We start from the raw sequence: 57,671 nt of genomic DNA, 5'->3' as shown, positions 1-57,671 counted from the left end.
GAGCTTTCGAAAAGCATACTTAGTTGAGCCGGCAATCGCACTTGCAATACTTGTTTTACCGATTCCAGGCGGACCATATAAAATCATTGATGATAGGAGTCTTGATTCCACCATACGACGAATAATTTTGCCAGGACCAATTAAATGCTGCTGGCCAACGACTTCGTCCAGAGTTTGAGGACGCATCCTATAAGCTAAAGGCTTCATTATTTATCTCCGTGAAAAAGCCGCTGCCAAAATCCAGGCTTTTTGGTTTTGTTAGTTTGTGCTAGTTCCTGTTTTGGCATTTCAGGTGCATAGACTTGATCTACCTCAATTCGCATCTTATTAATGGCGTTTTGAGAAATAACCAAAATTGCTGTGTCGTTAGGGCCTGTCTTTGCAGTTTCATTGTTGACGATTGTAAAAGAAATATTAAACTTACCGCAGTTAGTTTCAACTTGATTTAAAAACTGGTCATTTATCTTTCCGTTTATTAGAAGAGTGTAGTCTATATAGTCTTTAAAATGTAAAATAAAAAGATTAGTTAGTTTAGGGTTTTCTATGTCTGCATTAGTCATTCTAATTAGTACTCGTTCACGTAGAGATCCTAAGTACTTTCTTCGTTCATCAGGCTTTGTCTGTGGCGTAATTCCTTGAGCCGCATTAGAAACTCTGGTATTTAAATCATCAGGCATTTTCACAATTTCCTTTCAAGTAACAAAAAACCCTTTCCAAGAAGGAAAGGGTTTTGCGAACAGAAACTATTAAAGTAACTTGTTGTAGTATTCAACAACAAGAGCTTCGTTAATTTCTGGTTCTAGTTCATCACGTTCAGGAAGACGCACCAGCGAACCTTCAACTTTATTTTCATCAAATGAAATAAATGATGGACGCGAAACAACAGCTTCAAGTGCATCTTTAACTTGTTGTAAGTTCTTTGACTTTTCCTTGAGACCAATAACTTGGCCAACCTTAACATCGTAAGAAGGAATATCAACACGTTTGCCATCAACAGTAATGTGCCCATGGTTAACTAACTGTCTAGCTTGTTCTCTAGTAGTAGCTAGTCCTAGTCGATAAACAAGACTGTCTAAACGGCATTCAAGCAGAACCATGAAGTTGGTACCGTGCTCACCTTGACGAATCTTACCGGCGCGTTTGAACAAAGTTCTAAATTGACGTTCGTTTAAGCCATACATCCAGCGTAACTTTTGCTTTTCATGCAATTGCTCACCGTATTCTGACAAACGGCCACGTGAATTAGGACCGTGTTGACCAGGAGCATAGTTACGACGACTAAGTTCCTTGCCAGTACCTGAAAGTGAGATACCTAATCTTCTTGAACGTTTCCAACTTGGACCTGTATATCTTGACATAAAATCCTCCAATAAAATCTGATAACAGTTCTTGGAGTAAAATAATCACGTATAAGTTCAACATTCGTGCATCTTAATTTTCATTTTCGCCTGTTGCAGCATCGGCTACTCGTTCACTAAAACGTATTAAGATGTTGACGTTCTTGTCACTTATAGCTGCAAATATTTTACACGTCATATATTATAGCGGTCTAGTAAAGGTAAATCAAGAAAAACATCAGGCGGCTGCAAATAAATGGATAAAAAAGTGCTTAATAATACATATTCATGCATATTAAAAGCATATTTTATAGCTAAAATGACCCCAAATTAACTCAAAGTGTTAACAATTACACAAATTCAACTAATTATTGAAATCCAATTCCCACACTATCACATAAGTTTGGTATAATTGAAGGTAGTTTTTGGAGGAAGAAAATGTCATCAACTCAGTCCATTATTGTAATAATTGCAATTGTAATCATTATCCTTATTGTAGCATTTATGCTCATTATTAATCGAAGGCAACTTCGTGAAATTATTGAACTTGACGAGCTGATTTCTAAAATCGAAGAAATGCATCTTGAAGCTGATATTGTCAAACTAGATAAGATGGATCTTGCTGGTGAGAGTCTAACTTCTTTGACAACATGGCGCAAGAATTATGAACAAGCAACCACCAAAAAGATTCCTGAAGTGAATAATCTGCTTGAACATGCCGCTGATGAAAATGCACATTACCAACTATTTCGAGCGCGAAAGAACATTAAACAGGCGCAAGAAATTATGCAGCCGACTTATGATGATGCTAAAAATACTAAAGAGGTCTTTACTGCGCTTCTTGAGTCAAACCGTGAAAACCAAATGCAGTACGATAATTTAAACAATGACTATCAAAATATGCGTAAAATGGTCTTAGCAGATTCATTTGACTATGGAGCTGCACTTGATCAGATAGAAAGTGAATTAACGGAGATTGAAAGTGGTTTTACTGAAGCAAAAGGTCTGACTGCTCAAGGTGATCAGGTAGAAGCCAAACGAGTATTATCAAAAATTAAAGTCGAAATTTCTTCAATTAGTGAAAAATTACCGAAAATCAAAGAAGCACATCATCAACTAGATTCAGTTTTCCAAGATCAACTTAGTGAAATTTCTGATTCGTACAAAAAGATGATGTCTTCTAAGTACTATATTACTGAAGTTGATGTATTAGAAGAAATTAAAAAAATTCGAGGCGAAGTTGAAGAAGCAAACAAATTCTTAGCTGATCTAAAAATTGAAGAATTAGCTCAAAAAATTTATCAGATTAAAGCTGAAATTTCTAACTTATATGATGTTCTGACTAAGGAATTCAAGTCACGACCATTTATTGAGGAAAATCAAGATAAAATTCAACGTTTGCTTGCGCATGAACAAGTTGAATCCAAAGACTTAGTGGAGAAGTTACGCCATATTGATGAAAGTTATGAGCTCACCCATGGTGAATTAGCTACAAGCAGGCAACTTGAACAAGAAGTTAATGACATGAATCGCCAATATACTGTTGATACGCAAAAGATAGCTGATGGCAAGGGTGTTTATTCGGAAATAAAATCATCTTGGCTAAGCATGCTAGAACGTCTGCGAGAGATTAGTGATGAGCAAAGCAGAATGTCCCAAGACGTGGATGGTTTATACGATTCCGAAAATGTTGCTAATGATTCAATTAATCGTTTTAAACAAGAAGTTTCGTTGGTATATCGGCGTTTAGAACGAAAAAACTTACCGGGTAATCCCGAGTCTTTTGTTCAGATGTATACGTTGGTTGTAAATGAAATTGGTCAAGTTGCAAAAGAACTGAGTCAGGTCAGAATTAACATGGAAAAGATTTCTAATGATTTAATTCAAATTTCGGATGATGTTGAGCGTTTAAAACGAGAAGCAGACGATATTATCAATTCAGCTGATTTAGTTGAGCTAACTATGCAGTATTCCAACAAGTACTCCAACAATGACTCAGTTAAAAAAGCTCAGAAAAAGGCAATGGAGCTATATAGTCACGAGTTTAATTATAAAGACGCCTTAGATACGATAGCAACAGCGATTGAAAAGGTGGAGCCAGGCTCTTATCAGAGACTTGAGAATTTGTATTATTCAGATAAAAAGTAATTAAGTAAAAAGAGCAGTATGTTTATGGATAAACATACTGTTTTTACATTAATAAGAGAACTTTATCGAATTATAAATTACAAAGCTAACATATTAGTTAAACTGACAAATAAACTAAGTTCTATTAGAATTATCAATTGAAGGAAAAAGTTATTTAAGTTACAATTTGTTAGTTATTAAGCAAGTGCCGATTATGGCTTTATCAAGTGAGGAGGATTTTCGTGATTTATTTTGATAATAGTGCCACAACGAAAATAGATCCGACAGTATTAGCTACATATGATAAGGTAGCCCAAACTATTTGGGGCAATCCGTCAAGCTTGCATGGTTTAGGAGACCGGGCTTTTCAGCTTCTGGAAAGTTCTCGAAAACAAATTGCTGATCTGTTAGGTACTAATTCAGATGAGATCTTTTTTACCTCTGGAGGAACTGAATCCAATAACTTAGCAATTAAAGGAACGGCCTTTCAAAAGCGTAAGTTTGGTAAACATTTAATTACTTCAAGTGTTGAACACGCTTCGGTTGCTAATGCTTTCAATACACTAGAGTATTTAGGCTTTCGTGTAACTCATTTGCCAGTTGATAAGGAAGGACGTGTTAACGTTAATGACTTACGTAATGCACTTGACTCCGATACAACGCTGGTTTCAATTATGGGTGTTAATAATGAGATTGGTACAATTCAACCAATTGAAGAAGTCAGTGACCTTTTGTCTAATTACCCAGCAATTAACTTTCATGTCGATAATGTGCAAGCTTTAGGCAAGAATATTTGGCCCCGTGTCTTTACACCCCGTGTTGATTTTTCAAGTTTGTCTGCTCACAAGTTTCATGGACCTCGCGGCGTTGGTGTTTTCTATAAAAAAGAAGGGAAAATGTTAGCGGCGTTGCATGATGGTGGTGGTCAAGAAAAAAGCTTGCGTTCAGGCACTGAAAACTTGCCAGCAATTGCGGCAATGGCAAAGGCAATGCGTCTTGTTTTAGACGATGAAGCTAAAAAGGCCAATCGAGAAGCTGCAATAAAGGCTAAAATCGTTGACTACTTGCAAGATAAACCGGGGATTAAAATTTTTTCGCCAGTAAATGCTGGTTTTTCATCACACATTTTGTGTTTTTCCCTTGAAGGGATTCGTGGCGAGACTTTAGTTCATACTCTAGAAGACTATGATATTTATACTTCGACAACATCTGCTTGTGCTTCGACTAAGGTTGATGAAGCCAGTACACTAATCGCGATGCACATTGACGACAAAATTGCGACAAGTGCAATTCGATTAAGTTTTGACGAAACAAATACAATAGAAGAAGCAGATGAGTTTATTAGAGCTTTTGATAAGATTTATCGCCATTTTGCGCAAATTAACCACTTAGGAGAATAGTACTTAATGAAATATACTGAAATTATGGTTCGCTATGGTGAACTTTCAACCAAAGGAAAAAATAGAAAGGATTTCATTGGCCGCTTAGCCGGCAATGTGACCAAAGTTTTGCGCGATTATCCTCAAGTTGAAATTCATCCCAAGCATGATCGAATGCACATTGTTTTAAATGATGCGCCATTTGAAGAAGTCGATAAGCACTTAAAAAAAGTGTTTGGTATTCAAACTTATTCTCCAACGATTAAAGTTGAAAAGACTCTTAAGGCCATTGAAGAAACGTCATTAGCATTGATGAAAGAAACATATCTTCCAGGGATGACCTTTAAGGTTAATACAAGACGCAGTGACCACCATTTTACTTATGATACAAATGAATTAAACCTAATGATAGGTGATTATTTATTTGACCATATGACAGATTTAAAAGTAGAAATGAAGCATCCTGATATTGTTTTGAGAATTGAAGTTCGCCAAGATGCAGTTTATATTTCTAACCAGTTGCTTCATGGAGTTGGTGGAATGCCGGTTGGCACTGGAGGCCGTGCAGTTATGATGCTGTCGGGTGGAATTGATTCACCTGTTGCTTCATATCTTGCTCTTAAGCGAGGTGTCGATATTGACATGGTTCACTTCTATAGTCCGCCATATACAACTGAAAAAGCACTGAATAAAGCTAAAGAACTAACCGGAATATTAGCGAATTATGCTGGTCGGATTAACTTTATTGCAGTTCCTTTTGCTGAAATTCAAGAAACGATTAAAGAGAAAATCCCTGAAGGATACCTGATGACCATTCAGCGTCGTTTTATGTTGCGGTTAGCTGATCAAATCAGAGCCCAAAGGAAAGATTTAGCCATTTTTAATGGTGAGTCAGTTGGGCAAGTCGCTTCGCAAACGCTTGAATCGATGGCTGCAATCAATGATGTAACAACTACTCCTGTTTTACGTCCAGTAGCTACAATGGATAAAACAGAAATTATCCGTTTGGCAGAACAAATTGGTACTTTTGATTTATCTATTCAACCATTTGAAGATTGCTGTACCATTTTTGCTCCACCTCGTCCGAAGACTAAACCAAGAATTGATAAAGCGCGTGAGTATGAAGCTCGCCTTGACATTGAAGGCTTAATGCAGCGTGCTCTTGAAAGTATTGAAGTCACTCCGATATATCCGGGGGATAAATTCTTAGCTAATAAAGTGCAAGAAGATACTGCATTACTTTAAAAATCGTGTTATAATGCTAACAAAGCAATAATCAAGAGGTATTAACCTTATAGATAGAGAAAGGTCCCAGTTGGTGAAAGGCCGAATGAAGGTTAATTAGTAGCTTGATTGGACTGGTTAGCTGAACTAAAAGTAAGTTAACCCGGCAAATTCGCCGTTATCACGTTTTTAAGAGAAGTGGGCGTTTTACCCCACTTAACTTAGGTGGTACCGCGGTTAATTACATCGTCCTAGACAGTTTTGTCTAGGACTTTTTTATTGGAAGGAAAATTTATGAAAGATCTAGCTCCTAAATATGATCCTCATGAGGTTGAAGAAGGTCGATACCAAGAATGGCTCGACCAAGATTTATTTAAGCCTTCGGGCGATCAAAAGGCTCATCCATATTCTATTGTTATTCCACCGCCCAATGTTACCGGTAAGTTGCATTTAGGCCATGCATGGGATACTGCAATTCAAGATGCTTTAATTCGTTTTAAACGGATGCAAGGATACGACACCTTGTATTTACCGGGAATGGATCATGCAGGAATTGCAACTCAAGCTAAGGTGGAAGCAAAATTGCGCAAGCAAGGCAAAAACCGTCACCAAATGGGGCGAGAAGCGTTTGTTCAGCAAGTTTGGGATTGGAAGGATGAGTATGCCAGCATTATCAAGAGTCAATGGGCCAAATTAGGGCTTTCTTTAGACTATTCGCGTGAGCGCTTTACGCTTGACGAAGGCTTGTCTAAAGCGGTTCGGCGGGTTTTTGTACAATTATATAATGAAGGCTTAATATACCGCGGCGAATATATCATCAACTGGGATCCAGAATTGCAAACGGCACTTAGTGACATTGAGGTTATTCACCAAGATGATCAGGGTGCTTTTTACCATATCAAGTATCCATTCGCAGATGGTTCTGGCTATGTCGAAATTGCTACTACTCGTCCTGAAACAATGTTTGGTGATACGGCAGTTGCAGTTGCGCCTGGAGATGAGCGTTACAAGGACATTGTTGGCAAGGAGCTAATTTTGCCACTAGTTGGACGTCATATTCCGATTATCGAAGATCAGCATGTTGATCCGGAATTTGGTACTGGCTTAGTTAAAATCACACCTGCTCACGATCCAAATGACTTTGCCGTAGGTAACCGTCATAACTTAGAGCGTGTTAACGTAATGAATGATGACGGTACGATGAATGAAAATGCTGGTAAGTATAATGGCATGGATCGTTTTGAGTGTCGTGAAGCAGTTATTAAGGACTTAAAAGAGCAGGGCTATCTGATTAAGATTGATCCGATTGTTCACTCTGTTGGTCACTCCGAGCGTTCAGGCGTTCAAGTCGAGCCCCGTTTATCGACTCAGTGGTTTGTGAAGATGAAGCCACTTGCTGAAAAGGTTTTAGAAAATCAAAAAACTGAAGACCGTGTTAACTTTGTTCCTGATAGGTTTGAACAAACGCTTAATCACTGGATGGAAGATGTCCACGATTGGGTAATTTCGCGGCAGCTTTGGTGGGGTCATCGTATTCCGGCTTGGTATAACAAGCAAACAGGCGAGATGTATGTTGGTGAAGAGGCGCCTAAGGACATTGAAAACTGGAATCAAGACCCAGATGTATTGGATACCTGGTTTTCAAGTGCTTTATGGCCGTTTTCAACTATGGGCTGGCCGGATGAAAATTCAGCTGACTTTAAGCGTTACTTCCCAACCAATGCTTTAGTTACTGGCTATGACATCATCTTTTTCTGGGTTTCCCGAATGATTTTCCAAAGTCTTCACTTTACTCATAGGCGTCCATTTAATGATGTTGTTCTTCACGGCTTGATTCGTGATGAACAAGGAAGAAAAATGAGTAAGTCACTTGGTAACGGTGTTGATCCGATGGACGTAGTTGATGAGTATGGAGCCGATGCTTTACGCTGGTTCCTGCTTAACGGTACTGCTCCGGGTCAGGATACTCGTTACAATCCAAAGAAGTTGGCTTCGGCTTGGAACTTCATTAACAAAATTTGGAATGCAGCAAGATTTGTAATCATGAACTTACCGGAAGACGCTCAGCCTGCTCATATGCCAGATAATGCAAGCTTTGACTTGTCAGATAGTTGGATTTTCGATCGTTTGAATCACACTGTTGGCGAAGTTATTCGTTTATTTGATGAATATAAGTTTGGTGAAGCCGGACGAGAAATGTACAATTTCATTTGGAATGATTTTTGTGACTGGTATATTGAAATATCAAAGGTAGCATTAAATGGAAACGACAAAGAGCTGAAGGCAAGAAAACAAAACAACTTAATCTGGATTCTTGACCAAGTTTTACGTTTACTTCATCCAATCATGCCATTTGTTACTGAAAAATTATGGCTGTCAATGCCGCATGTTGGTAATTCAATTATGGTTGCCGAATATCCAGAAGTTCATGCTGAATTTGTTAACGACAAAGCTAATCATGATATGGCATTTTTGATTGATATTATCAAGGCTGTTCGTAATATTCGCATGGAGGTAAATGCTCCACTTTCAGCACCAATTGATTTGATGATTCAACTTGAAAATCCTGAAAATGAGCAAATTTTAACGGCGAATGAAGAATACGTTAAGAACTTCCTGCATCCAAAGAAATTGACAATCTCAACTGAGATTGAGGCGCCAAAATTGGCTAAAACTGCAGTGATTTCCGGAGCGCAAATTTTTGTTCCATTAGTTGATTTAGTTAATGTTGATGAAGAAATCAAACGGATGGAAAAAGAAGAAAAGGACCTTAAAGCTGAAGTTGAACGTTCTGCTAAGAAATTAGATAATCAAGGTTTTGTGGCTCATGCTCCTAGCGCAGTTATTGATAAGGAGAAGGCAAAAAAAGCTGACTATGAAAGTCAACTTGAGAGTGTTCGCCAGAGAATTCAAGAATTGAAAAAGAGTGAATAAAAGTGATTTTTACCAATGCTCAAGACGTGATTAATAGCTTATATACTCTTCCCAAGCTTCATGAGAAAGCCGATTTATCTTATATTAAGAAGATTTTATCGGTTCTTGATAATCCGCAAAATAATGTAAAGACGATTCACGTTACGGGCACGAATGGTAAAGGCTCGACTTCTTATTATTTAAGTAGCCTACTACAAAAGGCCGGTCAAAAGACTGGTCTTTTTGTTTCTCCGTATGTGTTTGAATTTAATGAGCGAATTCAGCTTAATGGTCAAAACATTAGCAATCAGGATTTGGTTGATTGCGCTAATCAGGTCGAAAAAGCCTTGCAAGTGATCAGGCAGGCAGATTCAACTTTTTCTTTGGTTACATTTGAATATGAAGTTGCGCTAGCTTTCGTTTTTTTTGCTCAAATGAAATGCGATTACGCGATTATTGAAGTAGGAATAGGCGGAGAGCATGACAAAACTAATGTCATTATGCCAGAAGTTAGCGTGATTACTACTGTTGGGCTCGATCATGAGCAAATAATTGGACCGTCTATTCAGGATATTGCGCGTGAAAAAAGTGGAGTAATTAAGTGGCAGCGACCAGTTGTTTTGGGCAATGTACCAGAAAAAGTACTGTCGATTTTGATGGCAAAAGCTCAATCTGAAGATGCTGTAGTTAAACTATTGGGTCGTGATTTTAAGGTTGATTTTGCTGAAAAAATGACTTTTTCAAATTCAAAAAGAACATTAAAATTTGCTATTTGTCCTCAAGTTGAGAGCTATGATATTGCAGTTTCTATTCAGACATTTGACTTACTTGGTATTGCTTTAAGTGATGTCGAAATCCAGGAGGCAATTAATAATGTGGTTATTCCAGGACGTTATCAAATTTTACAGGACAAACCACTTATAGTTTTAGATGGTGCTCACAATATTCAAGCAATGAAGAGCTTACTCGATTATATTCATAACCAACAGCTGTTGCGACAAGGGAAAGTTCGCATTTTAATTATGATGATGCGCGACAAGGATATTAATCCAATCTTTTCCTTATTTAAGCCAAGTGATCAAGTTGAATTAACCACAATTGATTATCCCCGGGCGGCTAAAAAGGCTGATTTTCCTTCTTGGATAAAGAAAAAATATCACTATAATGAAAACTGGCGCGAGGCATTTATCCGTTTGCAGCAAGTTAGTGAGTCAAATGATATACTGCTAGTGACGGGTTCGTTTTATTTAATTGGTGAAATACTTCAGATGGAGGAAAAAAATGAAAATCGCGGGAATCAATGATGAAATTAATGGCATTCTTTTTGATATGGACGGATTGCTTGTTAACTCAGAAAACCTGTATTGGAAGGCTAACATTCAGGCTTCAAAAGAAGCAGGTTTAAATACACCAGATGATATGTATTTAAAACTTGTTGGTTCAACTATTAATGATATGGCTGACTTTTATCACCATTATTTTCAGACCGATACTGATCGCACCCGCTTTATAAAACGAACCGATGAATTGGTATGGAATTGGACTGACGAGGGCAAGCTCAAGTTACGTCCGGGAGTTCAAAAAGCTCTTGATACGTTCCAAAGCCTGGGGTTACCTATGGCAATAGTAACCAGTAACACCGAAGCGGTTGTTGAACACAATTTATGGGCAACTGGAGTAAGAAATTATTTTCAGTTTCATTTAAATTTAGATGACGTCAAAAACAACAACGTTAAACCCAAGCCAGCGCCGGACATTTACTTATTAGCCGCAAAAAAACTCGGCGTTTCTAGAAAAAACATTTTGGCATTTGAAGATTCTTCGGCTGGACTCCAAGCAGCAGTTAACGCCAAGCTAAAATGCGTTATGGTACCTGACTTAATTCCAGCAAGTAAAAAAGATGAAGCAATTGCTTCCTTTGTTTGCACTGATTTTTTTGAATTTCTAAAAAAAATATAACATTTTAAGTGTACTTAATAGTGAAAGGAATGATCTAATGAAATATATCAAATCCAACCACTATTTAGTTAATACTGATGTAGAGTTATTAAATGCCCTATTCAACCAATTAAAAGAAAAAGGTATAACAGAGTTTGACGACTTAACTGAAAGACTGAATCAACTAAAAATAAACAGTTTTAATGACTTACTAAAATATTTTTCTGGCTACCAATGTGAGGACAGTCTTGCCTTAGTTAGTGAAAACATTATGGAACGTTTGCGTTTGGCAGTATATGACCGAGAAGCAGTTTTGACTTCTAGTAACGAAGTTGGTATGTATTTAACTGACAAGCTGGCTGGTCGCAAGCACGAAGAATTGTGGGCAATTTACATCGATAATAGCAATCATATTATTGCCGAAAAGTGTTTATTTCAAGGAACCCTTGATAAATCTATTGCTCATCCACGGGAGATTTTTCATTGGGCAGTATTATACTCTTGTGCTGGTTTTTTTGTAGTTCACAACCATCCAAGTGGTAATTTACTTCCTTCTAAAAGTGATGTTGAATTGACTAAAGTGCTATATTCATCAGCAAATATCATGCGGATTGACTTTTTAGACCATTTCATTGTCGGTAAGGGGCGCTATTTAAGTATGCGAGAGCATCAATTGTTTTAAGTTCGTCTTAAAGTTATTCTGCATCTCTTTTTTAAATTGCACTTTATGCTATAATTATTCAAGATTTAGAGACTGCAGTAATAAGGAGAGATTTTCGTGTTTGGATTAGGAGCAAAAAACATTGGTATCGATTTGGGTACAGCCAATACGCTTGTTTATATGGAAGGAAAAGGAATTGTCTTAAGAGAGCCTTCTGTTGTGGCTAAGAACACCAGTACCAATAAAGTAATCGCAGTTGGCTCAGAAGCCAGAGAAATGATTGGTCGAACACCTGCAAGTATCGTTGCAATTCGTCCAATGAAAGATGGTGTGATTGCGGATTACGATACAACGGCTGCAATGCTTAAGTACTTTATTCAAAAAACAGTTAGTGATTCAAAACCATCAGTAATGATTTGTGTACCATCGGGTGTTACTGAAGTTGAAAAGCGAGCAGTAATTGATGCTGCTCGCGTTGCAGGTGCTCGAGAAGCATATGTAATTGAAGAACCATTTGCAGCCGCAATTGGGGCTGGTCTTCCGGTAATGGATCCAACTGGTTCAATGGTAGTTGATATTGGTGGGGGTACTACTGATGTTGCAACAATTTCATTAGGTGGTATTGTGTCTTCAACCTCAATTCGTCAAGCTGGAGATAAATTCAATGCCGCAATTGTTAACTATGTCCATTCCAACTTTAATTTACTAATTGGTGAGCGAACTGCAGAAGATATTAAAATTCAAATCGGTTCGGCTTCAATAGAAAAGGCAAAGGACATTGAGTCTGTTAACATTCGTGGGCGTGACTTAGTAACTGGCTTACCAAAATCCATTGATATAAAAGCAGTTGATGTTTCCAAAGCGATTCAAGATGTTGTTCAGGACATTATTGTTGCTATTAAAGAAACGCTTGAACAAACTTCTCCTGAAATTGCTGCAGACGTTATCGACCACGGAATTGTTTTAACAGGTGGTGGAGCACTACTTAAGAACTTACCGGATGTAATCTCAGATGCGACTAAAGTTCCAGTGTTTATTGCTCAGGATCCGCTTGATTGTGTTGCAATCGGTACGGGCGAATCTCTTAAAAATATTGAAGTAATGCGTAGAAGTCGCAGATAACAATAAAAGTCGGCTATTTGCCGGCTTTTCTTTAGGAATCGATTCCATATGAAAAACTTTCTACAAAATAAAAGAATATTATCAATTTGTGTTGCAGTTATTCTCGTTTTTTCGATAATGGGCGCTAGTATAGGCTTGCGAAATAAAAGAAGTACACCACTAATTATCCAGAGTTTTGGAAATGATATTGTAGCTGTGGGTACTAGAATCGTTGACTTTCCAATTGGTGTGGTCACTGGTAGTTTAAATACTGTTCACGACCTTCTGAATACTCAAAATGAAAACAACTATTTAAAAAGCCGAGTTACCGATTTGGAACAGACAAAGGCTCGTAACTCCAGCCTCGAAGACGAAAATAAACAACTTAAAGCTGCTTTAAAATTAAAAAAGACTTTAACTGATTTTGAGTTAGTAGATGCGTCAGTTATTTCACGTTCTCCTGATAGTTGGACTGACATACTTGTTATTAATAAAGGTTCTACTTCGGGTCTCAGGAAAAATATGGCGGTTATGTCAGGAGGCGGTGTCATTGGCCGAATAGTTGAAGTTAATGCTGCTTCTGCAAAAGTTGAACTAATTACTACTACTGATAAAACTGCTAATCGATTTGCTGTTGAAGCAGAAGCTATAAACGGAAAAAAAGTACACGGAATTATTACGGTAATTGGTGAAAAAACGCTGGCCTTTACTCAAGCAATTGATAGCAAGAAGTTAAAAAAAGGAACTAAAGTATATACTAGTGGTATGGGTGGCAATTCACCCCGGGGCCTATTAATTGGTACTATTGCCACAACAACTCATGATTCATTCGGTTTATCCGATTTAATAAAAATTAATCCTGCTGGTGAACTAAATGATCCTACTGTTGTCTCGGTAGTTAAAAGGGTGGTGGATTAACAATGCGATCAATGCAAAAATTCACGTTAGCCTTTGCACTATTTATCGCTTTGGTTTTAAATGCTAGTTTATCATTTTACATGCATCAGTTTTTAACTGCAGCTAACGGAGTTAATCTGCTAATGCCGGTTGGAATGATGTTAATTGCTCTTTTTGACGACACAAATAAAAATGAAATTTGGCTTGCAATTGGTGCGGGAATTATTAGTGATATTTACTTTTTTGGTTTTATTGGAATTTACGCGCTTGTTTTGCCACTAGTATGTTGGCTGCTTCAGAGAGCGGCTCGCTTTTTACCTGAAGTTTTTTGGTCCAGAATGTTAGCTATCGTAATTGGGGCAGTTTTAATTGATATGTATAGTTGGCTGATACTGAATCTGCTAGGGATATCACGTATCTCAGTTGTAAAACTAGTTATTAGCTTATTTCCAACAATAGGTTGGTCATTTATTTTTGCCCTATTTACATATCGAATATGGGAAAGTCTTGCTGTTAAGCATCCGTTCATGGTTAAATTAGATAATTATCGTCACTAAAATGGGAGAACTCCCCACTTATACTTTTTGTTAGTTAGAGAATTGGGAAATAAAAAAGACGTGAGAATTATTCTCACGTCTTTTTTATTCAATAAATCCCATTGCACTCACGGCTTGCATCACTACAGCTGCTAAGGTAATGATTGCCATTAGACAAGCCATAAAGATGGTTAATTTTTCAAATTTAGATTTTTTCTTTTTTCTTCGTGCCATTAATGAACCTCCCTGTTTGAACAATATTTTATTCTACTTAATAGTTTTTTTCAAACAGCTAGTAGGATAAAATAGATATAATTAAGTAGGAGAGAAAAAAGCATGTTTTTAATTTTTTTATTACCACTGGTAGGATTACTAATAGCTGTACTTTTAAATCGGTTTTTTCCTAAGGCAAGATTTCGTGGGTATGATGTTTTGCCACTGTTTTTTATTATTGCTTGTCACATGATTGCAGTTCAAGAAAAAAGACCTGACTTTTTACCATATGGTTTCCTTGTTTTTTTTATTTTAGTAATAATTATATCTGTTTATGAAGCTGTGAAAAATAAAAATATCTCATTAGAAAAGGTAATTCGCGAAATTTGGGACTTTCTAACAATGAATACGATATTTTGGTATATTGGTTTGTTATTTATGATGATTTAGAGAATTAATTTACCAATTAATAAGTACGCATAAAAGATCGGAATTTTTAAAAAAATTCCGATCTTTTTTTTTTTAGGAACATAAATAAATAAAAATTGGTTTTTTTTTACAAAAAAGTGGTAGAAAGTGGGGAAATGTGGTAAATTATTAATTGGAAGGGGGCTAGAACCATGTTCATGGGTGAATATCATCACAATCTCGATAGCAAAGGGCGTTTAATTATTCCCGCTCGTTTGCGTTCGCAGATTGGTGATAAGATGATTTTCACTCGTGGGATGGAAGGCTGCATTTTTGGCTATACTACTGAAGCATGGCAAAAAATTGAAGCTAAGCTAGCTCAGCTTCCGTTGACTAAGAGAAACGCACGTAGTTTTACGCGTCTGTTTTACTCTGGTGCAATGGAATGCGAATTCGATAAACAAGGACGTGTTAATCTGACCACAACATTGAAGGAACACGCCTCCCTGAATAAAGAATGTGTCATTGTCGGTGTTTCAGACCGAATTGAAATTTGGTCAAAGGAACGCTGGGAGAACTTTAGTGATGATGCTAATGAAAACTATGATGACATCGCAGAAAATTTGGACGATATTGAATTATAAATATGACTATGGAATTCAAACACACCAGCGTACTCTTACATGAAACAATTGAAAATATAAAACCTGAAGACGGAGGTCTTTATGTAGACGCAACTTTTGGCGGTGGCGGTCACGCAAAATATCTACTAAGTATGCTAAAGTCTGGGACACTTGTTGGTTTTGACCAAGATGAATATGCAATAAATTCAGCAAAGTTGAACTTTGCCGACTTATTAAATTATGATAGTGAACCAAAATTACAATTAGTACACGATAATTTTAGTCATTTGAAGAAGAACTTGGTAGAGCTGGGTTATCAAAATGGCATTGACGGTATATACTATGATTTGGGTGTTTCATCACCACAATTCGATCAGGCAGGACGCGGTTTTTCATATCGTTTCAATGCCAAACTAGATATGAGAATGGATCAAAGCCAAGAGCTTGATGCATATCAACTAGTAAACAGTTCGAGTCAGAAAGAATTAGCAGATATTTTGTATAAATTTGGTGATGAAAAATATTCACGACAAATTTCACGTAACATCGTTAAAAGAAGACAAGCTAAGCCAATCGAAACAACTTTTGAATTGGTGGAAGTTATTAAGGAAGCGATTCCTGCGTTTGCAAGAAGATCAGGAGGTCATCCAGCTAAGAAAACATTTCAAGCGTTACGAGTGGCTGTTAACCACGAGCTTGATGTTTTAAGAGAATCGCTTGAAGAGGCTATTGAACTTTTAAAGCCTAATGGTCGAATCGCTGTCATTACTTTCCAGTCTGATGAGGATAAGATTGTAAAAAATATTTTTAAAAAATACTCTGAAGTTGAAGTACCAAGAGGAATGCCAATGATTCCAGAGAGTATGAAGCCAACACTTCGCTTGGTCAATCGCAAACCGATTGTTGCTTCCGAAAGAGAACTAAAAGATAATAATCGCTCACACAGTGCGAAGTTACGAGTTGCGGAAAAATTGTGAAGAGGAAATAGCAATGGCTGATAGTTTAGCAAGACAAGTAGAATTTAATCCTAATAAACAACAAGAATCTAAAAGTAGACAACGACAGGTCCTAGACCATCGTCGTGTTGCTTGGAATGGTTTAGAAAAAACCTTACTTGTAATAGGGACAGTGATTACAATTGGCCTAATGACCTTATTGGTTTCTTCAAGTATTTCCGCCACTTCAGCTCAACATGAACTGACTAGCGTTCAACGCTCTGTTGCTAAAGGGCAAAGTCAGCTTAGTGATCTCCATCAAGAATTAGGTGAGTTAACTTCAAGTGCAAGAATGAATGAAATTGCCAAAAGTAAAGGGTTAACTTTGATTGAAAACAATATTAGGACTATTCGCTAATGAAAAATCACATTAGTAACTTAAATTCACAAAAATCCAAAGCTCACAGATATCGCTTTACAGTAGGAAGATTCCTGCAGGTAACTGTAGCTTTGGTTTTTCTTATATTTATGGGCAGATTTTTGTATATTGGTATTTCAAAAACTGTAAGTGGAGAGAATCTGACAAAAAGAACTGAGCAGCTTTATATGCGTAATCAAGTGTTAAAAGCAACTCGCGGAACTATTTATGATCGTAATGGTTTGGCTGTTGCGCAAGATTCACATTTGTACACTATTTATGCAATTTTGGACAAGTCCTCAATCAATTATAAAAATAAGCCTGAATATGTTGTGAATAAAGAACAGACAGCTGAAAAACTGGCTACAGTGTTGCCTTTATCTGCTGATCAGATTCTGCACTACTTAAATCCAGAACATTCTGCTTTTCAAGTTCAATTTGGTACTGCCGGAACCGGTTTGACTAAAAAGCAAAAAGATAAAATTGAGAAAATGAAGCTTCCGGGAATCAAATTTTTTGAAACTCAATCTCGACTTTACCCTAATGGTAATTTTGCTTCACATATCATTGGGTTAGCTAGTCCGGAATATGATCAGAAAACTAGAACACAGAATTTAGTCGGAACAATGGGGCTAGAAGCTTGGTATAACAACGTTTTATCTGGCAAAGATGGCTATCAAGTATCGTCAGTAGATGCTTCAAATTATCAGACTCCCAATAGTGTTCAAAATTATAAAGCTCCAAAAAACGGAAACAATGTTCATTTGACAATTGACTCTCAACTTCAAGAGTATCTTGAAGATCGTCTTTCCTATGTTCAGAATAACTTTAATCCCGTTTCAATTACTGCAGTTGTTGAGGATATGAAGACTGGTAAAATCATGGCAGCTTCACAAAGACCAACATTTAATCCTCAAACTAAAAAGGGAATGCAGAACTCATATCGAAACATCTTGATTCAAGATACTTATGAACCCGGATCTGTTTTTAAAATTTTGACCTTAGCTGCTGCTGTAGATAGCGGAAATTATCATCCTAACCAATACTATAATTCTGGTTCGGTAACTGTTAGTGGTTCGGTAATTCATGACTGGCAGCCTCATGGATGGGGAAGTATTCCCTTCTCTCAGGCTTTTCCAAGATCTAGTAATACAGGGTTTGTCCACATCGAACAGCAGATGGGAGCAAAGACTTGGCGTAGTTACCTTAAGAAGTTTAAAATTGGAGAGAAAACGGGAGTAACTCTTCCTGGGGAGCAACCAGGACTAATTGCTTTCAAGTCACCAATTGACCAAGCTGTTACCAGTTTTGGTCAAGGTATTAATGTTAATGTTATGCAGATGATGCAGGCATTTAGTAGTCTGGCAAATGACGGGCAAATGGTAAAACCACAGTTTGTGGAGAAAATAACGGATTCTGAAGGTAAGACAATTTCTGGTTATCAAGTTAAGAATGTTGGTCAACCGGTTTATTCAAAAGAGGTCGCTAAAGTTGTTCTTGAAAATATGCAGGGAGTTTTAAATAAGCGCATCGGTACCGGTTCTGCTTATCAAATCAAAGGTCAAAGCATAGCAGTTAAAACTGGTACTGCTCAAATTGCTAACCTAAAAAGTGGTGGTTATTTAAAGGGTGACAATAATTACACATTTTCAGTTGTTGGCGTTACACCTGCTAAAAAACCACGTTACTGTATTTACATTACCGTAAAGCAACCTCGCCGAATGAGTAAACCTGCAGAAGTAATTCTTTCATCAATCTTTAAGCCAATGATGAAACGGGTCATTTTAATGTCTAAAAACGAAGTTGACAACTCGGCAGTTGTGAAAATTCCTGACTTAAAAGGGCTGACTTATCCTGATTCAAAGAAGAAAGCTAAACGCATCGGCTTAAGACTTGTTAAATTAGGCAACGGTGATAAAATAGTTGCGCAGTCATATTCGAAAGGACAAAAAGTGCAATCCGGCAAGCGTATGTTTGTTTTAGCTTCTGGAAAAGTAAAATGTCCTAATATGAATGGGTGGACCATTGACGATTTACACCAATTTTCTGAATTAACCGGAGCAAAAATAAAGATTGAGGGATCTGGAGTTGTCAAAAAACAGAGTAAGCAAATCAACTCAACTATTAAATCTGGAATAAAGATCAAAGTTAAATTAAAGGAGTAATACTTTTTATGCTTATTATTAGCATTATTGCATTAGTTAGTTCATTAGCATTAACAGGAATCTTTTTGCCTTGGATGATTATCTTTATGAGAAGTCATCATGAGGGGCAGGAAATTCGACCAGAAGGTCCTAAATGGCACCAAAAAAAATCCGGAACACCAACCATGGGTGGTGTCGTTTTTGTTCTTGCATCAGCTATTTCAGCTATCTGGGTTGCGACTTGGCAAGGTACAATGAGTCATTTAGTGTTAATTTTGTTAATATGCCTATTGGGATATGGTATTGTTGGTTTTTTAGATGATGGCATTAAGCTATTTTATAAGCGTAATCTGGGTTTAAAGGCTTGGCAGAAATTTGCGCTTCAGATTTTAATTGCAATCGTGATAGTTTGGATTGCAGTTACTGATAGTTTTAGGTTTTTTCTTTTTATTCCGTTTTTTGGGTTTGTTAGTAGTGTAGTTGTATTTGCAATATTTGTTGTCTTTTGGCTGGTTGGATTTTCTAATGCTGTCAACTTGTCTGATGGCTTAGATGGTCTTGCTACTGGCTTATCAATTATTGCATATGGAACATATGCTTACTTGGCTTTTAAACAACAAAACTCTGCGATTTTGATTTTTTGTATGAGTGTGATTGGCGGATTAATTTCATTTTTCATTTTTAATCATAAACCTGCTAAAATTTTTATGGGAGATGCTGGCTCGCTTGCCCTTGGTGGTGGGTTAGCTGCTGTCAGTGTGTTTTTAAATCGGCCGTGGTCATTGCTTTTAGTAGGAATTGTTTTTGTTTGTGAAACTGCTAGTGTTATTTTGCAGGTTATCTCTTTCCGGACAACTGGTAAAAGAATTTTTAAAATGACACCAATTCATCATCATTTTGAGATGCTTGGACTTTCAGAATGGAAAGTTGACATTTTGTTTTGGGTGGTTGGTCTAATTGGTAGTATTCTATATCTTGTAATTTGGGGTTAAAAGTAGAAAATGAGGCAGATTGACACTTATCAAAACAAAAATATTTTAGTTTTAGGTCTTGGCAAGAGCGGTTTTGCAGTAAGTATGTTGTTACTTAAACTTGGTGCAAAGCTGACCTTGAATGATAAGGCTGAACTAGATCAAGATGAGCATGCGCTAGATTTAAAGAAAATGGGAGTCCGTGTAATTGGAGGTAAGCATCCAGTCAATTTACTTTCAAAAGAGCATTTTGACTTTTTGGTTAAAAACCCTGGAATTCCATATGATAATCCAATGGTGCAAAAGGCACTGAGCCTCAAAATTCCAATCATTACTGAACCTGAAGTTGCTTTAAGTGTAAGTGAAGCCCCTTACGTATGCGTAACTGGTTCTAATGGTAAAACTACTACAGTTATGCTTACTCAACAGATTTTGGAGCATCATTTAGTAAAATCTGGACACCATGCTTATGCGGTAGGAAATATTGGTTTGCCTATTTCTGAAGCTGTTACTAAAGTAAGTGAAGGCGATATTTTAGTTGTGGAAATTTCTAGTTTTCAATTAATGGGTGTAACGGACATTAATCCTAAAGTTGCCGCAATTATTGATATTTATAACAATGTTCATCTTGATTACCATAAAACTTTTGCTAACTATACTGAGGCAAAGCTAAATGTCACGCGCACGCAATCAGCAGATAATTATTTTTTAGCTAATTATGATCAAAAAGAAATTTTTAAAAAAGAAAAAGAAGTAACAAAGGCGAAAATCCGGACTTTTTCAGAAAACGATCGACAAGCTGATTACTTCATTGCTGAAGGATATTTACAAAATAAAAATGAAAAAATAATAAAAGCAAGTGAAATGAAAATGCCCGGAATTCACAATCAGCAAAATGCTCTTGTAGCTTGTGCAATCGCTCAAATTATGGGTGCTGATAAAGATGATATTCGCTCTACATTGACCACTTTTACTGGAGCAGAACACCGACTGCAATATGTTATGACATTAGAAGGGCGGAAAATATATAATGATTCGAAGTCTACTAATATTGAAGCAGCATCGGTTGCAATTCCTTCCTTTAGTGAACCAGAGGTATTAATAGCAGGTGGCTTAGATCGTGGTTTTAAATTTGATTCTTTGGTTCCAGTTCTAAAAAAGCATGTAAAGGCAGTTGTTTTATACGGCGAAACGCGGTATTTACTTGCCGACGCTGCCCGTAAAGCTGGCATTAGCAATATTGTAATTGAAAACAAATTGCAAGAAGCGGTCCCTAGAGCATATGAGCTTACCGAACCTGGTGATGTATTGTTATTTTCCCCCGCTTGTGCATCTTGGGATCAGTTCAGATCATTTGAAGAACGTGGCGATTATTTTGTTAAATTTGTGAAGGAACTAAAGACGAAATAAAATGAGAATTATTTTTACTGGTGGCGGAACTGGTGGCCACATTTATCCAATTTTGGCATTAATTGAGCGCTTAAAAGAAAAAAACCTTACTACTGATGACGAAATTCTCTTTGTCGGTACTCAAAAAGGATTGGAAGCTAAAATCGTTCCAGCAGCAGGTGTAAACTTTGCTACGCTCGAGATTCAGGGTTTTTCTCGTAAACATTTATTGAACAATTTTACAACTATTAATTTATTTGTTAAAGCGACAAAAAAAGCCAAGAAGATTGTTACAGATTTCAAACCAGATGTTGTAGTGGGTACTGGCGGCTATGTGAGTGGAGCAATTGTTTTTGCTGCGGCGAAAATGAATATTCCTACCATGATTCATGAATCAAATTCGATAGTTGGTGTTGCTAACAAGTTTTTAGGGCACTATGTTGACAGAATTTGTTACACTTTTGATGATGCCGCTAGACAATTTTCTGAAAAGAAAAAGTTGGTTAAAACAGGTAATCCGCGCTCTCAACAAGTTCTAGGTTTAGCTGCTTCAAAAGTCGATTTGCAAACTGAATGGGGATTAAATCCTCAAACCCCAACTGTTTTAATCTTTGGTGGATCGCGCGGTTCTTTAGCGATTAATCGGGTGGTGCTTAAATCACTTACCAAACTGGAGCATAAACCGTATCAGGTCATTTGGGTCACGGGTACTTATTATTACGAAGAGATTCAAAAAAAGCTCGCTGGAGTTGATTATGGTAATAGCATTAAGATCTTACCTTACGTTAAAGACATGCCAGCTCTTCTTCCTAAAATGACCTGCGTAGTTTCACGCTCTGGAGCAACCAGTATTGCTGAATTCACAGCACTTGGTGTACCGGCAATTTTGATTCCTAGTCCAAATGTTACTCATAATCACCAAATGAAAAACGCCCTTGATCTTGAAAAAGCGGGTGCAGCAACAGTTATTGCTGAAGAAGATTTAAATCCCAACAATTTTATTTCTTCAATTGATCATATTTTACTTGATAGTAAATATGCAGATGAAATGAGTGTAGCATCCAAAAAATTAGGAGTGCCTGATGCTTCGGATCAGGTTATTAAAGTAATGGAAGAAATTTCAAAATAAAAGGAGGTGAGGCAGTTGGCAAAGAAGCGTGTAACCAAAATTGATCCTAATGAGAAACTGTCACCATATTTGGAGCATCAATCTAACCAAGGAAAAAGAAAATACCAAACTAAAGTTTCTGCCTCACTTTCAAGGCTTCAAAGTGAACGAAAAACCGCTTTAGTTAAGCGTCTGGGCTTAATTGTGACTATTTCATTAATTTGTATTATTGCTTTAGGCTATTATATTTCACCATTGGCCAATGTCGGTAGCGTAAAAATTGAAGGTGCAGATGATTTACCAGTTAAAGAAGTTGTTCAAAATTCAGGTATTACTGCCAGCGACAAGACAATTGACTACTTACTCCATTTGAATGATGTTAGTGGTAAGTTGACAAATAAATATACTGAAGTCAAAAATGTTGATGTTCGAGTAAATCATTTTAATCAACTTGTTTTAAAAGTAAATGAATATAGTACAATAGGCTATATTAAGAAAGAAAAAGGCTATTGTAAAATTCTAACAAATGGTAAACTAGGTACACAGTTATTATCTTGGAATAAAATAAGCCAAGATAAGCCTGTATTTATTGGTTATAATCACGAAGTTTCATTAAAAAATAATCTTAAATTATTTAACAGCTTGCCTAGTGACTTTCGTAGTCAAATCAAGCTTTTAAGTGGGAATACTCGACGCAAATCGCAAGTCATTTTTGTTATGAAAGATGGCAATGTAGTTATCGGCAGTGCTTCTACCCTCAAAAGTAAACTAAAGTATTATAATGAAATAAAAACTAAAGTTGGAAAAAATAGCTTGATTGATTTGGAAGTGGGCGCTTATAGTCGACCACTCACTCCAAGTGAGAAGCGTGCGTATGGCTTAACATAAGCTGAATTTATCATTTTTTTATGTTAAAATTTTAAGAGAACATCGAGGGGGGCTAATTTTTGGACAATACGAATCTTTTGGTGGGACTAGATATAGGTACCACTAGTGTTAAAGCGGTTGTAGCTGACTCTGGCAAAGTAATTGGTGCCGTTGTGATTCCCAATAAAGGAATGCGGCATGGCAATATCGTAGACATCGATGAAACTGCTAATGCGATTAGTCGTGCATTAAAAGAAATTGCCAAAAAAACTAATGCAAATATTTATCGTGTAGTGACGGGAATTCCAGTTGGAATGTTGCAACTGGAAACAGCTAGTGACATGATTAGTGTTAGCGATAATGGTCAAGAAGTTGGCAACAATGATGTTAGGCGTGTAGTACAGGCGGCTATTAAGTCGGCGGTCAAGAGCGAGCGCGAGCCAATTGCTTTTTTACCAAGTCGGTTTCTAATTGATGGCAAAACTGAAGTTGATGACCCACGCAAGATGATTGCTCATTCGTTAGCAGTTCATGGAATTATGCTAACTGCACCTGCTAGTCCACTTCACAACATTAAAAAAGCAATTGAACGGGCTGGGTATCAAAATAACTTCTTTATTCCAACGCCACTCGCAATTGCTAGCGTTGCTCTAGATGAGAGTGAACGTACTTTTGGGTCAGTTATTCTTGATTTAGGTGGTGGAATAACTACTGCTACCGTAATTCATAACGGTCAAATCAAGTACGCCAATATTGATTTTGAAGGCGGCAGTGACATAACAAATGATATTTCTGCAGTTCTCAGTGTGTCGAAAAAAGATGCTGAACAGATTAAACTTGACTACGGTTATGCGGATCCAAATTTAGCTTCTGAGAAAAACAAGTTTGCAGTGAACAGTGTCGGCTCTAATGGTCAACAGATGGTTGATGAAGTATATCTTAGTCGGATTATCAATGCTCGTGTTTTACAAACGGTTAAACGCATTGAAAAAGGCTTAGTAAAGCATGACGCTTTAAAATTACCGGGTGGTATCGTCATTACGGGTGGTAGCAGCTTGCTTCAAGGCTGCGATGATATAGTAGCTTCTGAATTTAATGTTAAGACCAGAGTATATCAACCTGACCAAATTGGGATGCGTAATCCAGTATATTCTGCAGCGTATGGTATAGTTAACTATGCATATAAAATGTCTGATATTGATTTCCTGGTTATTAGTGCAATTTATGGAAAGAACGCCTTAGGTGAAACTGAAGAAACAACTGAAAAAATTACTAAAAATTCAAAAAGACCGGTAACTAGTAATGAAAACCAAGGAAAAGAAGAATATAATAGACATGAGTTGCTAAAGCGTGAACGAAGAGCGCAAAGCAAATCGAAAAAAGATACGCAAAATAAAGATAGAGGCATTGGGAATTTCTTTAAGAAATTCTTTGATTAAAGGTGGTTAATATAGATGGATTTCACATTCGATTCAGATGACAATAAAAATGCAGTCATCAAAGTGATTGGTGTCGGTGGCGCTGGTGGTAATGCTGTCAATCGAATGATCGATGATGGCGTACAAGGAGTTTCCTTTGTTGCGGCTAACACGGATGTTCAGGCATTAAACAGTAATAAAGCAGAAACTAAAATACAGCTTGGACCTAAACTAACAAGAGGACTTGGTGCTGGCTCACACCCTGATGTTGGTCAAAAAGCTGCTGAAGAAAGCGAGCAAACAATTGAAGATGCCCTAAAGGGTGCTGACATGATTTTTATCACTGCTGGAATGGGTGGTGGTACTGGTACTGGTGCTGCTCCGGTTGTGGCCAAAATTGCTCGTGAAACAGGTGCATTAACAGTTGGGGTTGTTACTCGTCCGTTCACATTTGAGGGTCCCAAGCGTTCTAAAAATGCCACTGAGGGTATTTCTGAATTAAAGCAATATGTTGACACTTTAGTAATTATTGCTAACAATCGTCTACTTGAAATGGTTGATAAGAAGACACCGATGATGGATGCTTTTAAAGAAGCCGACAACGTGTTAAAACAGGGTGTTCAAGGAATTTCTGACTTAATTACTTCAACTGATTATGTTAACTTGGATTTTGCCGATGTTAAAACGGTCATGGAAAATCAAGGAGCCGCCCTTATGGGTATTGGCCGGGCTAGCGGCGAAAACAGAACAGTTGAAGCTACTAAGCTGGCAATTTCTTCTCCACTTCTTGAAGTATCGATTGATGGAGCAAGGCAAGTCCTATTGAATATTACTGGTGGACCAGATTTGACGTTATTTGAGGCTCAAGATGCTTCTGACATTGTTTCAAAAGCCGCTGGCGATGATGTAAACATTATCTTTGGTACCTCAATTAACCCTAACCTAGGTGATGAAGTTGTTGTCACAGTTATTGCAACCGGAATTAGCTCAATGGCTGAAGAAGAGGCTTCAAAACAGTTACCTGGTCAGGGTCATAAGGTTAAGGCTCAGCCAGGTGATCAAGTAACTTCTGAAGTTTCTGAACAAGAACAAGTTGTTGAGCAATCTGCTTCTGACGATAATGCTGCTAAGCATTCGACAATGGTTGACCCAACTAGTGTTTGGGGATTAGATAGTAATGATCAAGAAACTAGGCGCGCATCTGCAGATAGTATTGAACAAGATCAAAGGCAAAGTTCATTTACTGATGATGATCAAAGCAGCATTTCTCAGATTGAAACAAGTGCTTTGGATGACGACGATGTAGATGATATTCCATTTTTTAGACACCGCGGTGAAAACTAATAGGAGGTAAAAAGATGGCTTTTAGTAAAATAGGCAAATTTTTCGGCGTTTCAGATGAAGAAGATGAGATGCTAGATGAAGAGTATCTAGATGATACTAGGGTCGGTGATGAAGATAGTATTCAATCTAATGGCATCGATTCTGATAAAGTAGTTTCCATCAAATCTGGAGTTAATTCTGCTAAAAGTAAGATTGTTCTATATGAGCCTCGAGTATATTCTGATGCAAAAGAAGTTGCGCAAAACTTGTTGAACAACAAAGCAGTAGTCATTAATTTTAGTAGGATGGAAGATTCCTCTGCGCGCAGAATCGTTGACTTTATTACTGGTACTGTTTACGCTTTAAATGGTGAAATTCAACGTATTGGTGATCGCATCTTTTTAGCTACTCCGCCTAAATTTGTAACTAATGGCAAAATTAGTGATTTAGTCGACAAGGAAGATAATCTGAGCTAATGGCAACAATAATATACTATGTGATTGAAGCTATCAACTGGCTGATTTGGATATATAGCATCATTATGGTAATCGATGCCATTTTAAGTTGGGTTCCGTCTTTACGAGACTCAGTAGTTGGTAGATTTCTAAATCGAATAATTGACCCCTATGTCAATATATTCCGTAAAGGAATAATTCAAAATTTGACCCAATCAACCGGTATAGATGTTTCCTTTTTAATCGGCTTGTTATTACTTTATTTTGTGCAAGATTATGTATTAAAATGGGTACTTAACATTTTATTAAGAATTTTTGTGAGATAGATACAATTTATGCAGCTGCGGCTGCTTTTTTTATCATTTAATTTAGTTACAGAATCCTTATTCTTTCGATAAATAAGGATGGCTGATAACAAATGTACATCTAAATTAAAATGAACTATAAAGTGCTTCTGAGCTTGAAAGCTTGTAAGAATAGAGTATATTGTATTATTCGGAAAATAGTTTTGAGGAACGTATGTAAATTTGGACGACATTATTAAACGCCGCAACTATGCAAAAAAAGTACTGTACGGAAATAATCCAGATGATGCTAAAGACGTTGATAAATTAGCTGGGTTATTAACTAATGTAACTTATCATCATCAAACAGTGCTAACTGATTTTTTAAATCCAGGACAAAGAGATACACTAAAGATGCTTGCTGCAGATACATTGATTATCCAAGAATATGGTGGCTATCCTGAAGCTGAAAAAAAACGCGTGTATATTTCTGAAGATGGGAAAAATCTTAGATTTAGGGACTATAGTATCAGTGCCTGTAAAATTGATTATTCTTATAAGTACAATCAACTAAGTCATGGTGAAATTCTTGGTAGTTTAGCCAATTCCGGTATTGAGACGGATACTTTTGGCGATATTATTACTGATGGTCAAGGAAAGTGGCAGTTTTTTGTTAAAAGCGAATTACTAAATCATTTTCAAAATGAAGTTAGACAAATTGGTAGAACTCAGGTTAGAATAAGGCCAATTTTGAACCGAGAAGTTCTTATTCCTGAGGATAATGCGATTGAACTATCAGTTATTAGTTCAGCTCTCAGGCTTGACGCAGTTTTATCTGGTGTTAGTAATAAAAGCAGACGGCAAATAAAAGAGGCAATTGCTGATAATTTAGTAAAATTAAATTGGCATGTAACAAAGGATTCTAATATAATAGTAAAAGAAAATGATATTCTAAGTCTGAGACATTTTGGCAGATGCCAGATTTTAGACCTTAGAACAACTAAAAAAGGTAAATTTAAGGTGGTGCTAAAACTTTGGCAAACAAAGAAGAACAAGCAAAAAAAACATTGACTCCAATGGATATTCATAATAAGGAGTTCAAAAAAAGAGGACTTAGTGGTTACGACAGACATGAAGTTGATGTATTTTTGGATCAAATAGTCGACGAATATGGAAATTTACTTGATGATAATATTGACTTAAAAAATGAAGTTACACGCTTAATGAGTCAGGTTAATCAACTGCAAAGTCAGGTAATTAACTATCAACAACAAGAGCAAAGCATCAAAGAGCAGGTTGAAGAAGCTCACAAGAAAGCTACTAAAATTGTCGACAATGCGACAGTTGCAGCGAATGACAAGGCAGCTCAAGCTGAAATTGATACGGACTATCAACGTCAACAATTGGAAACCATAAAATCTGATTATGAACGGGTAAAACGTGAAGTTGCTGGATATCGAAGTTATATTCAAGATCTTTTGCAAAAAGCCATTGCAAACTTAAATGACGATGATTGGCAAAAAGCTCTTGATGAGTACTTCTCAACTGAGCGCTTTTATCCGCCAGATGGTGCCGAGCCAATTACTTTAGTTGATGCTGAAGAAGAAGTTGATGAAGATGACGATGAAGACGATGAGGTTGACAACGGCGGGGATATTGAAGTAAACTTTGAAGATAACATCGTTGAAGATAATATTGATGATGAAAAAGATAAAGTAGAAAATACGGATGAGCCTAAGCCAATGGAAGGGGACAGTCCAAACTCAGAAGCAATTAGCGATTTAACTAATGATTCTGATCAACTGTCAGGTCCATCAGGAACAACAATAATTTTCCCTGATGATTATAAAAATCATAATTAATAAGCGGGCAGTAAAACTTTTTAAGCAATTCAGCGAATTAGTGTTGGTGTGAGACTAGTGCAAGAGCTAAAAAGTTGATCAGCTGTCATAATTCTAGTTTATTTCGTCAGCTGCACGATACGCAGTTATTAAGTGGAGTTTGATAACTCAATTTAGGTGGTACCACGATGAAAAACCTCGCCCTAATTTAAAGGACGAGGTTTTTTTATAGAAAGGAAATTTAAAATGAGAGTAAGAGATACGCTAAATCTGGGTAAAACCAAGTTTAAGATGCGGGGAAATCTGCCCGTTAGAGAAGCTGAGTGGCAAAAGCAATGGGATGAAAATAAGCTATATGAACAGCGACTAAAACTAAATGAAGGTAAGCCGCACTTTGACTTACACGATGGTCCTCCGTTTGCCAATGGTAATATTCATATGGGTCATGCTTTAAACAAGATTTCCAAGGATATCATTATTCGATTTAAAAATATGAGCGGATACTGTGCGCCTTATGTTCCTGGTTGGGATACACATGGGTTACCTATTGAGCAACAATTGACAAAGCAAGGCGTAGATCGTAAAAAAATGAGCCAAGCAGAATATCGTCAGCTTTGCGAAGACTTTGCTAGAAAAGAAGTCAAAAAGCAAATGGCTGATTTTAAGCGTTTAGGTGTCATGGGCGATTGGGATCATCCTTATATAACGCTTCAGCCTGAGTATGAAGCCGAAGAAATTCGTGTATTTGGTAAAATGTACGAAAAAGGATATATTTACAAGGGTAAAAAACCGGTTTATTGGTCTCCTTCCAGTGAGTCAACTCTCGCTGAGGCAGAAGTTGAATACCATGATGTAAAATCACCATCGATTTATGTTGCGTTTCCAGTTAAGGACGGAAAGGGAATTTTAGATTCGGAAAGAACTTACTTTCTAATTTGGACTACGACGCCGTGGACTATTCCGGCAAACCAAGGAATTACAGTTAATCCAGGTTTTGACTATTCAGTAGTCAAAGTTGGTGATAAACGTTATGTTGTTGGCACTGAGCGTTTGCAAGCAGTAGCTGAAACATTAGGTTGGAAAGATTATGAAACTGAGCAGCATCTGAAAGGTACTGATATGGACCGCATGCTTGCAACTCATCCGCTTTATGGTCAGGATGTCCTTTTGATGAATGCACCGCATGTTACTGCTGACGATGGTACTGGTTTAGTTCATACTGCTTCTGGCTTTGGTGAAGATGATTACAACGTTGCACAAAAATACGGTTTGCCAGTATTTAGTCCGATGGACAACAAAGGATGCTTCACTAAAGAAGTACCAGATCCTGATTTAGTTGGCATGTTCTACGATGACGCAAATAAAGTCGTTGCCGAGAAATTAGAAAAATCAGGTAATTTACTCAAACTGAGCTTCTTTACGCACTCTTATCCTCATGATTGGCGTACCAAAAAGCCAGTAATCTATCGTGCAACTACTCAGTGGTTTGCTTCGATTGAAAAATGTCGTCAGCAAATTCTTGATCAAATTGACCAAGTAAACTTTACTCCGTCATGGGGTAAATTACGCTTGCACAACATGATTAAAGACCGCGGTGATTGGGTAATTTCCCGTCAACGGGCATGGGGAGTTCCATTACCAATTTTCTATGCTGAAGATGATACTCCAATCGTGACTTCTGAAACAATTGAGCATATTGCCCAAATCTTTGCAAAGGAAGGTTCTAATGCTTGGTACAAACATACCGCAAAGGAACTACTCCCTGATGGTTTTACTTCTGAGCATTCTCCTCACGGTGAGTTTAGAAAAGAGACCGATATTTTAGATGTTTGGTTTGATTCTGGATCCTCACATCAAGCTGTGATGGCAGCAAGAGATAACTTACGTTTCCCAGCAGACCTTTATCTTGAAGGCAGTGATCAGTACCGTGGCTGGTTTAATTCTAGTTTGATTACTTCGGTTGCTACAACAGGAATTGCCCCATATCGTGGTATTCTGTCTCAAGGATTTGTTTTGGATGACAAGGGACACAAAATGTCTAAGTCACTTGGCAATGTAATTGTGCCAGATGATGTCATTAAGAAAATGGGTGCTGAGATTATTCGTTTGTGGGTTGCTTCAGTGGACGCAACTTCTGATGTTGCTGTTTCGCAGGACATTTTACAACAAACTGCTGAAAGTTACCGTAAAATCAGAAATACTTTCCGCTATATGCTGGCAAATACTTCTGACTTTGAACCTGAAAAAGATCGAGTTGCGTATCAAGATCTTAACTCGATTGATCAATACCTAGAAGTTCGTTTGAATGACTTAGTGAAAATTTGTCTTGAGTCATATGGAAAGTATGATTTTAATAACGTGTATAAGAGAGTATTTTCGTTTATTTCAAACGAGCTTTCCGCATTTTATTTGGATTTTGCTAAAGATGTTTTATATATCGAAGGTGAAAATAGTCACGCTAGACGTTCAATGCAAACTGTTATCTACGATGCTGCTGTGAAATTGGCTAAAACTTTAACACCAATTTTGCCGCATACGATGGAAGAAATTTGGTCATTTTTAAAAGAAAAAGAAAATTATGTGCAACTTGCTGAAATGCCTGATGTAGTAGAATATGATAATCATGATGAATTACTTGAAAATTGGCAGAAATTTATGAATCTTCGTGATGACGTTCTTAAAGTACTGGAAGAAGCCCGTGATGAAAAGCTAATTGGTAAGTCATTTGAAGCAGCAGTTACGATTTATCCTGATCAGGAAACTCAAGCAGTGCTAAATAAACTGGATGCTGATTTCAGACAGATCTTAATTGTTTCAAAACTAACAATTGCCAATGGTGAAGCACCTGCAAATGCTGAACATTTAGGAAATGGTTCATTTATTGTAGAACGCGCTGAAGGTGAAGTTTGTCCTCGTTGCCGAATGATTAGAACAGATATTGGCAAAGACAAAGATATGCCGATGTTATGTGGACGTTGTGCTGAGATAGTTAAAACCGATTATCCTGAAGCTGTCCAAGAAGGATTGGAAGAGTAATGCGTTTAGGAACAGTAAAGCAATTTGACCAAAACAGTAGTTTTGGTTTTATTGAAGACGAAGAAAATCACAAATCGTATTTTGTTTTTTATACAGCAATTAAGGAAGAAGGATATCGTCGCCTTCGAGTAGGGCAAAAGGTAAAATACCAACTTGCTCAGGGAAAAAATGGCTTGCAGTGTGTAAATGTATACTTAGCCGATTTACAGGAAAGTGAATAAATGGATTTAACAGAAACTGAAATTTCTTCAAAACAGATTTTTTCGGGACGAATAGTTGATCTCTCAGTTAGAACGATTAAGTTGCCAAATGGTGAAACCGCAACTAGAGAGATTGTGCAGCATAAGCCTGCAGCAGCAGCTATTGCAGTAAATGATAAGCAAGAAATGCTATTAGTTGAGCAGTGGCGTGAGCCGATAAAGGAATTGACTTTGGAAATTCCAGCTGGTTTGATTGATGAAACTGATGCAAGTCCCTTGGACGCAATGAAACGTGAGTTAAATGAAGAAGGCGGCTATCGCGCTGATTACTGGGAGAAGATAACTGAATTTTATTCATCCCCTGGTTTTACTAATGAAAAATTATACTTATTTTATTGTGATACGCTAACAAAATTAGTCGATAAAAAACCACTTGACAGTGATGAATTTTTAACTAGTCACTGGTATAGTCTTGAAGAATTAAAATTGCTTTCTGCTCAAGGTAAAATTGTCGACGCTAAAACATTGTACGCAATGAGTGTGTGGGAAAACATGCTCTTAACTGGTGTAGACGCTGAGGAATAAAATGACTGAAAAACGATCGGAATACCGTAAAAAGGCTAAACATCAAAAAAATAGAGGATTTTTGAATACAATAAAATCTGCTTTTGACGATGATAATCAAGAAGTCGATGTTAATCCTGAATTTACTCGAACTGATCAAGATAATGTGCAAATTAATCAGCAACGGGAAAGTGAAGGTCGGAAACGACGAAATGAGCAGGGCAATCGTGACGCTGACCAAGAGAAAAAAGAAGATTCATCCTTCAAGCGTGAAGCGCATAACCAATCTCTGTCAAGTCAAGATAAAGCATTGAGACTGAAAAAGAAGTTGAATCATGCAATAATAATTGTGTTTGTTTTAATTGTGTTGGTATTATTGGCATTGTTTCATTTATAGATTATTAAACGAGGGTAAAATGAAGATAGCAATTATTGTCCCAATGGAAATTGAGGCTGAGTATTATCACAAGTATTTTCGCTCTGGTAACAAGGAAATGTTCGGATCTACAATGTTCGAGCATTTTTGCGTTAATCACAATGACATATATGTTGGGTTGAGCGGAATTGGTAAAGTGCAAGCTGCAATGAATTTGACTAGCCTTTTAAGTCGAGTTGATGTTGATGCAGTGTTCATGACTGGTACTGCCGGATCATTGCAAAACCATGTGCATAAAGAAGATATCGTGCTCGCAAGTTCGTTTGCTTATCACGATGCGCATAACACTCTTGCGGGCAATTACGTTGAAGGACAGATTCCCGGTGAACCAGCCACTTTTAGCTTAAATTCGCCTCAGAAAGAAAAGTTCGCTGATTTTTTAAATGATCAGTGTGTTTCTTATGATGAAGGACTAGTAGTTACTGGCGACTCTTTTATCGGATCTGATGCTCAAAAAGAAACCATTAAGTTGAATTTTCCAAAAGCCTTATGTGTTGAAATGGAAGGTGCCGCTTTTGCTCAAGTTGCTTATCATTTTAACAAGCCGCTAATTGCAATGAGAGCAATATCTGATAATGGCAATGACGGTGCAAATGAGGACTTTGATCAGCTGGCTAAGAAAGTAGGAGCAAAGGCAGCTAAGCAGATATGCGCTTACTTGGAAAAGATAAAATAAAATGAGTAAAGAAATATATTTAGATAATGCAGCTACAACTCCAATGTCGCCCAAGGTTATTGAAATAATTACCAACGAAATGAAACAAGATTTTGGTAATGCTTCAAGTACATACGAAATAGGACGACAAGCTCGTCATACAGTTGATCAAGCGCGTAGTCAAATTGCTAAGGCAATTCATGCCAAAGATAATGAAATAGTCTTTACATCAGGTGGTACTGAAAGCAATAATAATGTAATTTTTGGGACTGCACATAGCCGAAAAGAAATAGGAAAGCGTGTCATTACCACAAAAATAGAACATCCGTCAGTTTTACAACCGATGAAGCAGCTCGAACAAGAAGGTTATGAAGTAATTTATCTTGATGTTGATGAGAATGGCTGTATTTCGCTTGAGCAGTTAAAACACTTTTTGACTCCTGATACTATTTTGGTATCGATTATGGCAGTCAACAATGAAATCGGGATTATTAATCCTTTGAAACAAATCGGGGAAATTGTCGCCCAAAGTAATGCATATTACCACGTTGATGCCGTTCAAGGGTTAGGCAATATCGACATAGATGTTGATGAAATGAAGATTAATTTCTTATCGGCTTCGGCACATAAAATCAATGGACCAAAATTTTTAGGTTTTTTATATATCGACTCCAATGTTAAATTACCTTCATTAATTTATGGCGGTGATCAGGAAACTAAAAGACGAGCTGGGACTGAAAATGTGCCTGGTATTGCTGGCTTTGGTGAAGCAGTCCGCGAAGCAGCAAGTTTTGACAAAACAGAATTGCAAAGCAGATATCGTCATTTTCAAAAAATAATTTTGAAAAAATTAGATAATGCTAAAATTAAGTATCAAGTTAATGGTGGAATTAGCGAGAAAGCGTCCCATCATGTTCTGAATCTGTGGCTAAAAAATGTGTCAACTACCGTTTTACAAACTAACCTTGATTTGGCTGGTTTTGCTGTTTCCGGTGGTTCGGCATGTACAGCTGGCTCAATTGAACCATCTCATGTTTTGATTGCTTGTTTTGGTAAAAACTCTCCGCGCATTACTGAGTCAATTCGGATTTCTTTTGGACGCTATAACACTGACGAAGAAGTCATGCGTTTTGCGGAGCAGCTAATCAATATTGTTAGCAAAATTCAAGACAAACAAAAGTAGTTGCTTTTTAAAACAATGTAACTTATTATTAGTAAGTAAGAGGTAAAACTATGGCAAACACTGTTGAAATTAATGGCGATCAGCGAAAATTTACGCTTAGTCCTGATTTGAAACTATATGCTCTGATTGATGCAGGTTTCGTTAAGACGACTAAGGGTAATTTTAATTACGAGCATCCGCTTTATAATGAATCGCCTTATGATGCGCCAACCAAGCTTAAGATGACTATTGATAAGGACCTAAAGCGTCTAACAATGGTTGTTACGGACCAGAATGGTCTCAAAAAAGTTAATATTTTTAAGAATAAACAGTTGGCACCTACAGTTGAACTTTTAAACTATATATTGAAGGACTTAGAAGAGCGTAATATTATTATTGCGGTAAAGGATTGATTTAGTTGACAAAAAAGAAGACTAGGGTTGTTGTTGGTATGAGTGGCGGAGTAGATTCATCCGTTTCAGCTTTGCTGCTTAAACAGCAGGGTTACGACGTTATTGGCGTATTCATGAAAAATTGGGACGATACTGATGACAGTGGCGTTTGCACTGTAACTGAAGACTATGAGGACGTTAAAAAAGTAGCGGATCAAATTGGAATTCCGTACTATTCAATTAACTTCGAAAAAGAATATTGGCATCGTGTTTTTGAGTATTTCTTAAGTGAATACAAAAAAGGCCGTACGCCAAATCCTGATGTAATGTGTAATAGTCAAATAAAGTTTAAATCATTTCTCGAATTTGCGTTGAACCTTGATGCTGATTACATTGCTATGGGTCACTACGCTAAGACGGTAACTGATGAAAATGGTGTTACTCATATGATGCGACCTAAAGACGGTAATAAGGATCAAACTTACTTTCTGAGTCAGTTAAGTCAAGAACAAATTAGTCGAGTGATATTTCCATTAGCAAATTTAACTAAACCTCAAGTTCGCCAAATTGCTATCGAAAATGGATTAATTAATGCCAAGAAAAAGGATTCAACTGGAATTTGCTTCATTGGAGAAAGAAACTTTCAGAAGTTTTTGACGGAGTTTCTCCCCGCTAAGGCGGGTAAAATGGTAACTCCTGACGGTTCAGTCGTTGGTGAACATGCAGGACTAATGTATTACACTATTGGTCAACGTTCAGGCCTTGGCTTGGGATCGACTAAAGAATCCACTGCACCTTGGTTTGTTGTTGGCAAGGATTTAACTAAAAACGAGTTGATTGTTGAGCAGGGTTACGACAGCGAGCTTTTGTACGCAACCAAGCTTGAAGCTAGCGAAATGTCATTTTTCACTGGTCGGCCAGATCATGACTTCAAAATACACTGTAGTGCAAAATTTAGATATCGCCAGCCTGATGTTAGTGTCACAGTTGAATATCATGCTGACAGCAATTCAGCAACGGTTTATTTTGATGAACCTGCGCGAGCAGTCACACCTGGTCAGGCCTTAGTTTTATATAATGGCGAAGAGTGTCTTGGCGGCGGAAATATTGATTGTGCGTATAAAAATGAAAATAAGCTACAATTAGTTTAGTTTTAATAGGAAAGTGTCATTTTTCATTTTCCTATTTTTGTTTATCAATTTTTAAGTACTTTGATTTTCGAAATTGCTAAAAAATAAAGTGTTTAACGATTTAGATAGTAGGGTCTTAATTTTTGGTTCTTGTTCGCGTGAATTAAGATATTCTTGCTATGTTAAGTCAGAATTTCTTCTCGTTTAACTCTATTAAATGATAAACTGGAAAAGTAATGATGAGGAGGAGAAGTTAATAAAGCATGCAAATTTATTTTGTCAGACATGGTAAAACCGAATGGAATTTAGAGAAAAGATTTCAAGGAGCGCACGGTGATTCACCTCTTTTACCGCAGAGTTTAGCTGACATAAAAGAACTTGGCAATTATCTTAAAAAAACTAAATTTGTTGGTTTATATTCTAGTCCTTTAAACCGGGCATTAAATACTGCTATTGGTTTAAAAGAAAGCATGGGAATAACCTTACCTATCAACAAAGATGAACGTTTGCGTGAGTTTGATATGGGACTAATGGAAGGGCTAAAATTTGATGAAGCCCTGGTTAAATACCCTGAGCAAGTTGATGATATATGGAATAGGCCTGATAAATACGATGGAAAGAGTATCGCAGGTGAAGATTATCCAGCAGTTATTGAACGTGGCAAAAGCTTTGCCAAAGAAGTAGCGCATAACCACTCCCATTCTAATGATAAAGTGATTGCAGTTAGCCATGGCGCAGCCCTTGGAGCAATTATGGGTGGACTATTAAATTATCCGCTAAAGGATATTCGTCGAAATGGTGCTCTGAGTAATACCAGTTTGACTATTTTAGAAACAAATGATGGTATTACTTTTAAACTAATTGTTTGGAATAAAACTGATTTTTTAGGAAGAAAAATTACGGGAACGGATTCACTATGATCAAAAAGCAAAATAACAATACTGCTGAAAATAAGGAAACAAATCGACAAATTCAGCAGTTAGTTACCAAAATTGATGCTAGCCCCCAAAAAACTGAGAACTATCTTAAACTTGCGACCTTATTGATTGAGCAAGGTAGCTTCGATCAAGCTACCCAGCTGCTTGAACAGGCCAAGCAGCTAGTAAAAAAGCCACAAGATTTGGATTACGATTTGGCTGTTTGTTATTATATGCAAGGTGATTTTGATCATGCACTGCGTCTATTAGATCAGATACCCAACGATGATTTAGTTCTATACCAAAAAGCGTTGGTTTTTCTAAAGCTTGGTCAAAATCAAAAGGCCTTAGCTCATGCGTTAACAATTAAAAACACTGATGATCGGGTAAGAGAGCTACTTGGTGATATTTGGCTGAGTCTGGGAGAATTGAAAAAAGCTGAATCAAGTTATAAACAAATTGATTCCAATAACCGAAGTGCAAAGGTTAACTTTATGTTGGGAATAACCGTCTTCTCTGATAATCGTGATCAAGCAGAAGAGTTTTTAAATATATCTAAAAAGCAAGATTCTAAGTTTTTTGCCCAGGCTAAAAAAGAGTATGAAGCGGTTTTAAAAATGGTTAAAGATGCAGGAAAGACAAATGACTGAATTTACTGGAAAAATCAATCGCGTAGTTTTTGAAAACGACCAGGATTTATACAAAATCCTCGATGTGACTATCATTGGGAAACTAGCAGATTATGACCGTGAAGAAATTAAAGTAACTGGCAGTTTTGGAGATATTCAAGAAGGCGGAACATATCATTTTGAAGGCAAATTGATTGTTCATAACAAATTTGGTTTGCAATTTCGCTGCGATCATTATAAGCAATCGCTGCCTCATGAAAAAGGAAGCCTGAATCGCTATTTAAGTTCAGATAAGTTTCCAGGAATTGGGAAGAAAGCAGCAGACACCATTATTTCTACTCTGGGGGTTGATGCACTTACGGTTTTAAAGGCGAATCCTGGTAAAGCAGCAACTTTGCCGTTAACTAAAAAGCAAAAAGATAGTCTTATTAATGGTGTCAACTCCATGGACTCGTATTCTGAGATAGTATTAAAGCTTGCGCAGTTTGGTCTTAATAAGAAAGTTGCTGATCGGCTTTATCAAGTATATCATGGGGAAACTTTAGATAAATTGGAAGCTGATCCATATGCTCCTATTGCTGACGTAACTGGTTATGCTTTTAAAAGTGCTGATCGACTAGGTAGTGAACTGGGAATCAGTGCTGACGATTCGCGTCGCATTAATGGGGCAGTTTTTCAAATTTTAACTGACGAGTTAAGTCAATCAGGTAATACTTACGTTGAACTCACATACTTATTGACAGAAGCTAGTAAGCTTTTACAGATTAGTCAGTTTGATCCAATAGCTACTTGTGTAAACCAGCTTCAGCATGATGGAAAAGTTGTTGTATCAGGGGAAAAAGCAGCCTTACAAAATATTTTTGCTGCTGAGAGTGATATTGCTCTGACAATGAAAAATTTAGTTAACCGTCGAAGTGAAGACGAACAATTTGAAGATCAAGCAATTGATGAAGCTATCGAAAAAGCAGAAAAACAATTAAAGATTAAATATGATCTCACGCAAAAACTGGCAATCAAAAAGGCACTAACTAATCCGATCTCAATTCTTACTGGTGGACCAGGTACAGGAAAGACTACGATTATAAATGGAATTTTGCTGGCACTTCGTGATTTGGCTGATATTCCCGCCTCAGCTTTATATAGTAGTGACCCACCATTTTTACTAGCTGCTCCAACCGGGCGAGCAGCCAAAAGAATGGAAGAAATTACTGGAATTACCGCAAAAACCATTCATCGGATGTTAGGCCTTGGAATTGGGGAAAATGATGCTACGGATTTAAATGAACTTAATGGCGAGATTTTAATCATCGATGAGATGTCAATGGTTGATATGTTTCTGTTTAAGCAACTGATTTCTAGCATTGAAGACACTAAGCATGTGGTTTTTGTGGGAGACAAAGACCAGTTGCCTTCAGTAGGTGCTGGCAATGTTTTTAGCGATTTAATAAAAGCAAATGTTTTTCCGACGACTGTGCTAAAGCAGATTCACCGACAAGGTGATGATTCTAGTATTATTACCTTAGCTCACGATATTAATGAAGTAAATGATCAGCAATCGCTGTTTAAAAAGACTAATAACTATTCTTTTATTTCTTGTCCGCCGCATGAAGTTGACCATGTGGTTAGCCAAATTGTCCAACGAGCTTTGCAGCATGGCTTTAGCCAAGACGACATTCAGGTTTTAGGTGCAATGTATCAAGGTGATGGGGGCGTTAACAACTTAAATAATGTTATTCAGCAAATCATGAATCCGGCTAAACCCAAAAGTAAGACACTTGAGATTCACGACGAAACTTTCAGGATTGGTGATCGCATCTTACAGTTGCAGAACAACCCGGAAAAAGACATTTATAATGGTCAAATCGGCAAAATCATATCAATTGATGAAAAAAATCCTCAAAAATGTATGACGGCAGATTTTGACGGACGTGAAATTAGTTTTAGTAAAAAGGACTTATTTGATTTAACTCGGGCATATGCCATTACCATTCACAAAGCTCAAGGTTCTGAATTTCCGCTGGTGATTTTGAGTCTAACAATGCAAAATTACGTTATGCTTAAACGAAATTTATTGTACACCGCAGTTACTCGAGCAGAAAAAAATCTCGTTTTAATCGGTGATCCGCGTGCGTATATAATGGCATTAAACAATTCCGGTAATGACCGTCAAACTGGTTTAAGTGAAAAATTGCAACAGCAACTTGATGTCGTCACTTCCAAAACTGCAACTGAAAAAGCTGATTCTGATGAATTGCCAATTAATAAGACTGAACTTTCAGAGACAACAGATTATCTTCTTACCGCTGAATTGATTTATTCTGGAAAAATAGATCCGATGATTGGAATGCAAAATGTTAAGTTGGAAGCAAAACAGGAGACTGACTAATGCATGAACAAGTAAATTCTGAAGAACAAAATATCCTAGCTGAAATGGGCGCCTGGGTGACTGAGCACACGCAAGTATGTCGAGTAAGTGGTGACACCTTAGAGGTTGCTATGACTGAAAAAGACTCGCTTGGTGAAACTATTTATTGTTTTGTCCAAAAGAACGAAAATGATTATCGTATAGGTGATGATAGTCGGACTTTATTTAAAATCGATCCTGGCGCTAGTGATGAAGAGATTTACGAATTGGCAAGTGAACTAGCTACAGCTGCTGGTTTTCAATTTGATCAAACAAGTGGTGAAATTTGGAAGCAAACTGATAAGGAACATCTTGTTGAAGTAATTATGGCACTAGCTCAGCTAATAGTAGCAGTCTCTTATTTAGGATAAAGCCAGGAACGATTTCCTTGCTTTTTGACAGCAATATTAAAATATGATTGAATTATATTTTAATATAGCAGGGATTGAGGGTATCTAGATGGCAATAATTTTTAATAACTTAAGTAAGAGTTACAGAAAAAAACTGATTCTACGTGATATTAATTTATTGATTCCCGAAACTCCTGCAGTTATTGGCTTAATTGGTCCAAACGGAGTGGGAAAATCTACGATGTTACGACTGCTTGCAGGAGTTTTATCACCAAGTGGCGGTAGTTTAAGTTCTGATCAAACTAATGTTAGCTATAATAAATGGGCTGGTCAGCATACTTCATTTATTGCATCCGGTGAACGAGGACTGATTAATCGTCTAAGCACTTTAGAAAACTGCATGTATTTTTCTTCTATTAAAGGTTTTGACATATCGAATGCAGAAAAGAACATTAAGCTTTTGGCCAAAGGATTAAACTTCTCGGATTGTTTACCTAAAATTTATCAAGAACTGTCAACTGGTCAAAAGAAAAAGGCTGCGGTACTGGTAGGGGCAGCAATGGGAACAGATATATTACTTATGGATGAACCCTCAAACGGGTTAGACATTGCGGCGCAAGAAGATTTGGCTGAGTTTATTGTAGAACTAAAAAATAAACATCATAAATTAATTTTTGTTTCTTCGCATGATACGCAAATGTTGTCCGGTGTAGTTGACTACTATTTATTTCTGAAAGACGGCATAATAGCAGAAAAAGTAGGGCATAAATTAAAAGAAGCAGAACTAATATCTAACTATCACAGTTTATACAAATTAGAAAAGTAGGTAACTATATGCAAATGCTCAAGCAAATTGCCACCCTGTTTTGGGTGCAAGTAAAACTACAGTTTAAAATCCGATTACGGTATATGAATGCAACAATTACCGAACTGATTATCTACGCTGGAGCATTTTTAATAATTTTATTCGGTAGCAATTCTTCAGAGCTAGGCAAACAGTATGGCACTAAAGAAGGAATACTAATTACTATGATTGGTTATCTATTTTGGGGTATTGGTATTTCTGCATTAGGCTCTTGCAGCAACAAGGTCGAAAACGATGAGCTAAGTGGGATATTTGAAACGGAAGCGCAGTCTATTTTTCCCTTATGGCTAATCTACTTAATTCAAACAATTGTTGAGAATATTTTCGTTTGGATTTATTTGTTGCTGATTGGCATAATTGCGAGCTTTTTTGCGGACTTTACCTTTGGTCAATTATTAAGTGTCTTTTTGCTTTCTTTTGTTTTTTCATTTATTTCCAATATAGGGATGTTTGGAATAGGAATGATTTTTGCCTCAGGTTCCATTCGTTTTAAACGGATGGGACAATGGGCTACTGTTCTTCAAGCTCTTTTAGTAATGGTATCTAATGTTTATCTTCCCGTTTTCAGTGTCTTTCAAGAAGTCATTCCTTATGTTGGCGGTGTAGAAATGGTTAGAAAGCTCTTTTTAGGTCGTAGTGTTTCAGGTATTAGTTTTTTGATGTATGTAGTGGTTAATTTAGTTTGGTTATTGATCGGAATTTTTATCTTTAACTACTGCATTGAAAAAGAGCGTAAAACAGGGTCATTTGATGCGTTCTAAAAAGAAATTGACTGAACTTAGCTTGGGTTTAACAGCGATTTTTGTTATACTTTAGTAAGAGAATTAAGTAGTTTATAAAGAAAGCAATGATACTATTTTAGAATTTAATCAAGTAAAATGGGGAACCAAAAACTATCAATTAGTAAAGAAGTTGTATTTGACAGCTTTTCCTGCTAGTGAGCGTTTTCCGGTTTTCCATCTTTTAATAATGAGCCTACGTAAAAATGTTCATCTTGAAGCAATTGAGGATAATGGTGCTTTTGTGGGGCTTGCTCTTATTGTTGAAGGTGCAGAGGTGGTATACCTGGCTTATCTTGCAATTAATCCTGATAAACGCAGTCAAGGCTATGGGTCAAAAGTTCTACAACAATTAAAGAAGCGTTTTGCTGATAAGCAAATTGTTTTGGACATTGAACCAGTTACTAAAAAAGCTGCAAATTATTCCCAGCGTGTGAAAAGACTGAAGTTTTACCAGCAAAATGGTTTTACCGAAACTAAAAAGAAATTGATTGATGAACATGGTCAATTTTCTATTTGTACGAATGGGGATCGTTTAAAGGAAAAGGACTTGAGACAGATTTTAAACGATATGGGCTTTGGGCTATATAAGTTTAAGATTGAGTAACATCAATACCAATTAAAAAGGCTATGAGAAAATTGGATTTCTCATAGCCTTTTTTGATGTGACATTATCTATACAATCTAAACTGGTCGACTGCAAGTTCAAGTTTGAAACTATTTCCTTTAATTTCTTCACCATCAACTTGAGCAAATTCTTTTTTAGTGGTTTGAACTTCGATTTTTTCAGCTTCAACATAGTGAAACTGCGGATCACTTACATGTGAACCATCTTTGAGCAGATTGATAAGCAGCTTGATTAATTTCATTATGCTGTATTTTTCTACAATCACTACGTCTATCTTATGACTGTCGATTTTAGCACTTGGCAGAAGCGGAATACCTCCACCTAAATAGGGGTGATTAGTCATGGTAACCAAAAACGCATCATTAAAATGCAGTCTTTGACCATCGGCTTTCACATCAACTCCAAAAGTATCTTGCTTGTACAGAGCCGAAAGGATGTGCAGACCATAAATTAGATTGCCTTCATTTAACTTATTTAGCAGTTTTTTAAGCTCCGATATATTGCTGAGATGATTAACATATGCGTCAAAGCCTACTCCAAAACTGTTTGCAAAGTAATAAGTCTTATTCTTAGCTTCTAAAAGTTTGAATGCTCCACAGTCAATTAAATCTGGATTAGGATTTTTCTTCAGGCGGTTAAGGAGCTCTTTGGGATCACTAGTAAGGCTAGCTGCACGACCAAAGTCGTTACCTGTTCCAGCTGGTAAATATGCAAAAGGAGTCATTGGATTGACAGAGCGCTTAATGCCGTTAAGAACTTCATTAAGCGAACCATCTCCACCAATTACTACCAAAATTTCTTCCTTTTGATGCTCTTGATCAGCATATTTTTGAGCAAGGGTAATGGCTTCTCCAGCAAAAGTGCTCTTTTTAATATCAAAATCAATATTCTCGTTTACCAGTATAAGAACCATTTGGTCTAGTATCTTTTTTGCGTGTCCGTTTCCGGCCGTTTCATTGACAAGTAAATGTATTTTTATTTTTGTATTCATATTATCTAATTATATGTTTTTTTGGGAAAAAGAAAAAGCCCGATTAAGGGCTTTGTTTATTTCTTTTCTACAATCATTGGCAAAATCATTGGTCGTCTCTTGGTTTTTGAATATAAGAAATCTGAGAGATTTTCAACAATTGCTTTGCGAACAACACTGTCGTTAGGATTGTCAGTTTTGTCCATTTCAGTTTTGATAATATGATAAATGTGCTTTTGAGCTTGATTGATTAACTCAGTTGATTCCCTCATGTAAACGAATCCGCGACTTAAAACATCTGGGCCAGCAAGTACTCGTTTATGCTTGTAATCAACTGTAGCAACTACAACTACCAACCCGTCTTCTGATAAAATCTGACGATCATGCACTACTACATTGCCGACATCTGCGGTACCGGAGGTATCAACATAGACATCACCAGCGGGAATGTGACCAGCAATTCGTGATCCTTCAGGACCAAAACAAACTACTTCACCATTTTCTAAAACAAAGGTGTGATCTTCTGGAATTCCAGCTGCTTGGGCTAGTTCAGTATGGACAACTTGCATGCGATATTCACCGTGAACGGGAATCATGTATTTCGGTTTGGTAAGTCTAACCATCATTTTTAACTCTTCTTGGCCACCATGACCAGAAGTGTGCACATTGTTGATTCTGCCATGAATGACATTAGCGCCACCTTCCATTAACTTGTTAATAAGGTGGTTAACACTAAGAGTATTGCCTGGAATCGGATTTGATGAAAAAATTACCGTGTCTCCCGGTTGCAAACTAATTTGTCGGTGAGTACCATTAGCAATCCGAGAAAGGGCAGCTAGCGGTTCACCTTGAGAACCAGTACACAATATCATTGCTTCATCAGCAGGAGTATGGTTAATTTCATTTGCATCAACAATCAATCCTTCGGGTACGTTAAGATAACCAAGATCAATTCCGTTTTGGACGCCATTTTCCATACTTCTACCAAAAATTGCCACTTTTCTACCAGTGTCAATTGCAGCTTCAATTGCTGTTGATACCCGATAAAGGTTAGAGGCAAAGGTGGCAAAAATAATTCGGCCATGAATACCAGTAATAATGTCATGCAACGATTTTGCAACGAACATTTCAGATTTAGTAAATTGCGAAACTTCAGCATTGGTTGAATCTGAAAGCAATGCTAGAACGCCTTCATTGCCAATTTGAGCCATTTTTTGAAAATCCGGAGCTGGTTGGTTCATCACTGGTGTCAGGTCAAACTTGAAATCTCCCGTAAAGACAACAGAACCTAGCGGAGTATGAACCGCAATTCCTAAAGTATCAGGGATTGAGTGAGTAGTTCGGAAAAAGCTAACAGTTAATTTTTTGAACTTAAGAACCGTATCTTCATGTTCTTCATGTAATTCGGTTGTTCGTAAAATACCATGTTCTTCGAGTTTGCCTTTAATTAAAGCTAGAGCAAATGGAGTGGCGTAGACCGGAATTTCAGGAATTTTTTCCAGTAAAAATGGAATTCCGCCAATGTGATCTTCATGACCATGGCTAACTACTAGCGCTTTGATTTTTTTTCGATTCTTAATTAAGTAGGAATAATCGGAAATAACATAATTAATACCTAAAAGGTCATCTTCTGGGAACTTAATTCCACAGTCCATAATGATAATTTCGTCTTGGTATTGAACACAATACATGTTTTTGCCAATTTCGTGCAACCCCCCGATTGCTACGATGGCAACTTCGTTGTTTTTAATGCGCACTTAAATTACTTCTTACTCTCAAAAGACGTCAATTTAAAATCGGCGTGCTCTTTTTCATATTCTAGTGAGTTTCCAGTTAATTCTTGGATGAGTTCAATGTTGTAGGGGGTGTTCTCCTCAACCAAAGTCCTAGCAGTGATCAGATTGTCCGCTTCTAGGTAAAGAGTCTGTGTTGTTTCCCGTCTTGGGTTGACAACCTTGTCTTTTTGATACAAAACTTTGTAGATCATATTTGTATTCTCCTTATTCAGTTCTTAAACGTTCTTATTTGGATACTAAAATACCCAATAGCTAGTAAAATTCTATCATAATTATGATTTTAAGTATAGAAACAAGTTCTAATAGTTTGATTAAAAAAACTGTCAAACGTTATTTGACAGTTTAGTTATCAAGTCAGCTACTAGTAAATAACCACAGTATCGTCGGCTATTTTAAACGGATCTTGTTTGTTAATTCGATCATAAAAAAGGTGACCACGCAAATGTTCAATTTCGTGGGAGGCAACAATTGCTGGATAGTCTTTTAGGCGAACGGTTTTTTCTTCACCTTCAACGTTATAATAATGAACCTTTAATTTATCTGGGCGAGGCACATAACCATCGATGACCTTGTCAACACTTAAACAGCCTTCTCCTTCGCTAAGGCAGGCTTGGCGAACTGATTCAGATAATATTTCTGGGTTGACAATAGTTTCTTTAAAAACTATTTCTCCTTTGTCATTTGGAACAAGCAGAGACGCCATCTGAACGCTTTCCCCAACTTGCGGAGCGGCCAAGCCGACTCCGGCACGTAACTGATGCTTTTTAGCGATTTCGGGATCTTGTGAGTTAATTAAATATTCCATCATGTCGTTAGCCAGCTTTTTGTAATGGTCGCTTAAAGGAAAGGTCAAAGGTTTGGCCGTTTTACGCAATACTGGATTTCCATCGCGGGTAATATCTTTCATTAAAATCAATTAAATTCACTCTTTCGTAAAAAGTTATAACTATATTTTTAACATAAGTTGGGTTAATTTGTCTGCTTTTTATTCTATAATAAAAATTTGATTTGAAAAAGAGGGATAAACGTTGACCAGTATAATAGTTAGGTGGTAAAATCAATGAGCGTAAATATACAGATATGAAACACTTCGATCAGCATGTTTTTTGATATGCCGCCGAAACTGTGACATTGTCACAGTTTTTTTATTGAGGAGTGGGGAGGAATACTTTTGTCAGAAAAAAGAAGAGACGATATTAGAAATATAGCTATCATTGCTCACGTTGACCATGGTAAAACGACCTTGGTTAATCAGTTATTAAAACAATCCGACACGTTGCCAGAGCATATGGCTCTTGAAGATCGTGCGATGGACTCTAATGATATTGAACGTGAACGTGGTATTACTATTTTATCTAAGAATACTGCGGTTAAATATGGTGGTACAACTATCAATATTTTAGATACTCCTGGACACGCAGATTTCGGTGGCGAAGTTGAACGTATCATGCACATGGTTGATGGCGCTTTACTACTGGTTGATGCCTATGAAGGAACTATGCCGCAAACTCGTTTCGTCCTTAAAAAGGCTCTAGAAGCTGGTGTTAAACCAATCGTTGTGATTAATAAAATTGACCGACCAGGCGCTCGTCCTAAAGAAGTTCTGGATGAAGTTCTTGAACTTTTTATTGAGCTTGGTGCTAACGATGAGCAACTTGATTTTCCAGTTGTCTATGCTTCTGCTTTAAACGGTACTTCTTCTTATGAAGCTGACCCAGCTACTCAAACAGAAACTATGGCTCCAATTTTTGAGACAATTATTAAGGCTATTCCGGCTCCTCTTGATAATGCTGATGAACCTCTCCAGTTCCAAATTACAATGCTTGATTGGGACGACTATGTTGGTCGAATTGGTGTCGGCCGTGTTTATCGTGGAAAAGTAAAAGTTGGCGATAACATTACGGTTATGAAGCGTGACGGCTCACAACAAAACTTCCGAGTTACTAAACTATTTGGTTTCTTCGGCTTGAAGAGAAATGAAATTAACGAAGCAAAAGCCGGTGACATTATTGCAATCAGTGGAATAAATGATATCTTTGTCGGAGAAACTATTGCGTCAGCTGAAGATCCAGAAGCATTACCATTTTTGAAGATCGATCCACCAACTTTGCAAATGGACTTTGTAGCAAATGACTCTCCTTTTGCTGGTCGTGAAGGTGACAAGGTCACCCCTAAGAAACTTGAAGACCGTTTGATTAAGCAAACTCGGACTGATGTTTCGCTGAAAGTTGAACCAACGGACCAGACTAATGCGTGGACTGTTTCTGGCCGTGGTGAACTTCACCTATCAATTTTAGTTGAAGAACTGCGCCGTGAGGGTTTTGAATTACAACTTTCTCGACCAAAAGTTATTTATCGTGAAATTGATGGTCAAATGTGTGAACCATATGAAGCCGTTCAAGTTGATACCCCTGACGAATATGTTGGTTCAGTAATTGATACCATTTCTCAAAGAAAAGGAGAAATGAAGAATATGGAATCAACGGGTAATAACCAAACCCGGTTAGATTTCCTTGTTCCTTCACGTGGTTTGATTGGCTATAACAATGAGTTTATGTCTCAAACCGGTGGCTATGGGATTTTGAACCATAGTTTTGATTCATATAAGCCAGTTGTAAAGAACTGGGAACCAGGACGTCAAAATGGCGCTCTAGTTTCAATCAGCCAAGGAAAGTCCACTACTTATTCGTTGCAAACAGTAGAACAACGTGGTGAGCTTTTCATTGGTGCTGGTGTTGAAGTATATGAGGGTATGATTGTCGGTCAATCATCACGTGACCGAGACATTGCCGTTAACGTTATTAAGGGTAAAAACTTAACTAATACGCGTGCTGCTGGTAAAGATCATGCAGCAGCAATTAGAACTCCTAAAACGATGACGCTTGAAGAGTCAATTGAGTTCTTGAACGATGATGAGTATTGTGAAGTTACTCCAGAATCAATTCGACTTCGTAAAAAGATTTTAAATACTTCAGAACGTCAAAAAGCTGATAAGAAACGTAATAAAAAGTAAATGATGTGATAAAAATGGCACTCGCTGATGAAGTGGTGCCATTTTTGTTTTATAATAAAGAAGATATTTTCTAAAAAGGGGGACGACTATTTTGCGACAAAAATTTCAGCATATGAATTACAGAATTTTGGTTCCATATTTATTACTAGTAATTATTGGAATAATTATGGTTTATTCTGCTAGTTCTGACATTTTGCTCGTAAATGGATTTAGGCCTGCAACCTATGGAATTAGACAAGCAATATATGCTGTATTTGCTGTTTTCCTTTTTGCCACAGTTACGTTTTTATTAAAACTAGAGCTTTTTAAGAGTCCACGATTTGTAGCTGGGTTTTTAGGTATTAGTATGCTTTTGTTACTATATCTAATTGTATTAAAGATTTTTAGAGGTTCAGACGCTGCTGTCAATGGTGCAGTTGGTTGGATTGACCTTGGAATAATTAAAATACAACCGCTTGAAATTGCTAAGTTAGCTTTGGTAATATACTTAGCATTTTATCTTGATCGTCATGATGGTTCTTTTCGACGCGGATATATTATTCAGAATTTATCTAGACCGGCAATTATTGCGGTAATTATGATGTTTTTAGTTGTGCTTGAGCCTGACTTAGGTGGTACAGCTATTTTAGCTATGATTGTCATTGTGATGTTTTCCGTATCAGGTGTTCCAGCTAGAAACGCTGTAATTTGTCTGTTAGGCATTGCAATTGGCGTATTCTTTTTAGTCTTTTTAATTATTAAATGGGATCCAAAATTTTTGCAGGATAGTTACCAATATCAAAGACTGATGTCTTTTATGCATCCCTTTGAACTTGAGCAAAAGGGTGGTGCTCAATTAGTTAATTCGTATTATGCTATTCACAATGGTGGACTGTTTGGAGTTGGTTTAGGTAATAGCATGCAAAAGCGAGGATATTTGCCTGAACCATATACTGACTTTATTTTGGCTGTCATCGCAGAGGAAATTGGTGTAATTGGTGCTTTAGCATTGCTTGCATTGTTATTTTACTTAATGTGGAGCATTATGGATGTAGGGATTCACGCTGAATCGCAATTTAATGCTTTAGTTTGTTTTGGAGTTACTACAATTATTTTTACTGAAACACTGTTTAATGTTGGTGCTGTTTTAGGATTGCTACCAATTACGGGGGTTACTTTGCCTTTCATTTCGTATGGTGGTTCTTCATTAATTGTTTTATCAGTATCAATTGGCTTAGTGCTGAATATTGCTGCCAACGAGAGAATTAAGCGGGAAGAAGAGGAAAATAATGAGTATTAACCAAGATTTAGCGACTACTTCTCTAGTTAAGCGACAGGGATTAATAGTTTGTTTAAACTCTGTCAGTCATCAATTTAAGCTTAGACGTTTTGGTGACATAGTTTATTTTTCTAAAAAAATGACTTATTGCATTTTATATGTTGATCAAAAAGACGCCAGTAAAATTATTGACACGCTTAACTCGTTTGACTTTGTTAAGAGTGTTGAAAAATCAGACAGTGAAAAGGTTGATTTATCAAGCCCACACATTGAACAACAGATTAGTGACTTGGCAAAAGCAGCTGAAAGGCAACTTTCTGAAAAACAACAGAGTAATACAGAACAATTATTATGAGAATTATTGCTGGAAAATACGCTAAAAGAAATTTATTTACCTTAAAAAGTCAGAAAACTAGGCCAACAAGTGACAAAGTTAAAGAATCACTTTTTAATAGTCTAGGTCAGTTTTTTGCTGGTGGACAAGTACTTGATTTGTATGGTGGTAGCGGCGCCCTTGCAATTGAGGCAGTTTCTAGAGGAAGTGCGCATGCCACAATTGTAGATGTTAATTATCAAGCCGTTGAAATTATCAAGAAAAACGTTAGCTTGACTAAAGAAGAGAGTCTTTTTTCGGTTTATAAAATGTCAAGTGCGGCTGCGTTAAAAAGGTTTGCCCAAAATGGACAAAAATTTGATTTGGTTTTTTTGGATCCACCTTATGCAAAACAAAAAATTGCTTCTGATATGAAAAAAATGTTGGAATTAGATTTATTAAATGATGATGTGGTAGTAGTGGCTGAAACCGATGGTGAAACAAGTATTGGTAATGTTGATGGTTTTTTGTTAACCAAGAAGCACCATTTAGGTAAGACAATCATTCGTTTCTATCGAAAGGAAAACTAATGAACTATGCACTTTTTCCGGGTAGTTTTGATCCGATTACTAATGGTCACATTGATGTAATCAAAAAGGCCACTAATATTTTTGACAAAGTTTATGTTGTGATAATGACTAACTCTACCAAGCATTACCTTTTTAGTGTTAATGAGCGAGTCAAAATGGTTGAAGATGCTCTAAAAGATCAGCCCAAGGTTGAAGTTCTAAAGAGACCTGATGACTTGGCAATTAATGTTGCTCACGAACTAGAAGCAACAGCTATAGTACGCGGCGTCAGAAATAGCGAAGATTTTTTATACGAGCAGCAAATTGCGGCAATGAATAAAAAAATGGCAGACGATGTCGAAACTGTTTTATTATTTACAAAACCAGAAAATAGTTTTGTTGCATCTAGCATTATTAAAGAAATAGCTCAATTTGGTGGAGATATTAGTTCTTTTTTGCCTGAAAAAGCTGCCATTGCAATGAAAGAAAAATGGAGAAAAACTCATGAATAAAACTCCGACCACTAAAAGAAATGGGAAAAAAACTTTACGTAATTGGATTATTTCGATTTTAGTCGTATTTTTACTAATCGTAGGGCTTAGTTGGCCAACTAACTATTATCTTGAAATGCCTGGTGATGCTGTTCCTGTTAATCAATTTATTAAAAGCAGAAACAAAACTCCAAATAATTTTTATTTAGTTACAGTTAGTGAAACAACACGTCCGGCCTCTGTTTTACAGTATTTGTTGAGTTATACGCACGAGTACTATAGCCGAATACCAAAAGAGCAATTGCTAGGTAATGCTACGAGTAGTCAATACCAAGAATTGCAGGAATGGTATATGGAAACAAGCCAGCAAAATGCGATTTATTACGCCGCTAAAAAAGCTGGTTTAAAACCGAAACTTTCTTATGAAGGCGTATATGTGATGGATGTTCAGAAGCATTCAAGTTTTAAAGGCAAATTGCAGATTGGTGACACGGTTTTAGGTGCAAATGGCCACCGTTTTCGCTCAACTGAAGAAATGATTTCTTATTTTCAGAAAAAGAAAATTGGCTCTAAAGTTAAAATTAATGTGTTGCGAAACCAAAAGCGATACACTTTTGCGGGCAAAATCGTAAAAGTCGAAGGAACTAATAAACCTGGAATTGGTATTCAATTGGTGGAGCATGTCAAGGTTACTACCAAACCAAAAATGCGAATTGATGCTGGTGCAATTGGTGGTCCATCTGCCGGCTTAATGTTTACTCTGGCTAGTTATGAGACCTTTACTAAGCAAAACTTAGCTTTAGGTCACAAAATTGCTGGCACAGGAACAATTTCTCCAAATGGTAAAGTTGGTGCAATTGGTGGAGTCGACAAAAAAGTAGTAGCGGCCCATGAAGCAGGTGCAGAGGTCTTTTTTGCCCCAAGTGACACATCACTTTTGAAAAAGTCAAAAAGCAACTATGTGGTAGCTAAAAAGACTGCTAAAAAGATTGGAACGAAGATGAAAATAGTTCCAGTAAGAACCTTTGAAGATGCACTTAATTACTTGAAAAAACACTACTAAAAGAAATAAAAAGTCCAGAAAGAATTCTGGACTTTTTTCGTATTTAAAATTAGGAGGTTTAACTAGTGGATTGGGAAAAAATCAAAAGCTTAGTTTTTAAATACAAATTATATTTAGTTGTTGGGTTCATTATGCTAGTCATTTTTGTTTGGGCGATAAGCAAAGACAATAATCGCAAAGAAAACTTGAGCAATTTTAGTTCAGAAAAGCAAGAATTAACGCGTAAAACAGATCCTAATGATATGAAAATGTCTCAAACAGATTCCACTAATGAGAAAAGAACTCAAAAAAATTTGGAACCTAAAAATGTAACTTGTGATATTTCTGGAGCTATTAAAAATCAAGGGGTTTATACACTGAAGAATGGAGCTCGCCTAAATGAACTAATTGAAATAGCTGGCGGTTTAGCTACCAATGCTCAACTTAAAAATGTAAATCGAGCATTAATTCTAAAAGATCAAGATAAAATTTATATTCCTCATGTTGGCGAAAAATTCAGCAAAACTGATATTGTCTCTTCAGAAGAGGAAAATAGCACAACTTCAGCTGATATATCAAATGCGCAGTCAAATAGTCCCAAAATAAACATTAATACTGCTGACTCTGCAGAATTACAAAAACTGAATGGTATTGGTGAAAAGAAGGCGCAACAAATCATTAGCTACCGCCAAAAAAATGGTCAATTTAAGCAAATTGAAGACTTAAAACAAGTTTCCGGAATTGGAGATAAAACTTTTGAAACCCTTAAAAGTCAACTGGCAATCTGATCTTTTAAGCCCAGGCTTTTTGCTGATATCGGCGTTGCTAATTACTGACTTAAGTTTCTTATATTATCAATGTGCAAGTTTAATTCAAATATCAGTCTGTATCGTAATTGCACTCTATTTCTCATTTCTTTTACTGTATAAATACCGAAGTTTAGGTTGGTTTGTCGGAATTTTGTTAACGATAAGTTTATTGGTGGTCACTATAGATACCAATCAATCTAATTTTGAATTAACTGCTAAATCAGAGCTAAAGCTGTATCCTGATCAAATTAGAGTTAGCGAAAACTGGATAACAGGTTACGCAAAAACTGAAAGTGAAAAGTTGCTTGTCTCGGCAACTCTCAATAAAGATCAAATTAGGTTACTTAACCTTGATCATACAATTTTATTAAAAGATATACAAGGTACAATTAGTCCTATACCACCGGCGACAAACTATGGTCAATTTGATGCCTGTAAGTACTATCAAAGTCAAAAAGTTGTTCGGCAATTAAAGATAACCAACTGTAAAGTAGTTAGCAAGCCTGGGGGAGTATTAGATTTTTTTCATCTTATCAGATTTATGGTACAGTCTTATTTCAAAAGCATGCCGCGATTATTAGCTTTTTTTAGTAGTGAATTAATTTTAGGTGAAAATTCTGACCAAGATAATCAGCCGATTCTGAATAACTATCGAGACCTAGGCATAATTCATATTTTGAGCATTTCTGGATTACATGTTGGCATTTATACCATAATTATCTGTACAATTTGCTATTACTTGAAATTAACCGAAAAAGAAGCTTTTATTTGTTGTCTAGTTATTCTAATTATTGGAATTTTTTTAAGTAATGGACAAGCTGGCTTCATTCGGGCAAGTTTAACCTATATTTTAGGACAGCTGTTTAAGTTTAAGAAAATAAGAATTGCCAAACCTGATTTATTAGGACTAACTTGCTTGCTGCATTTGATCTTAAACCCCAGACTGATGATGAGTGTGGGAGCCTTATTTAGCTATGTTTTAGCTCTAGGAATAGAAATAACGAACAAAATGCCGAGTTTTAAGCAGTCGCTAGCTCTGAATGGGTTATTGGTTCCATTATTATTATTTTATTTTTTTCAATTTAATTTTTTGACGGTGGTTTTTAATGCGCTGATTGTACCTTATTTTAACTGGATAGTAATGCCCGTGACATTTCTTAACTTAATTAGTTTTAAAGTATATCCCAATTTTGCGTACTTTTTAGAAGCAGTTTTGCAAATTGGAGAAAAATTGATTGGTCAAATTTCAGTCACCAAAGCTGGATTACTCACTTTTGGTAAAATTAATTGGTGGCAATGCACCCTGCTGATAACCTTAACTGCTATTTTATTAATTTGCTTAAATGAACAGTTTTTTAAAAAATGCGAAAGATATAAATTTATTAGTATACTTTTTCTGCTATACCTGTTTTTATTCATTTCAATTCACTTTCCTGTAAACGGACAAGTAACTTTTATTGATGTTGGGCAAGGGGATAGCATTTTGGTTACTACTCCTATTTTGCGCCAAGTATATTTGATTGACGTTGGTGGAAAAATTAACTTTAGTGGCAAAAAATTGACTCCTCAAGTTAATAAAGTCACGCTACCATTACTAAAAGCACAAGGAATTAGTCGAATTGACGGAATTTTCGTCACTCATCAAGATGCTGATCATGTTGGCGACTTAGGTCCACTTCTTGAACAGATTAAGGTAAAAAAGCTGTATACTGCTTCAGGTCTAATTAAAAATCCTTCCTTTGTTAAACGAATAGCGGGGCGAATAAAAAAAGAACAAGTTGTTGAGCTTCTTGCTGGTGAAAGGGTGAGTGAGCCACAAATCAAGTTTGATGTAGTGTATCCATTTCAACCGGGCTTAGGGAAAAACGAAGATTCGCTTTCTTTAACTTTCCGCCTGGCCAATAAAAGGTGGCTTTTTACAGGTGATTTAAATCAAGCTGGTGAAAAAGACATTATGGCAAAGTATGGTCTTCAGGCTGACTACTTTAAATTAGGGCATCACGGGAGTCGTACTGCCTCAAACCCTGATTTTTTAAAGAAATTAAACCCAAAGCTAGTTTTTATTTCTGCGGGTCGGAATAATCGGTTCGGACACCCACATCCGGAAACGCTTGACACACTCATTACTCAACATATACCGTGGGCTTCAACCCAAGACTGTGGTATGATTACTTGGTCTTATAGCAAATTAACTAAGCCAAAATTTAAGTGTTTTATTGGTGATTAAAAATGAACTTACTTTCTCTTTTTAAAAACTCAAATGTTAACAATCTACAAACCTTGATTATAGGAGATGACGCTTTTTTAAATGATTACCTTGCTCGTTCATTTACCCATGAAAATCAGTTTGCTGAAATGGAAAGGTTAACGATTGATTGTGAAAATGACAGCTTAGACGAACTGGTAGCCGATTTGACAGAATCTAGCTTGTTTAATCAACAAAAAGTGATTACGGTAAAAAATCCATATTTTTTAACTGCAAAAACTCCTAAAAAAATTCAAAAACAACTAGAACAGTTACAGCAAGTTTTTGAAAATATAGACAAATTAGATGATATTGTTGTTCTAGTAGCATCATATGAGAAACTGGATCGACGCAAAAAACTGACCAAAACAGTATTGCGTCAGTTCAACACAGTTAATACTGAAGTAAAAACCTATGAGGTAAATAGACTAGTCAAAGCCCTAATTTCAACCGAGGGTTATCAAATTTCTAGTTCTGCCTTGCAACTATTACTTGAGCGTAGTGATCAGGTTTTGGATACAGTATTGGCAAATTACAATAAATTAAAAATGGTAGCAGCAAACGGAAAAATTACAGATGAAATAGTTCGAAAAAATGTTGATTTATCTTTTGCGCAAAACGTGTTTGCTATCTTGGAAGCTGCCATAAGGCAAAACTACACTGAGGCAATAGAAAGGCTGGATAATCAGTTACGTGAAGGTAGTAATCCTATTCAGCTTCTGGCTGTTTTTGAAAGTCAGTTGGAGTTGATTTTGGTAGCCAAAGTTCTAAAAGAGCGTGGACGGAGTGAGCCAGAAATAGTTAAGGAACTAGGAGTTCATCCTTACCGCATAAAATTGGCACTAGCTAACCGACTCTCTGTAAGCCAACTTTCCAGTTTGCTAATGCAGGCGATTGATCTTGATTATAAATATAAAAATGGTCTGTACCGAGAAAGTAACTTTTTGCAGTTATTTATTTTAGGTATGTAAAAAGGTAAGAATGAAACTCATTCTTACCTTTTTAGTTTATTATTGTCAAAATTATTTAGCTAATTTAGCTAAACGGCTCTTATCACGGCTAGCCTTGTTCTTATGAATAAGACCCTTTGAAGCGGCTTTGTCCAAAGCGCGAGCAGCAGCAATATGTAATTCGGAGGCGTTTTCGGCACCAGCTGCTTGAGCAGTCTTGAACTTCTTAACAGCAGTTCTTAATTCTGTCATTTGAGCAGCTTTGCGCTTTCTAGAAGCATCTTGAGTTTTCACACGCTTAATAGCTGATTTGATTTGTGGCATAAAATTCACCTCCATTGATCGTAATTTTACTTAATAGATTATACTGAAGAATAATTGTAGATGCAAGATAATTTACACTTGCTTTTTAAAAAAATAATCTGTATTATACTATTGTTGTGAACCGTTAACGCTGTTTGCTCGCTCACACCTGACGGTTAACGTTGTTAACGGCAATTTATTTTATTGAAAGGTGAAAATTATGGCAATTTCAAAAGCAGAAAAAGACGAGATCATTAAGCAATTTGCTACTCACGAGGGTGACACTGGTTCAACTGAAGTTCAAGTTGCAATCTTAACTAAAGACATTAACAATTTGACTGAACACATGAGACAACATTCTCATGATCACCACTCATACGTTGGTTTGCTTAAGAAGATTGGTCACCGTCGTAACTTGCTTCGTTACTTACAGGATAACGATATAAACCGTTACCGTGAATTAATCAAGAAGTTAGGTTTACGCCGTTAATCTTAAATATGAATAATAGAAAGTCAGTTCTGGGAAGAACTGGCTTTTTTGCTTTTGTCATAATCGTATTTTATGCTAGAATAAAAAAAGATACTTTTACGTTGTGATCTTCTATGATCCATAAATTAACAACTGAATATCAAATACAAAAGAAAAGGAAAAAAGATGGCTGATCAAGTTAAAATAATGATTTTGGGCGGTGTTCGTGAACAAGGAAAAGACATGTTCGCCGTTCAAGTTAATGATGAAATTTTTGTTCTTGATGCTGGCTTAAAATATCCTGATAGTTCTTTATTTGGAATAGATTTGGTAATTCCAGATCTTGATTTCTTTGAACAATATGGAGATCAGGTAGTTGGCATCTTTTTATCGCACGGACATGCGGATTCAATAGGAGCGCTACCGTATATTTTACGTCAGTATGATATACCAGTTTTTGGTTCGCAGTTAACAATTGAATTGGCTAAAATAACTGTTAAGCGTGAAAATAAAAAGTTAAAGAATAGTCTTTTTCACGTTATTGATGCGGATACTGAAATTGAGTTTAAGAATGCAAATGTTTCGTTTTTCCAAACAACACATTCAATTCCAGATTCACTTGGCATAGATGTGCATACGCCAGCGGGTGAAATTGTTTATACTGGTGACTTTAAATTTGATCCTTCCGCTGCGCCAAAATATCGAACTGATTTAGACCGTTTGGCCGAAATCTCGCAAAAAAATGTTTTAGCTCTACTAAGTGATTCTTCAAATGCTGAAGCTTCA

60 protein-coding genes (2 of these 60 only partly in view) are annotated in these 57,671 nt (G+C 36.7%); 51 read left to right on the top strand and 9 right to left on the bottom strand.

What is annotated here, in order from left to right; all coding sequences use genetic code 11:
- The 3 genes from AC2JF9_RS01920 to rpsD form a co-directional block, all read right to left on the bottom strand.
- Positions 1–207, bottom strand: partial view of a replication-associated recombination protein A gene (locus tag AC2JF9_RS01920; RefSeq protein WP_500725035.1) — the beginning only. Its footprint begins 1,110 nt before the window's first position; only the first 207 of its 1,317 coding nucleotides appear in the window; it begins with the start codon at positions 205–207; its stop codon lies beyond the left edge, outside the window.
- Positions 207–677, bottom strand: coding sequence for a DUF1694 domain-containing protein (locus AC2JF9_RS01915; RefSeq protein WP_500725034.1), 471 nt, complete (start codon positions 675–677; stop codon positions 207–209). The genes AC2JF9_RS01920 and AC2JF9_RS01915 overlap by 1 nt, the downstream gene beginning before the upstream one ends.
- A gap of 69 nt (positions 678–746) precedes the next feature.
- Complete coding sequence (gene rpsD / locus AC2JF9_RS01910; protein ID WP_500725033.1) at positions 747–1,358, bottom strand: 30S ribosomal protein S4; 612 nt, start codon at positions 1,356–1,358, stop codon at positions 747–749.
- Positions 1,359–1,775: 417 nt separating this feature from the next.
- Between rpsD and ezrA the strand changes: the two genes are divergently transcribed.
- From ezrA to mreD, 10 genes are all read left to right on the top strand, one after another.
- Positions 1,776–3,485 carry a septation ring formation regulator EzrA gene (ezrA, locus tag AC2JF9_RS01905; protein ID WP_500725031.1) on the top strand — a complete coding sequence of 570 codons (1,710 nt, stop codon included), beginning with the start codon at positions 1,776–1,778 and terminating at the stop codon, positions 3,483–3,485.
- A 221-nt stretch (positions 3,486–3,706) separates the two neighbouring features.
- Positions 3,707–4,864, top strand: a complete 1,158-nt coding sequence (locus AC2JF9_RS01900; protein WP_500725030.1) for a cysteine desulfurase family protein — start codon at positions 3,707–3,709, stop codon at positions 4,862–4,864.
- Positions 4,865–4,870: 6 nt separating this feature from the next.
- On the top strand, positions 4,871–6,088 hold the full coding sequence (thiI, locus tag AC2JF9_RS01895; protein ID WP_500725029.1) for a tRNA uracil 4-sulfurtransferase ThiI: 1,218 nt from the start codon (positions 4,871–4,873) through the stop codon (positions 6,086–6,088).
- A gap of 273 nt (positions 6,089–6,361) precedes the next feature.
- Positions 6,362–9,001 (top strand): valine--tRNA ligase, encoded by a 2,640-nt coding sequence (locus AC2JF9_RS01890; protein WP_500725027.1) that lies wholly within the window; start codon positions 6,362–6,364, stop codon positions 8,999–9,001.
- A 2-nt stretch (positions 9,002–9,003) separates the two neighbouring features.
- Entirely contained in the window at positions 9,004–10,284 is a 1,281-nt protein-coding gene (locus tag AC2JF9_RS01885; protein ID WP_500725026.1) for a bifunctional folylpolyglutamate synthase/dihydrofolate synthase, read from the top strand.
- Positions 10,262–10,939 carry an HAD family hydrolase gene (locus AC2JF9_RS01880; RefSeq protein WP_500725025.1) on the top strand — a complete coding sequence of 226 codons (678 nt, stop codon included), beginning with the start codon at positions 10,262–10,264 and terminating at the stop codon, positions 10,937–10,939. Before AC2JF9_RS01885 ends, AC2JF9_RS01880 begins: the two co-directional genes overlap by 23 nt.
- Positions 10,940–10,976: 37 nt before the next feature.
- A complete protein-coding gene (locus tag AC2JF9_RS01875) occupies positions 10,977–11,600 on the top strand; it encodes a JAB domain-containing protein (RefSeq protein ID WP_500725023.1) in 624 nt (207 codons plus the stop codon).
- A 96-nt stretch (positions 11,601–11,696) separates the two neighbouring features.
- Positions 11,697–12,701, top strand: a complete 1,005-nt coding sequence (locus tag AC2JF9_RS01870; RefSeq protein ID WP_500725021.1) for a rod shape-determining protein — start codon at positions 11,697–11,699, stop codon at positions 12,699–12,701.
- Between the two features lie 48 nt (positions 12,702–12,749).
- A complete protein-coding gene (gene mreC / locus AC2JF9_RS01865) occupies positions 12,750–13,598 on the top strand; it encodes a rod shape-determining protein MreC (RefSeq protein ID WP_500725019.1) in 849 nt (282 codons plus the stop codon).
- Positions 13,599–13,600: 2 nt separating this feature from the next.
- Positions 13,601–14,134 (top strand): rod shape-determining protein MreD, encoded by a 534-nt coding sequence (gene mreD / locus AC2JF9_RS01860; protein ID WP_500725018.1) that lies wholly within the window; start codon positions 13,601–13,603, stop codon positions 14,132–14,134.
- A gap of 84 nt (positions 14,135–14,218) precedes the next feature.
- On the opposite strand, the gene AC2JF9_RS01855 is transcribed toward mreD, so the two are convergent.
- Positions 14,219–14,347 carry a DUF4044 domain-containing protein gene (locus tag AC2JF9_RS01855; RefSeq protein ID WP_500725016.1) on the bottom strand — a complete coding sequence of 43 codons (129 nt, stop codon included), beginning with the start codon at positions 14,345–14,347 and terminating at the stop codon, positions 14,219–14,221.
- A gap of 102 nt (positions 14,348–14,449) precedes the next feature.
- Here AC2JF9_RS01855 and AC2JF9_RS01850 point away from each other — a divergent pair, with 102 nt between their 5' ends.
- From AC2JF9_RS01850 to AC2JF9_RS01705, 30 genes are all read left to right on the top strand, one after another.
- On the top strand, positions 14,450–14,776 hold the full coding sequence (locus AC2JF9_RS01850; protein WP_500725015.1) for a DUF3397 domain-containing protein: 327 nt from the start codon (positions 14,450–14,452) through the stop codon (positions 14,774–14,776).
- Between the two features lie 170 nt (positions 14,777–14,946).
- The gene (gene mraZ / locus AC2JF9_RS01845) at positions 14,947–15,378 is read left to right on the top strand and encodes a division/cell wall cluster transcriptional repressor MraZ (protein WP_500725013.1); all 432 of its coding nucleotides are present in this window, start codon (positions 14,947–14,949) and stop codon (positions 15,376–15,378) included.
- 8 nt (positions 15,379–15,386) lie between these two features.
- Entirely contained in the window at positions 15,387–16,334 is a 948-nt protein-coding gene (rsmH, locus tag AC2JF9_RS01840) for a 16S rRNA (cytosine(1402)-N(4))-methyltransferase RsmH (protein WP_500725011.1), read from the top strand.
- A 13-nt stretch (positions 16,335–16,347) separates the two neighbouring features.
- The gene (gene ftsL / locus AC2JF9_RS01835) at positions 16,348–16,710 is read left to right on the top strand and encodes a cell division protein FtsL (RefSeq protein ID WP_500725009.1); all 363 of its coding nucleotides are present in this window, start codon (positions 16,348–16,350) and stop codon (positions 16,708–16,710) included.
- The gene (locus AC2JF9_RS01830; RefSeq protein WP_500725008.1) at positions 16,710–18,875 is read left to right on the top strand and encodes a penicillin-binding transpeptidase domain-containing protein; all 2,166 of its coding nucleotides are present in this window, start codon (positions 16,710–16,712) and stop codon (positions 18,873–18,875) included. The genes ftsL and AC2JF9_RS01830 overlap by 1 nt, the downstream gene beginning before the upstream one ends.
- 8 nt (positions 18,876–18,883) lie before the next feature.
- Positions 18,884–19,846 (top strand): phospho-N-acetylmuramoyl-pentapeptide-transferase, encoded by a 963-nt coding sequence (gene mraY / locus AC2JF9_RS01825; RefSeq protein ID WP_500725007.1) that lies wholly within the window; start codon positions 18,884–18,886, stop codon positions 19,844–19,846.
- A gap of 9 nt (positions 19,847–19,855) precedes the next feature.
- Complete coding sequence (gene murD / locus AC2JF9_RS01820; RefSeq protein WP_500725005.1) at positions 19,856–21,235, top strand: UDP-N-acetylmuramoyl-L-alanine--D-glutamate ligase; 1,380 nt, start codon at positions 19,856–19,858, stop codon at positions 21,233–21,235.
- A gap of 1 nt (position 21,236) precedes the next feature.
- A complete protein-coding gene (gene murG, locus AC2JF9_RS01815) occupies positions 21,237–22,343 on the top strand; it encodes an undecaprenyldiphospho-muramoylpentapeptide beta-N-acetylglucosaminyltransferase (protein WP_500725003.1) in 1,107 nt (368 codons plus the stop codon).
- A gap of 15 nt (positions 22,344–22,358) precedes the next feature.
- Complete coding sequence (locus AC2JF9_RS01810; protein ID WP_500725002.1) at positions 22,359–23,210, top strand: cell division protein FtsQ/DivIB; 852 nt, start codon at positions 22,359–22,361, stop codon at positions 23,208–23,210.
- Between the two features lie 59 nt (positions 23,211–23,269).
- Positions 23,270–24,628 carry a cell division protein FtsA gene (gene ftsA, locus AC2JF9_RS01805; RefSeq protein ID WP_500725001.1) on the top strand — a complete coding sequence of 453 codons (1,359 nt, stop codon included), beginning with the start codon at positions 23,270–23,272 and terminating at the stop codon, positions 24,626–24,628.
- Positions 24,629–24,643: 15 nt separating this feature from the next.
- Positions 24,644–25,951, top strand: a complete 1,308-nt coding sequence (gene ftsZ, locus AC2JF9_RS01800) for a cell division protein FtsZ (RefSeq protein ID WP_500725000.1) — start codon at positions 24,644–24,646, stop codon at positions 25,949–25,951.
- Positions 25,952–25,965: 14 nt separating this feature from the next.
- The gene (locus AC2JF9_RS01795; RefSeq protein WP_500724999.1) at positions 25,966–26,406 is read left to right on the top strand and encodes a cell division protein SepF; all 441 of its coding nucleotides are present in this window, start codon (positions 25,966–25,968) and stop codon (positions 26,404–26,406) included.
- Positions 26,406–26,711 carry a YggT family protein gene (locus AC2JF9_RS01790; protein WP_500724997.1) on the top strand — a complete coding sequence of 102 codons (306 nt, stop codon included), beginning with the start codon at positions 26,406–26,408 and terminating at the stop codon, positions 26,709–26,711. The genes AC2JF9_RS01795 and AC2JF9_RS01790 overlap by 1 nt, the downstream gene beginning before the upstream one ends.
- A gap of 201 nt (positions 26,712–26,912) precedes the next feature.
- Complete coding sequence (locus tag AC2JF9_RS01785) at positions 26,913–27,740, top strand: YlmH family RNA-binding protein (RefSeq protein ID WP_500724995.1); 828 nt, start codon at positions 26,913–26,915, stop codon at positions 27,738–27,740.
- Positions 27,704–28,531 carry a DivIVA domain-containing protein gene (locus AC2JF9_RS01780; protein WP_500724994.1) on the top strand — a complete coding sequence of 276 codons (828 nt, stop codon included), beginning with the start codon at positions 27,704–27,706 and terminating at the stop codon, positions 28,529–28,531. The genes AC2JF9_RS01785 and AC2JF9_RS01780 overlap by 37 nt, the downstream gene beginning before the upstream one ends.
- A gap of 225 nt (positions 28,532–28,756) precedes the next feature.
- Positions 28,757–31,546, top strand: a complete 2,790-nt coding sequence (ileS, locus tag AC2JF9_RS01775; protein ID WP_500724992.1) for an isoleucine--tRNA ligase — start codon at positions 28,757–28,759, stop codon at positions 31,544–31,546.
- The gene (locus AC2JF9_RS01770) at positions 31,546–31,767 is read left to right on the top strand and encodes a cold-shock protein (RefSeq protein ID WP_500724991.1); all 222 of its coding nucleotides are present in this window, start codon (positions 31,546–31,548) and stop codon (positions 31,765–31,767) included. The genes ileS and AC2JF9_RS01770 overlap by 1 nt, the downstream gene beginning before the upstream one ends.
- Positions 31,768–32,331, top strand: a complete 564-nt coding sequence (locus AC2JF9_RS01765) for an NUDIX hydrolase (RefSeq protein WP_500724990.1) — start codon at positions 31,768–31,770, stop codon at positions 32,329–32,331.
- A gap of 1 nt (position 32,332) precedes the next feature.
- Entirely contained in the window at positions 32,333–32,707 is a 375-nt protein-coding gene (locus tag AC2JF9_RS01760) for a hypothetical protein (protein WP_500724989.1), read from the top strand.
- 19 nt (positions 32,708–32,726) lie between these two features.
- The gene (locus AC2JF9_RS01755) at positions 32,727–33,422 is read left to right on the top strand and encodes a 5'-methylthioadenosine/adenosylhomocysteine nucleosidase (RefSeq protein ID WP_500724988.1); all 696 of its coding nucleotides are present in this window, start codon (positions 32,727–32,729) and stop codon (positions 33,420–33,422) included.
- A 1-nt stretch (position 33,423) separates the two neighbouring features.
- Positions 33,424–34,584: a cysteine desulfurase family protein gene (locus AC2JF9_RS01750; protein WP_500724987.1), complete on the top strand. Its 1,161-nt coding sequence runs from the start codon at positions 33,424–33,426 to the stop codon at positions 34,582–34,584.
- A 50-nt stretch (positions 34,585–34,634) separates the two neighbouring features.
- Positions 34,635–34,976, top strand: a complete 342-nt coding sequence (locus AC2JF9_RS01745; RefSeq protein ID WP_500724986.1) for a DUF1831 domain-containing protein — start codon at positions 34,635–34,637, stop codon at positions 34,974–34,976.
- Positions 34,977–34,981: 5 nt separating this feature from the next.
- Positions 34,982–36,106 carry a tRNA 2-thiouridine(34) synthase MnmA gene (mnmA, locus tag AC2JF9_RS01740; protein WP_500724984.1) on the top strand — a complete coding sequence of 375 codons (1,125 nt, stop codon included), beginning with the start codon at positions 34,982–34,984 and terminating at the stop codon, positions 36,104–36,106.
- A 242-nt stretch (positions 36,107–36,348) separates the two neighbouring features.
- On the top strand, positions 36,349–37,005 hold the full coding sequence (locus AC2JF9_RS01735; RefSeq protein ID WP_500724983.1) for a histidine phosphatase family protein: 657 nt from the start codon (positions 36,349–36,351) through the stop codon (positions 37,003–37,005).
- Positions 37,002–37,652 carry a tetratricopeptide repeat protein gene (locus AC2JF9_RS01730; protein ID WP_500724982.1) on the top strand — a complete coding sequence of 217 codons (651 nt, stop codon included), beginning with the start codon at positions 37,002–37,004 and terminating at the stop codon, positions 37,650–37,652. Before AC2JF9_RS01735 ends, AC2JF9_RS01730 begins: the two co-directional genes overlap by 4 nt.
- On the top strand, positions 37,645–40,017 hold the full coding sequence (gene recD2, locus AC2JF9_RS01725; protein ID WP_500724980.1) for an SF1B family DNA helicase RecD2: 2,373 nt from the start codon (positions 37,645–37,647) through the stop codon (positions 40,015–40,017). The genes AC2JF9_RS01730 and recD2 overlap by 8 nt, the downstream gene beginning before the upstream one ends.
- Positions 40,017–40,406 (top strand): DUF1828 domain-containing protein, encoded by a 390-nt coding sequence (locus AC2JF9_RS01720; RefSeq protein ID WP_500724979.1) that lies wholly within the window; start codon positions 40,017–40,019, stop codon positions 40,404–40,406. The genes recD2 and AC2JF9_RS01720 overlap by 1 nt, the downstream gene beginning before the upstream one ends.
- Before the next feature lie 88 nt (positions 40,407–40,494).
- On the top strand, positions 40,495–41,211 hold the full coding sequence (locus AC2JF9_RS01715; protein WP_500724977.1) for an ATP-binding cassette domain-containing protein: 717 nt from the start codon (positions 40,495–40,497) through the stop codon (positions 41,209–41,211).
- An 8-nt stretch (positions 41,212–41,219) separates the two neighbouring features.
- Complete coding sequence (locus AC2JF9_RS01710; RefSeq protein WP_500724976.1) at positions 41,220–42,011, top strand: hypothetical protein; 792 nt, start codon at positions 41,220–41,222, stop codon at positions 42,009–42,011.
- Positions 42,012–42,168: 157 nt separating this feature from the next.
- A complete protein-coding gene (locus AC2JF9_RS01705; protein WP_500724974.1) occupies positions 42,169–42,636 on the top strand; it encodes a GNAT family N-acetyltransferase in 468 nt (155 codons plus the stop codon).
- 64 nt (positions 42,637–42,700) lie between these two features.
- Here the strand turns inward: AC2JF9_RS01705 and AC2JF9_RS01700 are convergent, their stop codons facing one another.
- The 4 genes from AC2JF9_RS01700 to def all read right to left on the bottom strand — a co-directional run bounded on the left by AC2JF9_RS01700 (position 42,701) and on the right by def (position 46,339).
- Entirely contained in the window at positions 42,701–43,648 is a 948-nt protein-coding gene (locus tag AC2JF9_RS01700) for a diacylglycerol/lipid kinase family protein (RefSeq protein WP_500724973.1), read from the bottom strand.
- A 56-nt stretch (positions 43,649–43,704) separates the two neighbouring features.
- Complete coding sequence (rnjA, locus tag AC2JF9_RS01695) at positions 43,705–45,384, bottom strand: ribonuclease J1 (protein ID WP_500724972.1); 1,680 nt, start codon at positions 45,382–45,384, stop codon at positions 43,705–43,707.
- Between the two features lie 5 nt (positions 45,385–45,389).
- Complete coding sequence (locus AC2JF9_RS01690) at positions 45,390–45,614, bottom strand: DNA-dependent RNA polymerase subunit epsilon (RefSeq protein WP_500724971.1); 225 nt, start codon at positions 45,612–45,614, stop codon at positions 45,390–45,392.
- 170 nt (positions 45,615–45,784) lie between these two features.
- Positions 45,785–46,339, bottom strand: a complete 555-nt coding sequence (gene def / locus AC2JF9_RS01685) for a peptide deformylase (RefSeq protein WP_500724969.1) — start codon at positions 46,337–46,339, stop codon at positions 45,785–45,787.
- Positions 46,340–46,594: 255 nt separating this feature from the next.
- Between def and typA the strand changes: the two genes are divergently transcribed.
- The 9 genes from typA (at position 46,595) to holA (ending at position 56,134) form a co-directional block, all read left to right on the top strand.
- Entirely contained in the window at positions 46,595–48,436 is a 1,842-nt protein-coding gene (gene typA / locus AC2JF9_RS01680; protein WP_500724968.1) for a translational GTPase TypA, read from the top strand.
- 91 nt (positions 48,437–48,527) lie between these two features.
- Positions 48,528–49,715: an FtsW/RodA/SpoVE family cell cycle protein gene (locus tag AC2JF9_RS01675; RefSeq protein WP_500724966.1), complete on the top strand. Its 1,188-nt coding sequence runs from the start codon at positions 48,528–48,530 to the stop codon at positions 49,713–49,715.
- The gene (locus tag AC2JF9_RS01670; protein WP_500724965.1) at positions 49,705–50,049 is read left to right on the top strand and encodes a DUF2129 domain-containing protein; all 345 of its coding nucleotides are present in this window, start codon (positions 49,705–49,707) and stop codon (positions 50,047–50,049) included. Before AC2JF9_RS01675 ends, AC2JF9_RS01670 begins: the two co-directional genes overlap by 11 nt.
- On the top strand, positions 50,046–50,597 hold the full coding sequence (rsmD, locus tag AC2JF9_RS01665; protein WP_500724964.1) for a 16S rRNA (guanine(966)-N(2))-methyltransferase RsmD: 552 nt from the start codon (positions 50,046–50,048) through the stop codon (positions 50,595–50,597). The genes AC2JF9_RS01670 and rsmD overlap by 4 nt, the downstream gene beginning before the upstream one ends.
- Complete coding sequence (coaD, locus tag AC2JF9_RS01660; RefSeq protein ID WP_500724963.1) at positions 50,597–51,088, top strand: pantetheine-phosphate adenylyltransferase; 492 nt, start codon at positions 50,597–50,599, stop codon at positions 51,086–51,088. The genes rsmD and coaD overlap by 1 nt, the downstream gene beginning before the upstream one ends.
- The gene (locus AC2JF9_RS01655) at positions 51,081–52,130 is read left to right on the top strand and encodes a SepM family pheromone-processing serine protease (protein WP_500724962.1); all 1,050 of its coding nucleotides are present in this window, start codon (positions 51,081–51,083) and stop codon (positions 52,128–52,130) included. The genes coaD and AC2JF9_RS01655 overlap by 8 nt, the downstream gene beginning before the upstream one ends.
- Before the next feature lie 65 nt (positions 52,131–52,195).
- Entirely contained in the window at positions 52,196–52,897 is a 702-nt protein-coding gene (locus AC2JF9_RS01650; protein WP_500724960.1) for a ComEA family DNA-binding protein, read from the top strand.
- On the top strand, positions 52,866–55,145 hold the full coding sequence (locus AC2JF9_RS01645; protein WP_500724959.1) for a DNA internalization-related competence protein ComEC/Rec2: 2,280 nt from the start codon (positions 52,866–52,868) through the stop codon (positions 55,143–55,145). Before AC2JF9_RS01650 ends, AC2JF9_RS01645 begins: the two co-directional genes overlap by 32 nt.
- Positions 55,146–55,147: 2 nt before the next feature.
- Positions 55,148–56,134: a DNA polymerase III subunit delta gene (holA, locus tag AC2JF9_RS01640; RefSeq protein ID WP_500724958.1), complete on the top strand. Its 987-nt coding sequence runs from the start codon at positions 55,148–55,150 to the stop codon at positions 56,132–56,134.
- Positions 56,135–56,185: 51 nt separating this feature from the next.
- On the opposite strand, the gene rpsT is transcribed toward holA, so the two are convergent.
- On the bottom strand, positions 56,186–56,437 hold the full coding sequence (rpsT, locus tag AC2JF9_RS01635; RefSeq protein WP_500724956.1) for a 30S ribosomal protein S20: 252 nt from the start codon (positions 56,435–56,437) through the stop codon (positions 56,186–56,188).
- Positions 56,438–56,636: 199 nt separating this feature from the next.
- Here rpsT and rpsO point away from each other — a divergent pair, with 199 nt between their 5' ends.
- Both rpsO and AC2JF9_RS01625 read left to right on the top strand, forming a co-directional pair.
- Complete coding sequence (gene rpsO, locus AC2JF9_RS01630; protein WP_046306781.1) at positions 56,637–56,906, top strand: 30S ribosomal protein S15; 270 nt, start codon at positions 56,637–56,639, stop codon at positions 56,904–56,906.
- A gap of 165 nt (positions 56,907–57,071) precedes the next feature.
- Positions 57,072–57,671 carry the 5' portion of a ribonuclease J gene (locus AC2JF9_RS01625; protein WP_500724955.1) on the top strand. 1,185 nt of this gene lie beyond the right edge of the window, so 600 of the gene's 1,785 nt are visible here — the first part of the coding sequence; it begins with the start codon at positions 57,072–57,074; the stop codon falls past the right edge of the window.

This window comes from Lactobacillus sp. C449L (assembly GCF_059900815.1).
Note: the sequence above shows the minus strand (reverse complement) of the source record. Positions and strands in the feature narration are given on the sequence as shown.

Excerpts from the sequence above, each read along its gene's own strand:
- AC2JF9_RS01915 (WP_500725034.1), bottom strand. The coding sequence starts at position 677 with ATGCCTGATGATTTAAATACCAGAGTTTCTAATGCGGCTCAAGGAATT.
- rpsD (WP_500725033.1), bottom strand. The coding sequence starts at position 1,358 with ATGTCAAGATATACAGGTCCAAGTTGGAAACGTTCAAGAAGATTAGGT.
- ezrA (WP_500725031.1), top strand. The coding sequence starts at position 1,776 with ATGTCATCAACTCAGTCCATTATTGTAATAATTGCAATTGTAATCATT.
- thiI (WP_500725029.1), top strand. The coding sequence starts at position 4,871 with ATGAAATATACTGAAATTATGGTTCGCTATGGTGAACTTTCAACCAAA.
- AC2JF9_RS01890 (WP_500725027.1), top strand. The coding sequence starts at position 6,362 with ATGAAAGATCTAGCTCCTAAATATGATCCTCATGAGGTTGAAGAAGGT.
- AC2JF9_RS01880 (WP_500725025.1), top strand. The coding sequence starts at position 10,262 with ATGAAAATCGCGGGAATCAATGATGAAATTAATGGCATTCTTTTTGAT.
- AC2JF9_RS01875 (WP_500725023.1), top strand. The coding sequence starts at position 10,977 with ATGAAATATATCAAATCCAACCACTATTTAGTTAATACTGATGTAGAG.
- mreC (WP_500725019.1), top strand. The coding sequence starts at position 12,750 with ATGAAAAACTTTCTACAAAATAAAAGAATATTATCAATTTGTGTTGCA.
- mreD (WP_500725018.1), top strand. The coding sequence starts at position 13,601 with ATGCGATCAATGCAAAAATTCACGTTAGCCTTTGCACTATTTATCGCT.
- AC2JF9_RS01855 (WP_500725016.1), bottom strand. The coding sequence starts at position 14,347 with ATGGCACGAAGAAAAAAGAAAAAATCTAAATTTGAAAAATTAACCATC.
- AC2JF9_RS01850 (WP_500725015.1), top strand. The coding sequence starts at position 14,450 with ATGTTTTTAATTTTTTTATTACCACTGGTAGGATTACTAATAGCTGTA.
- mraZ (WP_500725013.1), top strand. The coding sequence starts at position 14,947 with ATGTTCATGGGTGAATATCATCACAATCTCGATAGCAAAGGGCGTTTA.
- rsmH (WP_500725011.1), top strand. The coding sequence starts at position 15,387 with ATGGAATTCAAACACACCAGCGTACTCTTACATGAAACAATTGAAAAT.
- ftsL (WP_500725009.1), top strand. The coding sequence starts at position 16,348 with ATGGCTGATAGTTTAGCAAGACAAGTAGAATTTAATCCTAATAAACAA.
- AC2JF9_RS01830 (WP_500725008.1), top strand. The coding sequence starts at position 16,710 with ATGAAAAATCACATTAGTAACTTAAATTCACAAAAATCCAAAGCTCAC.
- mraY (WP_500725007.1), top strand. The coding sequence starts at position 18,884 with ATGCTTATTATTAGCATTATTGCATTAGTTAGTTCATTAGCATTAACA.
- murD (WP_500725005.1), top strand. The coding sequence starts at position 19,856 with ATGAGGCAGATTGACACTTATCAAAACAAAAATATTTTAGTTTTAGGT.
- murG (WP_500725003.1), top strand. The coding sequence starts at position 21,237 with ATGAGAATTATTTTTACTGGTGGCGGAACTGGTGGCCACATTTATCCA.
- ftsZ (WP_500725000.1), top strand. The coding sequence starts at position 24,644 with ATGGATTTCACATTCGATTCAGATGACAATAAAAATGCAGTCATCAAA.
- AC2JF9_RS01795 (WP_500724999.1), top strand. The coding sequence starts at position 25,966 with ATGGCTTTTAGTAAAATAGGCAAATTTTTCGGCGTTTCAGATGAAGAA.
- AC2JF9_RS01790 (WP_500724997.1), top strand. The coding sequence starts at position 26,406 with ATGGCAACAATAATATACTATGTGATTGAAGCTATCAACTGGCTGATT.
- ileS (WP_500724992.1), top strand. The coding sequence starts at position 28,757 with ATGAGAGTAAGAGATACGCTAAATCTGGGTAAAACCAAGTTTAAGATG.
- AC2JF9_RS01770 (WP_500724991.1), top strand. The coding sequence starts at position 31,546 with ATGCGTTTAGGAACAGTAAAGCAATTTGACCAAAACAGTAGTTTTGGT.
- AC2JF9_RS01765 (WP_500724990.1), top strand. The coding sequence starts at position 31,768 with ATGGATTTAACAGAAACTGAAATTTCTTCAAAACAGATTTTTTCGGGA.
- AC2JF9_RS01760 (WP_500724989.1), top strand. The coding sequence starts at position 32,333 with ATGACTGAAAAACGATCGGAATACCGTAAAAAGGCTAAACATCAAAAA.
- AC2JF9_RS01755 (WP_500724988.1), top strand. The coding sequence starts at position 32,727 with ATGAAGATAGCAATTATTGTCCCAATGGAAATTGAGGCTGAGTATTAT.
- AC2JF9_RS01750 (WP_500724987.1), top strand. The coding sequence starts at position 33,424 with ATGAGTAAAGAAATATATTTAGATAATGCAGCTACAACTCCAATGTCG.
- AC2JF9_RS01745 (WP_500724986.1), top strand. The coding sequence starts at position 34,635 with ATGGCAAACACTGTTGAAATTAATGGCGATCAGCGAAAATTTACGCTT.
- AC2JF9_RS01735 (WP_500724983.1), top strand. The coding sequence starts at position 36,349 with ATGCAAATTTATTTTGTCAGACATGGTAAAACCGAATGGAATTTAGAG.
- AC2JF9_RS01730 (WP_500724982.1), top strand. The coding sequence starts at position 37,002 with ATGATCAAAAAGCAAAATAACAATACTGCTGAAAATAAGGAAACAAAT.
- recD2 (WP_500724980.1), top strand. The coding sequence starts at position 37,645 with ATGACTGAATTTACTGGAAAAATCAATCGCGTAGTTTTTGAAAACGAC.
- AC2JF9_RS01720 (WP_500724979.1), top strand. The coding sequence starts at position 40,017 with ATGCATGAACAAGTAAATTCTGAAGAACAAAATATCCTAGCTGAAATG.
- AC2JF9_RS01715 (WP_500724977.1), top strand. The coding sequence starts at position 40,495 with ATGGCAATAATTTTTAATAACTTAAGTAAGAGTTACAGAAAAAAACTG.
- AC2JF9_RS01710 (WP_500724976.1), top strand. The coding sequence starts at position 41,220 with ATGCAAATGCTCAAGCAAATTGCCACCCTGTTTTGGGTGCAAGTAAAA.
- AC2JF9_RS01700 (WP_500724973.1), bottom strand. The coding sequence starts at position 43,648 with ATGAATACAAAAATAAAAATACATTTACTTGTCAATGAAACGGCCGGA.
- AC2JF9_RS01690 (WP_500724971.1), bottom strand. The coding sequence starts at position 45,614 with ATGATCTACAAAGTTTTGTATCAAAAAGACAAGGTTGTCAACCCAAGA.
- AC2JF9_RS01670 (WP_500724965.1), top strand. The coding sequence starts at position 49,705 with ATGAGTATTAACCAAGATTTAGCGACTACTTCTCTAGTTAAGCGACAG.
- rsmD (WP_500724964.1), top strand. The coding sequence starts at position 50,046 with ATGAGAATTATTGCTGGAAAATACGCTAAAAGAAATTTATTTACCTTA.
- coaD (WP_500724963.1), top strand. The coding sequence starts at position 50,597 with ATGAACTATGCACTTTTTCCGGGTAGTTTTGATCCGATTACTAATGGT.
- AC2JF9_RS01655 (WP_500724962.1), top strand. The coding sequence starts at position 51,081 with ATGAATAAAACTCCGACCACTAAAAGAAATGGGAAAAAAACTTTACGT.
- holA (WP_500724958.1), top strand. The coding sequence starts at position 55,148 with ATGAACTTACTTTCTCTTTTTAAAAACTCAAATGTTAACAATCTACAA.
- rpsT (WP_500724956.1), bottom strand. The coding sequence starts at position 56,437 with ATGCCACAAATCAAATCAGCTATTAAGCGTGTGAAAACTCAAGATGCT.
- rpsO (WP_046306781.1), top strand. The coding sequence starts at position 56,637 with ATGGCAATTTCAAAAGCAGAAAAAGACGAGATCATTAAGCAATTTGCT.